Below are 45,029 nucleotides of genomic sequence, written 5' to 3'. Positions count from 1 at the left end.
CTGCGGAGCCGGACCGTAGAGGCTGGCGTCGCCCAGCCGGCCGCGCGCGATGACGAACACAGCGCCAGCCTCCGTCGCCCCGCGCTTGACCACGGCGGCAAACCCGCCCGCGGCGAAAATCCGTCGCACAAGCGCGGAAACGAACAGATCGGTGGTGACACGCATTTCGCGGGAGCTTTCCGTCGGTAAGGCTATCCCCACCCGTACCCTCATCGCGCTGGAACGGGAAAGGGGTCGCTAGCGTGGGTAATGTCTCAGGTAGAAATTTGTCGGACCGGATTCGATAGGCTCCAGCAATAGAAACAAGCGCCCGCCAATACGGCGGCGAGACCGCCGACCGATCGGAGTTCGCCATCGAACGCCGGGGTCCAAAACGAGAAACCGGCGCCGATTAAAGTTGCTGCTACGCTCCAAATTCCAGGATTGGCAGCTACCGATCGTGGGAAAATCAGGGTGACTGCGATCGCCGTTAGATAAAGAGGCCATGAGATCAGAAAGCCCGCGGCCACAGCCAGTGCAAAACTTGAGAAAACGTCAGCCGCCATCACATCGTGCTGTGGGTCCGTGATAGCCAGCACAGTCAATAGACCTCCTATCACGCCAGCCATGTAGGAAAGCGTCACTCGCAAGGCGAGGGTAAATCTCTGCGCTATCATCATTCGACAGGCCGTTTCGTATACCAATTCGCGTGATCCTGACGGCATTGTCGGATGCGCGGACCAGCCCCTTTGCTCCGAGTTCCCATGCTGCAGGACGGCATAGGATCTCTGCGCCGGATGGGACACTACACGAGCATGCCGTGGAACAGAAAGAGGGACCAAGCCCCTCAGTTCGTCAGCCCGATTTCCTTCATCTTGGCATAGACCGCCTGGTCAGGCTGGCCGGTTTCGGGCAGCCCGAACAGCGACTGGAATTCGCGCAGCGCCGCCTGCGTGCGCGAGCCGATCACTCCGTCGATTTCCATGTCGTTATTGCCGAAGGCTTTCAGGCCGGCCTGGATCCTGACGACCATGTCCTCGGGCGCGTCGGTCACCATCTGGGACACGGGCAAGGCGCTCTCGCGAGGCGCCGGCGTCGGCGCGATTCCCGCCGTCGTTGACGGCGTGCCCAGCATTTCGAGAAGCTCGGCGTCGATTTCCCCGCTTACCGTCAGGCCCATCTTGCGCCGATACTCTTCGATGGCGTGCGTGGTGTTCGGGCCGGCCAGGCCGTCGACCGCGCCGTCATAAAAATTCAGTTCCTTCAGGACGGTCTGGACCTGCTCGACGCGCGGATCGCCTTTCGGGCGGGGCGGAGCTTCCTCCGGCCGCACCAGATGGATCGTCGTCTCCGAGCCTGTGTCCCGCTCCGGCCAACCCGCCGCGTTCAAGTCGCGCGTTGCGAAGAATGCGCCGGGATGCGCATGCGGCTGATACCAGAGCGCGTTGGCCGACACATAGAGCAGCGCGACCAGAAATGCGGTGGAACCGCCCACCGCCACCGGATTGCGCGAAATCAGCCCGCCCATTGCGGCCACGCCGCCATGCAGCGCACGGCTCCGGCCGACAGCTTTCCTAGCCTGCTTTGCGGAGCGTGCCATCGACCTTCTCTTTCGTCCTGCCCGGCATCGGCAGCAATTCGCCGCCGTCGTTGCATACCTGTCCGGCGGGTCCGTCGACCGGCAGGCTTATCGTCACGACAGTGCCCTCGCCCACCGCGCTTTCGATCGACATCGTGCCGTCATGCAGCGCCACCAGCCCCTTCACCAGCGATAGTCCCAGGCCCGTGCCTTCATACTGGCGCGTATAGTCGTTCTGGACCTGCGTGAACGGCTTTCCTATCGTGGACAGATCGTCTTCCGCAATGCCTATGCCGGTGTCGCTTACCCAGAAGTGAAGACGCGAGCCTATCCTCTTTCCACCGATCGTCACTCGGCCGCCCTCCGGCGTGAACTTCACCGCGTTCGACACGAGGTTGATCAGCATCTGCTGCACGGCGCGCTTGTCGGCGAGGATTTCGCCGGTCTCGGCCGCCACCTCGGCATGCAGCCTTACCTTCTTGGCCTGCGCCTGCAGGCTCATCATCGAGCGGCACATCTCGACCGCCTCTCGGAACCGGAAAGACTCGGGATAGGTCGGATAGGAGCCGGCTTCGATCTTCGACACGTCGAGGATCGAATTGACGACCTCCAGCAGATGCTGGCCCGAATCGCGGACCAGGCCGACATATTCCTTCTGGCGCGGGTCGCTGAAGCCTCCGAACATCTCGTGCAGGAGCATATCGGAAAAGCCGATGATGGCGTTGAGCGGCGTGCGCAGTTCATGGCTGACGGCGGCGAGGAAACGGCCCTTGGCGATATCGATGCCGTTATTCGCATCGACCGCCGCGGCCAATGCAGCGCGCAGTTCGGCCATTTCCTCATTGTCGCGCAATATCGCCAGGAATGTCTGTTCCGCGCCGGAATCCCTGTTCAGCTCGATCGCGAAATGCCGGTAATTGTCGTTCGGCATGCCATTGCCCGCATGCGGCAGGCGGATGCGAATTTCCGCCTTGCGGCCCGGCCGCCCGTCGCGCAGGTCGGCGAGCGCGCAGAGATAGCCGACCCGGTCCCCGACATGGATGCGGTCGAACAGCCCGGTTCCAAGCAGCAGCTCCGGAGGGAGTTGCAGCATCTGGAGCGATTTTTCGGTGACGTCGAGGACGTCGCCGCCCGGCGCGATCCTCAGCACCACCGCGTCGATGATGTCCTCGAGCTTCGTTTCGGCGTTCGTTTCCCGGGCGGCCCCGGTTTCGTCGGCGGCCGGAGCCAGCCTCGCCAGCATCGCAACGGCATAGGCGGTTGGAAGCAGCCAGTGCCACAGAGCCGGCGAAGCACCCGAAGACAGCGCGTCGCCCAGCACCGCCTGCAGCATGAGAGCCGCCGTAGCAGCCGCCACGCCCCACAGCGCCGCTTTCCTGGTCCGCGCCACCCAATAAGATTCGAACGGCAGTGCAAGCATTATGAGCGTCATCGGCGAGGCAAGCCCCCCGGCAGCCGCCGTCAGGCAAGCCAGGACCGCAGCGCCGGCCCCCAACGCGATCATGCCGGCCGTCCGGCCCTTGCCGGTTGCGGCGACCAGCAGGGCGGCGAGCCATGCCGCCCCACAGGTGGCGCAGATGAAGGCCAGCGTGACCGCCGCGCCGAGTGCGGATGGCAGCAGCAGGCCGGCGGCGGCGGCAATCGGAAACGGCGATGAGAGCAGCACGCCGATCAGGCGGCGGTGGCGAAGCCTTTCGCTTTCTCCGGCGATCGAAGGGTGGACCAGCCGATCGCAACCGGCGGCAATCGCGCCGAGCATGTCGCTATATCTGGCCGCCAACAAACTCACTCAACGCACCCTGATTTCACCCGGTTCGCGGACCGGTTCTGGTTGAATCCGAAAGTCGCACCCAGGCTTTAAAGAATGAATAAGGCGCGCCGATCGAGGTCCGCCGTCAACGCCGAATATTGGGGCGTCGGCGCTTACGGACAGGGTGAGTTGGTTCCATGGTAAACAGACGGTTTAGCCAGGCGAGGCGTCCAAAGACCACGCAATCGGACCTCCAGACCGCCTTCGAAAACCTGTAAATTGTGCAATTACAAAAGTTTACGTGGTTAATGTAATCTTACCCGCGCCGTTAATGCATGAATCGAACTGTCCGGACCCGGCATTATCTAAAATTTGAATCGAATTTGTCGAAAAAGCCGCCTTCACAGGCAAGCGCTCCTTGGGCGGCTTGTGCCATAGTGAAGCGACAACAAGAAGGTCGCGCATTTACGAAGCGCGCCCCGAAGACGATGAGGGCAGTCAGATGGGTTTTCTGGTTCGGATGGCATTCTGGTTCTCGCTGGTCCTGCTGGTCCTTCCGCTGGACACCGGCAATTCCTCCGATGACGCTCCAAGCGTCGGCGCCATCCAGGCGTTTCTGGCCGCGCGCGAGGCGATCGGCGACGTGACCGGCATTTGCGAGCGCAAACCCGAAGTTTGCGAGACCGGCAAGTCGGCCCTGCAAACGGTCGGCGTCAGGGCGCGCGAAGCGGCCCGAATCGCCTTCGAAATGCTGGACGACAATTTCGGCGAACCCGACACCGCCACCATGACCGGCGCCATTCCGACGCCACAGGCGGACGTTCCGGCCGTGAATTGAGGTTTGCGCGGCCAATCGCACGAAACCTTCTCTCCGCAGCGGGGAGAAGAACACGCCTCTTTCAATCGCGTCTGGTTTGAGGAGCGGCGTCCGGTCTCCCCCTGCGGGGGCAGGGTTATCCCATATGAGCTTGGTGGGCCTATACGCTTCAACGCCGTCATCCTCGGGCTTGTCCCGAGGATCTGCCGCAGGCGATCAGTCACAAACGACTCCGAAACCCCGGTAGGCTCAGTGCTCTCCAAGACCGCAGCCCAGGCAGATCCTCGGGATGACGGGCGGAGCAGGCTTACCTATCCGTCTTTCTCCTGCCCTATATGCGATAGCCCTGCTTGAGGGGCGTGGTGGAGGGGTAATTTGCCCCGATGCTGCCTGCCCCGTCTTTTTCCGTGACGCGGCCCGGCGCAATCACTATATCGACGGCAAATGACTACGATCGACACCATCCGCGACGATTTCGCCTTCCTGGACGAGTGGGAAGAGCGCTATCGCTACATCATCGAACTGGGTGAGGCGCTGCCGCCCTTTCCAGACGAGGCGCGAGACGCCGCCCACAAGGTCCAGGGTTGTGTCAGCCAGGTCTGGCTGGTGACCGACAAGGGCCCTGGCCCGGATCCGGTCGTCCGCTTCCAGGGCGATTCCGACGCCCATATCGTCCGCGGCTTGGTCGCCATCATGCTGGCCCTGTTTTCGGGCAGGCGCGCCAGCGAGATCGTGAAGACCGACGCCGAGGCGCTGATGCGCTCGCTCGGCCTCGACGAGCACCTGTCGCCGCAGCGCGCCAACGGCCTGCGCTCGATGGTCAAGCGCATGAAGGGCGACGCCGAAGCCGCCCTCGTCCAGCACGCCTGAGCTATACCGACATTTAAGGTGTGTGGAGATTCAGGTCAGGCCGAGACGAAAATGGTAGATTTCGAGAACCGGAGCGGAGCGGACATTCAGGTCCGTGAGCACCGGAAGCGCAGAAAGCCGCCATTTGCAGGCCGGCATCACCTGAATCTCAACACACCTTAGGCCGGTAATCGTCGGTTCCCCAATGCAGCGGGCGATGCCGCGCGGATCTTCCTGCCGCCGGATTGTAATGGCGGCTGAGCACGCCGAGCGCGGTCTTGAGCACGATCTTGGCCGAGCGCACCGGCCAGTTGCGCTCGCGCTCGACCAGTTCCAGGCCTTTCAGGAAGCAGCAAACGTCGATCAGCACGCCTGAAAGCTCCGGGCCGACCGCCGCGATCGCCGCATCGACGCGCTGGCGCGCCGCGAGCGCCGCATCGGTCAGTTCGGCCAGCCCGCCGCCCTGAGCGCGCGTGCCCGAAGACACGCTCGCTTCCCAGTTCGCGCTGAGCCGCGGCATGATCCTGCCGCGCGTATAGTCCGACCGCAGCCGCTCGCCGGCCGCGAACTCGGCCTGCGTCAGGAACGGCCTGCCGTCCGCGCCGCGGCGGCGCATCAATTGCCCCAGCGGCGATTCCGCCAGGTTGATCAGGGCAAGGCCCGGTTCCCCGCCGGCCTCGACCTGCATGATCTCGAGCTCGCGGTGCTGATCCTGGAAGCGGCTGTTGTCCGTCTTGCTCCGACCGGCCGTTTCGTCCTGCCGAGCTAATGAAAGGCGTGCGCCCTGCCGGATCAGCGCGCCGTCCTTCGCCATTGCCGCCAGCAAGGCCGCGTCGACGGCGATCGTTCCCCGTTCGCCGGCGTCGAGCAGAACCCTGCCCGCATTCGCCGCCGGCCGGACGGCGACATCGCCACGCGCCAGGAAGCTCAGGATCCGCCGCTTCATCCCGTCTGTCATCCGTCAAAGTCCAATGCGGTTGCGAAATGCAGCGAGCGCCACCCGCTCGGCCCGGGCGACGAGACAGTCGAAATCCTCGTCGTCGCGCATGTCCTCGATCAGGTGGCAGGCATAGAGAACCGTCGTGCGGTCGCGTCCGAAGCCGTGGCCGACCTCGTTCATGCTGAGCCGCAGCACGACATGGCTGACATACATGGCGATCTGCCGGACCCGCGTGATGCTTTGATCGGCCCGCCCCGACCGCCGCAGCTCCTTTCCGGAGACGTTGAACAAGGCCGCGACGATGTCGATCATGCCCTCGCACAATTCGACGGCGCGTTCGCCGCGCGGCCCCCCGACCGGCTGGGCCGAACGGGCTAGAGCGCTTCTTGCCCTCGGCTGAGTTTCTATAATCGCCTTCCTGGCCGTCACTGCTGTCGAATGCACTGAACTCTTCCTCCTCGCCTGATAGGAATAAGTTCTTATAGCGATCTACAACCAGGATGTGAACAAAATGAGAACAAAGAATCTGCCGTCCAATAGACAACAGATTGAAAATGCAGCTCTTTTTTAATTCAGCGTGCTTTTCAGGCGGGAGTTTTATCCCCACCCCTTGGCCGCGTGGCTAGCCTGTAGGCATCAATGCCAAGGACAGGACCAGCCGCATGCACGGATTTCGTCAGGAAACCAAAGACTTCACGGATCGGAAAGCGCAGGAAACGGCGCATGCACGGCAGATTGCGGCCCTGCACCTAGCCTGCGGCATCGATCTCGCCGCGGCGCTGGAAGCCGGACCCGCCGAAAAGCTCAGGCTGGCCGGCCGCCTGGAGCGAGCCATAGAGCGCGAGCGCCTGAAGGGACTGCGGCGGCACTGGAGCTACGATCTGAACCGGCACATAGCCTTGAAGCAGGGGCTCGACCGACTGCGCGGAACCAAAGCCGCGCCCCGCCAGGGCAAGGCCGGAAAGCAAAACGGCGCCCGAAGGCGCCGTCGCGAAACTCCTGTAGACGTTTAAGTCTATCGGGACTTGGGCTTACGGCCGAGCCCCATCTTCTTGGCGAGCTGCGAGCGCGCGGCCGCGTAGTTCGGCGCGACCATCGGATAGCTGGAGTCCAGGCTCCATTTTTCACGATACTGGTCGGGCGTCAGGCCGTAATGGGTCATCAGGTGACGCTTCAACGACTTGAACTTCTTGCCGTCTTCCAGGCACACGATGTAGTCGTCATGCACTGAGCGCTTGGGATTGACCGCCGGCTTCTGCTTGTCGGCGAGCGGCTGTTCGGCGCTGCCGCCGACGCGGCCAAGCGCTGCATGCACGTCGGAGATAAGATTAGGCAGTTCGCCGACCGGGACCGGATTGTTGCTCACATAAGCAGCGACAACATCGGCCGTAAGCTCGATCAGCATCTCGTGATTACGAGCAGGCGTTTCCATAGTGTCCATATTATTCGGGCCCCAATTTAGCTAGATAGTTGCGCCCCTTTCTAACCGGCGGGGCATTGCGCAGTTTGGCGCAGGGCAAAACCCCACGATTCGCGCCGAGTTGTCTTATCGGGCATATTGCCAAGTCAAGTCAATTCACAATTTTTGTATATATTGGCTATCCGCCTAGTCATTCCAGATATTCGCCGGCCACTTGTATGCGCCGACGTCGATTAGACGAAACCGATTTTCACTCAAATCAGCAACGTTACGTAGCGTCACGGCTGCTCTAAGTCTTTACTGCTTGTGGATCAGATCGCGCGACGGCGCATTTTCGCCGCAGTTGCAGACCCAATGACCGATTCGGACCGGACCGGCAATCTTCCGATTTTGGAGGCAAATGACAGGCCCTGGCAACTGCCGCCCACCCGAAATCGACGGGTTTCACTTCGCAGGAAACGAACTGACTACTTACGAGATGGGCTGACGCATCGGCATCAGTGCGGAGCGATGTATTTGCCGTACACCCAGCCGGTGACGAAATTGCCGTTCTGGGCCGGGTCGTGCCAGATCTGGCACCAGCGGTAACGAACCGTCTGTTTCTGCTTCCACTGCGGCTGGTTGGAGATATCGAGCAGATTGACGCCGCCGGTGCATTTGCCCGTCATCTGCAGCACCGTCCCGTTCGGATATGCCGCCTGCTTCTGCGAATGGCCGGCAGGATATTTCCTGACATTCAACGTGTCGCCGAACGGCACGTTGGCGACTTCCCATGCCGCGAATGCCGCCGCCCCGGACTGGTTTGCGCTGACCGCGACCGTCAAGCATGCGGCGAGCGCCGCGGTGACCCTCAAAAGCCTATTCATCTATCTCTCCTGTGGCGAACCGGCTAAACCGGACACGCTGAAACACTAGACTTTTGCTCTTGAACGCCCCGTGACGGACGTATTCATTTGCCATTCAAGAATTTTCCCAAGCGAGAAGCAATGACCGCCCAAAACATGTTTCCGAACGTCAATCCGCCCGTAACCGAGGAGCGCCCGGTCTCCGACACCCGGCACGGCGTCACCCGGTCAGACGAGTTCGCCTGGCTGCGCGCTGAGAACTGGCAAGAGGTCTTTCGCGACCCGGCGCTGCTCGATCCTGCGATCCGCGATCACCTCAACGCCGAAAACGACTACCAGAAGGCCCTGATGGCCGACACTGTTGAGCTGCAGAAGACGCTGTTCCAGGAAATGAAGGGGCGCATCAAGGAGGACGATTCGTCGGTTCCGATGAAAGACGGGCCGTATGCCTATGGCTCATCCTTCAAGAAGGGCGGCGAGCAGCCGCGCTACTTCCGCACCCCGCGCGACGGCGGCGAGGAAGACATCATCCTCGACGGCGACGCCGAAGCCGAGGGCCGGCCGTATTTCCGCATCGGCGGCGTCGACCACTCGCCAGACCACAGCCGCCTATTGTGGGCCTTCGACGACAAGGGCTCGGAGTTCTTCACGCTCCGCGTCCGCGATCTTGCGAAACGTAACGATCTTGCCGAAACCGTCCCGGACACCGGCGGCTCGGGTGTCTGGAATGCTGCCGGCGATGGATTCTTCTATACGCGGCTCGACCAGAACCACCGCCCCTCGAAAATCTTCTTCCACGCGCTCGGTTCCGATCACGCCGACGACCGCCTCGTGTACGAGGAACCCGATCCCGGCTTCTTCATGAGTGTGGGCGGTTCACGCAGAAATGACTGGATCTTCATCGGCATCAACGATCACGAAACGACGGAATACCGCCTGCTCAGCGCCAGGGATCCGTTGGCCGCGCCGCGCATCGTCGAGCCGCGCGAAACCGGGCTGCAGTATGATCTCGAGGAAGGCGGCGACATCTTCTTCATCCTCACCAATGCCGACGGCGCGAAGGACTTCAAGATCATGACGGCGCCGGTCGCCGATCCGAGGCGCGCCAACTGGACGGAACTCGTCGGCCACGAACCCGGCCGGCTGATCCTGTCGCTGCTCAGCTTCAAGGATTTCCTCGTGCGGCTGGAGCGCAAGGACGGGCTGCCACGCATCGTCGTGCGCGACCGCGCCAGCGGCGAAGAGCACATGATCTCATTCGAGGAAGAGGCTTTCTCGCTCGGCCTCTCAGGCTCATACGAATACGACACCGACACGATGCGGTTCTCGTATTCGTCGATGACGACCCCCGCGCAGTTGTTCGACTACAATATGCGCACGCGCGAGCGCACGCTTTTGAAAACGCAGGAGGTTCCCTCCGGCCACAATCCTGCAGACTACGTCACCCGCCGGCTCATGGCTCCTTCCCACGACGGCGAGTTGGTTCCAATCTCGCTTATCCATCACCGCGAAACGCCGCTGGACGGCACTGCGCCCTGCCTGCTTTACGGCTACGGCTCCTACGGTATCGCCATCCCTGCCTCATTCAACACCAACTGTCTTTCGCTCGCCGATCGCGGCTTCGTCTATGCCATCGCGCATGTTCGCGGCGGCAAGGACAAGGGCTATGGCTGGTACGACGACGGCAAGCGGGCGAAGAAGCAGAACACGTTTCTCGATTTCATCGCCGCCGCAAACCATCTGGTCGCCGAGCGCTACACCGCGCATGACCGGATCGTCGCCCAAGGCGGCTCGGCGGGCGGCATGCTGATGGGTGCCGTCGCCAACATGGCGCCCGAGGCATTCGGCGGCATCATCGCCGAAGTGGCGTTCGTCGACGTGCTGACCACCATGCTCGACGATACGCTGCCGCTCACCCCGCCGGAATGGCCGGAATGGGGCAATCCCATCCTGTCCGCCGAGGACTACCGGACGATCGCCGCCTACTCGCCCTACGACAATGTCGGCGCGCACAACTATCCGCCGATCCTGGCGGTCGCCGGCCTGACCGACCCCCGCGTCACCTATTGGGAGCCGGCGAAGTGGATCGCGCGCCTACGCGCCCGGAAGAAAGGCGACAACCCCGTTCTCTTCAAGATCAACATGGATTCCGGCCACGCCGGTGCGTCCGGGCGTTTTTCGCGGCTGGAGGAGATCGCCTTCAATTACGCGTTCGCGCTTAAAGTCACCGGAAAAGCGTCCGCGCCTCCCTATCCGCGTTCAGTCTGAAGGCGTCTCGGTCGAGGGACGCGCCGGATATCCGTTCGGATGCGGCGGGACGGCCTTGAGATAGGCAGCGATCGCCGCCCGGTCGTCGGATGTAAGTCGGGCGACGTTCTTCTGGACTTCGACCATCGAGCCGCCGACCGAATCGAAATCCGGCGTGAAGCCGGTTTCGAGATAGCTGGCGATATCGCCTTCGGACCAGTCGCCGATGCCGCCCTCGCCCGATGTGATGTTGGGAATGACGCCGTCGCCTTCGGCTGCGACTGCGCCGGCAAGCCACCGGCTTTTGTCGGTCCCGCCCGAAATGTTGCGCGGCGTATGGCATTCGCCGCAATGGCCAGGCCCCTCGACCAGATAGCGGCCAAGCAGCAGTTGTTCAGGTGAGCCCTCGTCCACGGCGATGACTGGAGCGTCGTCGACGTAAAGCAGCTTCCACAGGCCGATGCCGCGGCGAATGTTGTACGGAAAATCCAGCGTATGATCTGGCGTCCGGCCGGCGACAGCGGGCAGCGTCTTCATGAAGGCGTAGAGATCGGCCACGTCGGTAGGCCTCATCCGCGCGTAGGATGTATAGGGAAAGGCCGGATAGTAATGCCGTCCCGACGGCGAGACGCCCTTCAGCATGGCGTTGGCAAATTCCTCCCGCGACCACGCGCCTATGCCGTCATTGACGTCTTGCGAAATGTTCGGCGCGACGAACGTGCCGAACGCGGTCTCGAGTTGGACCCCGCCGACCAGTTGCAGCAGCGCTTCGCCTTCGGATTTCGGCCGGGCGTGACAGGACGTGCAGCCGCCCGCCCAGAAGATGCGCTCGCCCCTCGCCGCATCGCCCGTTCCGAGCGCTGCTTCGGCTTCGGCGTCGATGCGGGCGGGCTCGGTCAGGTACCAGAAGGCCAGCCCGCCAATGCCTGCCGCGATCACGGCGGCGATGGCGAGCTTTCCAGGCAAATTCATAGGCTGGTGTCAGCCCTTCTTGATGCGGTACGTCTCGTGGCAGCTTGAGCAGCTTTGCCCGATCGCGGCGACCTGCGGCTTCAGCGCTTCGAGGCTTTGGGCCGGAGCGGCGGCGGCCTCGGCGGTGACGGCCTTGAACTTGTCCACCTCGGCCTGGAATCCGGCCATGTCTTCCCAGATTTTCGGAGAAGCGGTGGTGTCGCCCTTGTCGCTGCCGGGCGGGAACGAAGCCGCGACATCGATCGCCTGAACATTTTCGTTGAGTTTGGTCAAAGCGGCCATAACCGCCGCGGCGTCGAAATCGGCCTCGCCCTGGACCATCTTCACCAGCACGCCGACCTGTCTTCCGTTTTCCTTCATGACTGCCTTGCGGTCGGCGATGACGTCGGCGAACGCGGCGGTGGTGGCGAGCGCAATTGCGGAAACGGCAATAACAAATTTCTTCATGGAGAGACCTCTGGGTTGCAAACAGGCTGCCTTGGGCAAACGAAAACTGCCTGAAAAACTTCCTGCCTGCCCGTCACGCTTCCGTGATTTCCGCGTGATCGGGAGCAGCCGCCCAAAGAAAAACCCCGGACTTGCCGGGGTTTTTCTTTTCAATCAGGCGCTAGCCTTTTCGTACATTTCCAGGACGTAGTCCCAGTTGATCAAATTGTCGACGAAGGCCTCCAGATATTTCGGCCGCGCGTTGCGGTAGTCGATGTAATAGGAGTGCTCCCACACATCGACGCCGAGGATCGGCGAAGCGCCATGCACGAGCGGGTTCTCGCCGTTCGGGGTCTTCGAGATGGCGAGCTTTCCGTCCTTCACCGAAAGCCAGGCCCAGCCGGAGCCGAACTGCGTGGTGCCGGCGGCGATGAAATCGGCCTTGAACTTGTCGTAGCCGCCGAGATCGCTGTCGACAGCCTTCTGCAGGGCGCCCGGAAGCTTGTTGCCGCCACCGCCCTTCTTCATCCATTTCCAGAAATGGATGTGGTTGTAGTGCTGGCCGGCATTGTTGAAGAGGCCGGCGTTCTTGCCGAAGGACTGCTTGACGATCTCTTCAACCGACAGGCCTTCCATGCCGGCTTCGGCAGCCAGCTTGTTGCCGTTGTCGACATAGGCCTTGTGATGCTTGTCGTGGTGATATTCGAGCGTTTCCTTGGACATGTAAGGCTGGAGCGCCTCGTAGTCATAGGGCAATGCGGGCAGTTCAAAAGCCATGGTCGTAACTCCTCGGTGGCAATGTTTCCGGCGCAGCCGCCGGATTTGAGATAGGCTGGAATATTACTGCGACAACTCCGCGACAGGCGCCCTCGCCTCTTTTTTATCGGCTTTAGCCGATGGGAGTAGAGTGCGCCCACTCCCAATAGAGTTCCCGCGCCTTCTTGGCTACGGGCCCGGGCTGCAGGTCGCGATCCTCGATCCTGGTCACGGGAACCACCTTGGAGTGGTTGCCGGTGGAAAAAATCTCGTCGGCTTCCATGAAATCGCGCACTGAAAGCGTGGTCTCGGTGGTGCGGAAGCCGTAGTCGGCAAGCAGCGCGATCGTGCGCGCCCGCGTGATGCCGGAAAGAAAGGTTCCGTTCGGAGCCGGCGTGAAGACGTGGCCGTCCTTGACCAGGAAAATGTTCGACGTGCCGGTTTCGGCGACATTACCGAGCAGGTCGCGCACCAGCGCATTGTCGAAACCGCGCTGCTTGGCTTCGAGGATGGCCCGGCCATTGTTCGGATAGAGGCAACCCGCCTTGGCGTTGGTCGGCATGGTTTCCAGCGTCGGGCGGCGGAACGGCGAAACCGTCACCGAAAAACCCGATGGCGGGATCATCGGCGCTTCGTAGAGGCAGAGGCAGAAGCGCGTCGATTCCGGATCGGCCGGGACGCCCATATAGCCGCCGTGCTCGGCCCAGTACATCGGCCGGACATAGACGGCCGTATTGCCGTCGAATTTCTTCAAGCCGTCCCATGCCAGGCCGACGATTTCTTCCGTGGCCATCGTCGGGTTGAGGCCGAGCGAGACCGCCGATGCATTGACGCGCGCGCAATGCCGGTCGAGATCGGGCGACACGCCCTCGAACCACCTGCCCCCGTCGAACACGCTGGTGCCCAGCCACATTGCGTGGCTTCGCGGGCCGATGAGCGCGACATTGCCCTCATGCCAGTCTCCGTCGACATAGGTCCAGGTCGTCGATTGCGCGGGCGTCGATAAGCTCATGTGAAGTCCCAAAATCTGTGCGGCGCAATGGAAGACGCTTTGTCCCGCGCCGTCAACCGCCGATCCCGAGGAATTGTTGATGCCAGAGGCTGCTCAAGCGGCGACGGCTCTTGCGTCCGCGCCTGCAATGATGGACGAGTTTGGAATGCGCCACGCCGCCTTCGTATTCGACGCCTATGGCACGCTGTTCGACGTTCACGCGGCGGTGCGGCGGCATGCGGCCGCAATCGGGCCCGAGGGTCCATTGCTGTCCGACATCTGGCGGGCAAAGCAGCTCGAATATTCCTGGGTCCGCAGCCTCATGGGCTCCTATGTCGATTTCTGGCAATTGACCGAACAGGCACTCGACTTCGCCTTCGACAAGGCGCCGTCGGCTGACCGGTCGCTGCGACAGGATCTGCTCGACGCTTACTGGCGGCTCGACTGCTACCCGGAGGTGCCCGCGGTGCTGAAGGCGCTCAAGGCGGAAGGCGCGCGGCTCGCCATCCTGTCCAACGGCTCGCCGGCCATGCTCGAGGCAGCGGTCCGTTCGGCAGCGCTCGACACCGTGCTCGACGATATCTTCTCCGTCGACCAGGTCCGGAAGTTCAAGACCGATCCGTCCGTCTACGATCTGGTAGCGACGAACTGGCGTCTCTATCCCAATTCGATATCCTTCCAGTCGTCGAACCGCTGGGACATCGCAGGCGCGGCGAAGTTTGGTTTCCGCACCGTTTGGATCAACCGCAGCGGCCAGCCCGACGAATATCGCGACCACCCGCCCTCCCTAATTCTGCTCTCGCTTGAGGGACTGCTCGCCGGCGCCTGACGCTCGTTGCTGAATTGCAACAGCAACTGGCAGACACACCTTCGCCTTCCTTTTTTCACCCTCGCGACAGATTCGGAACCGTCTATCGCGCCCGAACGGGAGGAACGCGTTCACGCATTGTTGCGAGGTCGGAACCTATCCATCCCGGCCTCGGGAATTAATAAGGGCATCATGAGCATCACTTCAGTTTCCTCCCCCCAGTTCACTCGCAGACGGTTTCTCGGCGCCGCGGCAACGGGCGCAGCGGCGCTGACTGTTTCGGCATGCACCAGCATGCCCCATTACGCCCAGTTCGACCCCGTGCAGATAGCACCTACCCCCGAAATCGAGCCCGCGCTCGGAAGCTATGCGACGATGTACGGGCCTATGGTGGACGAAGGGTACGAGATTCCGGGAGTGCCTATCGAGAAGGTCGATCGGCGCTACTACCGCCAGATCGTCCAGGATCCGACAGGCGAACGGCCTGGAACCGTCGTGGTCGATACGGCGAACCATTTCCTATATCTCGTCCGCGAGAACGGAAAGGCCATGCGCTATGGCGTCGGTCTCGGCCGCGCCGGCTTCGAATGGTCCGGCCGGGCGATCATCCAGTGGAAACGGAAATGGCCGAAGTGGACGCCGCCCGCCGAGATGATCGCGCGCGATCCCAAGCTGGCAAGATACAGCGTCGACAATGGCGGCATGCCGCCGGGACTCATGAACCCGCTCGGCGCGCGTGCGCTCTATATTTTCCAGAACGGCGAAGACACGCTTTATCGCGTGCACGGTTCGCCCGAATGGAACTCGATCGGCAAGTCGGTTTCGTCAGGCTGCGTCCGGCTGATGAATCAGGATATTATCGACCTCTACGACCGCGTGCCCAACCGCACGCCGATCCTGGTCACGTCCGGCATTCCGATGGCCTGAGAGCCATCGGCTCCGGCAGTTGGAACGCGTCTCCAACGGTGGTGAAAATCTGACGCTTGGTACCGGAGCCGAAGTACCGGTTTTGACCCAAAGCGGACGCGCCTCCCATATCGTCTTTAGGGGCTAACGGTCCTTAAGGCGATAGACTGAAACGTGGGAGGGCGACTCGGCGGTGAAGGGAGATCCAACCCAATCCGCACGCCTGCTCTCAAGTTCAAATCCGGCCAGCTCGGCCATGAGGTCCAACTCCGCCGGCCAAATGTAGCGGTGAGGCGAGCGGAAAACCCGAGCCTGTCGGCCCTCGCCAAACCTGAAATGGTGTGACACGATCTGCTGGCGCAGCACGTCATACGTGTCGAGGCCGATATAGTCCGGTTCAGAACGCCAAACCACCGCTTGCTGTCCTGGTGTCAGCTTGCGCAGTTCCGGCACCCCAAGCTCGACCACGAATCGGCCACCGGACATCAAGTGGCGGGCTGCGTTGCGAAAGCAACTGACCTGCTCGGCTTGGGTCAGCAAGTTCGATATCGTGTTGTATACGAGGTAGACGAGCGCATAGCTCCCAGGCGCGACGGTTGAGGCCATGTCGCCAAGAACAACCGGAATCGTCGCCTCGTCGCATTTCGTCCGCAACTGGGCAATCATGGCAGGCGATGCCTCGATCCCGGTCACGGGAATGCCCATCTCTCTGAGCGGCACTGCCACGCGACCGGTTCCGATCGCAAATTCGAGCGCCTGGCCGCCCTTAGCGAGTTCCGCGAGCCGCTCTACCGTTGGACCCAATACGTCGGGCGAGAACATTCCGGTGCCCGGCGTGTCATAGGACTTGGCGGTCTCGACGTCCCATATGTCGTTGTGCATGGCAGAAACCTTGCGGCACTATCGTGTTGCCTGTCCAGTTGTGCGTGGCGGTGAATTGCCATGGCGACGACAGCGTCCGCTTTCATTTGGATCAGTGTTTCGCGGCCTAGAAGCCCTTTTTCAGGCTGCCGAGAATTCCACGAACCAACGCCCGCCCGACAGACGAGCCGACCGAGCGCACTACCGACTTGATCGCCGCTTCGGCAACCGACTGGCGGTTGGATGCGCGGGGCCGAGACGTTGATCGGGATCGCGAATTGCGCGACGGCGTGTAGCCGTCGTCATCGTCATCGCCGAATCCGGGAATGGTCCAGCGCGAGCGGCCCGTATCTTCTTCCTGCTCGCGGCCTTGCGCCTCCTCCTCCGCCTTCAGCCCGTCGGCGGCCCGCTTCTGCAGCATTTCGAAAGCCGATTCACGGTCGACGGTTTCGTCGTACTGTCCCGACACGGGGCTCTCGGCGACGAGTTTCTTGCGCTCCTCGGGCGTGATCGGCCCGAGGCGCGACGATGGCGGGCGAATCAGCGTCCGCTGCACCATGGACGGGACGGCCTTCGCTTCGAGCGTCGAGACCAGAGCTTCACCGACTCCGAGTTGGGTGATCGCCTTGGCGCAATCGAAATCCGGATTTGGCCGAAATGTGTCCGCGGCGGTCTTGACCGCCTTCTGTTCGCGCGGCGTGTAGGCCCGCAGCGCGTGCTGGACGCGGTTGCCGAGCTGAGCGAGCACCGTCTCGGGTATATCCAGCGGGTTCTGCGTGACGAAATAGACACCGACGCCCTTGGACCGGATCAGCCGCACCACCTGCTCGACACGGTCGACCAGCGCCTTCGGCGCCTCGTCGAACAGCAAATGCGCTTCATCGAAGAAGAACACCAGCTTCGGCTTGTCGGGGTCACCGACCTCCGGCAATTCCTCGAACAGCTCCGACATGAGCCAGAGCAGGAAAGTCGCGTAGAGGCGCGGATTCATCATCAGCTTGTCGGCGGCGAGAACGTTGATCGCGCCGCGTCCGTCGCGCGTAGTGCGCATGATATCGGCGATCTTGAGCGCCGGCTCGCCGAAGAAGTGCGTCGCGCCCTGCTGTTCCAGCACCAGCAACGAGCGCTGGATGGCGCCGATCGATGGCTTGGTCACATTGCCGTAGCGCGCGCCGATCTCGTCGGCGCGCCCGGCAATATTAGCCAGCAGCGACTGCAGATCTTTCATGTCGAGCAGCAGGAGCCCTTCTTCGTCCGCGATCCGGAAGGCGATGTTCATGATGCCTTCCTGCGCTTCCGACAGGTTCATCAGCCGCGACAGGAGCAGCGGACCCATCTCCGAAACGGTCGCCCGGATCGGATGGCCCTGCTCCCCGAACAGATCCCAGAAGATGACCGGGAATTCCTGGAACTCATAAGGGTCGAGTTTGATCGCCTCGGCGCGCGCAACCAGGAAATCCTTCGCCTCGCCCATCATCGCGATGCCCGAAAGGTCGCCCTTTATATCGGCGCAAAAGACCGGCACGCCGGCATTGGAAAAGCCTTCGGCCAGGATCTGCAGCGTCACCGTCTTGCCAGTGCCGGTAGCACCGGTCACCAGCCCGTGGCGGTTGCCGTATTTCAAAAGAAGCTGTTCAGGCTGTTGGTAGCTATCGTCCGGCTTTCTGCTCGCGCCGATAAAGATGCTGTCTTCTCCCGCCATCAATTCAGTCTCCCGTAGCGGCCTAAAGGACTTGCGACATTGCTTTTGTCCGAACCGGTATAGTGGCGCGGTGGCAGCGCCACAATGCCGTTCGGACAAAATGCCCGATCAAGGGTTGCGGAGCGTGGCGGGGTTTGGCAATCCAGAATCGGATCGCAACGCCTATTTTGGCCGCGATCCGCGGGCAACAATGACAGGCGGATTCGGAGCGCATTGCCGCGCACCGCTTCCGGCCATAAGATTCGATTTGGGCAAGGCGGGCGGCAGAAGGAAAGGATGCGCATGGACGCCGAAAATGCGGTCGGCACTGTCAAGTTCCCGGCGGTCGATAGAGAACGATGGCTGGCGCTTGCCGCAAAGGCCCTGGCCGGCATGTCTTTCGAAGAAGCTCTGGTTTCGCACACCGACGACGGCATTCGCATCGAGCCGCTCTACGAGCGCGCCGCCCAGTTCAAGCCGCTGACGCGCAAGAACCCGCAGGCGCCGTGGACAATCGTGCAGCGTGTCGACGATCCCGATCCCGCCCGCGCCAATGCGCAGGCTCTGGAGGACATCGCGCAAGGCGCCACCGGCTTGTCGCTGGTGTTCGAGGGCGCTCCCAACGCGTTCGGCTATGGCTTGCCCGGAACGGCGGAAGCGCTGCAGGCCGTCCTCGAAAACGTCGCCCTCAACCGCACTCATATCAGGATCGACGTCCACCCGGCGAGCCGCGCGATGGCGGACTGGCTGGTGGCGCTTTTGACCAAGCGCCGAGCCGATCCGGCCAAATTGCGCCTGTCGTTCGGTATCGATTCCGCTGCCATCTTTGCCGGTACCGGCCGCCTGCGCATGTCGATCGAAGCGCTGCAGGCGTCGATGCCGCAATCGCTGGCGCATTTCTTCGCGCTCGGCGTGCCTGGCGTCCTGCTGGAGGCGGACGGCCGCGTGTTCCACAATGCCGGCGCCACCGAGGCACAGGAGCTCGGCATCGTGCTCGCCGCGGCGGTATCGCATCTCAAGTTGTTCGAGCAGGCGCGCCAGGCGCTGATCTACGCCGCGCCGCATATTGGCTTTTCGCTCAGCGTCGATCAGGATCAGTTCCTGTCGATGGCCAAGATCAGGGCGTTACGGAGGCTCTGGGAGCGGGCGCAGCAGGCCTGCTCGATACCGCCCTCTTCGGCCGCCATTCACGCGGAAACGTCATACCGGATGATGACCGCGAAGGATCCTGAAACAAACATATTGCGCACCACGCTGGCCGGGTTTGCTGCGGCGGCCGGAGGCGCGGATTCGGTGTCGATTCTTCCGCACACGATCACCCTTGGCCTGCCGGACCAGTTTGCTCGCCGGATCGCGCGCAACACGCAGCTTATCCTGGCGGGAGAAAGCCATGTGGATTTCGTCGCCGACCCGGCCTGCGGATCGGGAGGCATCGAGGCTCTGACAACAGCGCTTTGCGACGCGGCGTGGAAGGAGTTCCAGAGGATCGAGGCCGAAGGCGGCATACTGGCCAGCCTGTCAGAAGGCCATATCCAGAACCGCGTACTGGCGGCCCGCGAGGCGCGCACCCAGGAGTACCGCGACGGCAAGCGGGCGCTGGTCGGGACCACGCTCTATCCGGCGAAACAGGAAGCGCCGGTCAAGACGCTGGAAGCGGAGCGACGCCCACTGCCGACCGACGGGGCAGCGTTCTGCCAACGCCTGGACGCCGTGCGGATAGACGAATTGCTTGAGGCTGTCGGATGATTCCGGACTTCACCAGGATTGCATGGTCCGAACCAAGGGCCGGCGTGTCTTCAAACGACGCGGACACCTGGCTGACGCCCGAGGGCATCACCGTCAAGCGCACCTACGGCAGGAACGATCTTGCCGGGCTGCCCTATCTCGATACTTATCCTGGTGCGGCGCCCTTCATTCGCGGCCCCTATCCGACCATGTATGTCCAGCAGCCCTGGACGATCCGCCAATATGCCGGCTTCTCGACAGCCGAAGAATCCAACGCCTTCTACCGGCGCAACCTGGCCGGCGGCCAGAAGGGCCTCTCTGTTGCCTTCGACCTTGCGACGCATCGCGGCTACGACAGCGACCATCCGCGCGTGGCGGGCGATGTCGGCATGGCCGGCGTGGCGATCGATTCGATCCTCGACATGCGCCAATTGTTCGACGGCATTCCGCTCGACCAGATGACCGTGTCGATGACCATGAACGGCGCCGTGCTGCCGATAATGGCGCTTTACATCGTCGCTGCTGAAGAACAGGGCGTTGCGCAGAAGGATTTGGCGGGAACCATCCAGAACGACATTCTGAAGGAGTTCATGGTCCGCAACACCTATATCTATCCGCCGAAGCCTTCGATGCGGATCGTTTCCGACATCTTTTCATATACTTCGACGCATATGCCGAAGTTCAACTCCATCTCCATTTCCGGCTACCACATGCAGGAGGCCGGGGCGACGGCCGACCTCGAACTTGCCTACACGATCGCCGACGGCATCGAATACGCCCGCGCCGGTGTGGCGGCGGGCCTCGACATCGACCGCTTCGCGCCGCGCCTGTCCTTCTTCTGGGCCATCGGCATGAATTTCTTCATGGAAGTCGCCAAAATGCGGGCGGCGCGCCTGCTGTGGGCGACGCTCATCCAGAAGAACTTTTCGCCCAAGGACCCGCGCTCGCTGTCGCTGCGCACCCACTGCCAGACCTCCGGCTGGTCGCTCACCGCGCAGGATCCTTACAACAACATCATGCGCACCATGATCGAAGCCATGGCCGCCACGCAGGGGCACACCCAGTCGCTCCATACCAACTCCTTCGATGAGGCGCTGGCGCTTCCGACCGACCATTCGGCCCGCATCGCCCGCAACACGCAATTGATCCTGCAGAAGGAATCCGGCACGACCCGTATCATCGATCCATGGGGCGGATCGGCATTCGTCGAGCGCCTGACGCACGATCTGGCGGCAAAGGCGCTCGGGCACATCGAAGAGGTGGAGAGCCTCGGCGGCATGGCGGCGGCAGTCGAGAAAGGCATCCCCAAGCTGCGCATTGAGGAGGCTGCGGCGCGCACTCAGGCGCGCATCGACTCCGGCCAGCAGGCGCTTGTCGGGGTCAACGCTTACCGGCCCGATAAGGACATCGAAGTCAACGTCCTCAAGATCGACAATGCCGAAGTGCGCGCTCGTCAGCTCTCGAAACTCCAGCAGTTGAAGGGGACGCGCGATGTCGCTGCGGTGGAAACCGCGCTCGACGCGCTGACCTATGCGGCCCGTTCGGATGGGAATCTGCTGGAATTTGCGATCCGCGCCGCCCGTGCCAAAGCGACGGTCGGCGAGATCTCGCTGGCGCTGGAAAAGGCGTTCGGTCGGCATGTCGCCTCGGTCCACACCATTTCCGGCGTTTACCGCAACGAGATCGGCCAGAACGCCGTCGTCGATCGGGTCCAAAGCAAGGTGGCCGAATTCGAGAAGAAAACCGGCGCCAAGCCGCGCATCCTCGTGGCCAAAATGGGACAGGATGGCCATGATCGCGGCCAAAAGGTCGTCGCCACCGCCTTTGCCGACCTTGGTTTCGAAGTGACGGTCGGCGCGATGTTCCAGACGCCTGAAGAGATAGCCAGGCTCGCTTCCGACCATGATGTGCACATAGTCGGCGCGTCGTCGCTCGCGGCCGGCCATCTGACGCTTATTCCCGAGCTTCGCGAAGCCCTGAACAAGCTCGGCCGTCAGGACATCAGGATCATAGCCGGCGGCGTCATCCCGCCGCAGGACTATGACGCGGTGCTGAAAGCCGGGGCTGCCGAGATATTTCCGCCGGGCACGGTCATTCCGGAAGCGGCGGAGAGGCTGCTGGACGGGCTGATGGAAACTTGACGTTGCAGCCGCTATGATCCTCTGTTGAAGTGGACGGAGGTCACCATGAGCAAAGTCAGCAGTGATAGCGACATTCAACTTGCCACGGCGCGTGAGGTGATGGACGGATACGACATCGCCCTGCAAGCTCTTGCGAGCGAACGGCCCGACACCTCTACTGAAGAGGGAACGAAATTTCAGCGCCAGATGGAAGCCGCTCGCGAACGAATGAAGAAATACACAATCGCGTATCGAGCCCTCGCCAAATAGATTGCCGCCAGTGAAGCTTCACTGATCGATGGAACTGGCTCTACCCGCCCTACCCCTCGACCTCCATCCTGACAATCTCCCACTCCTTGCCGTTGACAACGGCCAGGTCGCCGACCTTCTTGCCAAACAGGGCCTGCGCCATCGGCGAGACGTGCGAGATCATGCCATGCGCGGCGTCGGCCTCGTCCTCGCCGACGATCTTCCAGGAATGGCTTTTCCCGTCCTCGTTCTCGACAGTGACCGTCATGCCGAAACGGACGACCTTGCTATCGGGTTCGGGCACGGAAACCTCCGCGCTTTCGCGACGGGCCACCCAGTAGCGCAAATCGCGCGAAGCCAGCGCCATGCGCTCGCGATTGCCTTCGGACTCCGCTTTGGCGAACTCCTCGCGCAGGTCGGCGACCATCTTGTCGATCGCGGCGAGGCCGGCCGGCGTCACCAGATTGCGGTGCGCACTTACCGGGCGCTCACCAATGTCGGAGAGCCCGTTGTCGTTGTCGTCTTCGCGCGTGAAAGCCCTGCTCATCAAGCGAGCCTAAGCCCTGCCTCGCCATCACACAAGCCCACCCTAGACGGCAGTCAGCGAGCCGCTGGCATGGTTCCTGCACCTTGCCTTTCCGGAAGCCGGAATTGTGCCGATGTTGAACAGACGCAGCTTTTTGAGCGCCACGGCGGGTTTCGCGGTCGCGGGTCTCGCCTCGCCACTCAGCGCCGGCGCCTCGGACCTTGCCGGCATCAAACTGGCCGCCATGCGCGGATCGATCAATGCCGGCGAACTCGGGCTGCGGCCAGCCGCCTTCGACGACCAGAGCAAGGCCTTCGCCAAAATGCTGAACGAGGCGGCGAACCGCGACATGCCGGTGTTCCTGCCTCCCGGCGTCTACATCGTCTCCAACCTGTCACTGCCGCGGCATGTCCGCCTCAGCGGCGTGCCCGGCGCGACCCGCATCATCTATGGTGGCGACGGCCATCTGATGCTGGCCGAGGAAGCCGGGCATATCGAGCTTTCAGGGCTCGTTCTCGACGGCGCAAACCGCTGGATTGGCGATCAGGCGCAGGGGCTGCTCGACCTTCGCCGCGTCGGGCATCTGGTGGTCGAAAACTGCCAGATCATAGGCAGCGGCAAGAATGGCGTCGCGCTCGAACGCGTTACCGGCCGCATCGACCGCTCGACAATATCGGGCGCGGCGGACGCCGGCATCTATTCGGTGGAAGCGGTGCGTCTCGACATCACCGGCAACAGCGTCTCGGATTGCGCCAATGGCGGTATCCTGGTGCATCGCTGGCAAATCGCGGATGACGGGACGATCGTGACCGGAAACCGCGTCGAGCGCATTGCGGCGCGCAATGGCGGCACGGGTCAAAACGGCAACGGCATCAACACTTTCCGCGCCAATGGCGTGATGGTCGCCAACAATTCGGTTTCGGATTGCGCTTTCTCGGCGATCCGCGCCAACAGTTCGAGCAATCTGCAGATCGCCGGCAACAGTTGCATGCGCAGCGGCGAAACGGCACTCTACGCCGAATTCGCGTTCGAAAGCGCGATCATCAGCGGCAACATCGTCGACGGCGCAGCCAACGGCATTTCGATGGTGAATTTCAACAAAGGCGGGCGCATGGGGGTCTGCTCCCACAACATCGTGCGCAACCTTGCGACGGAAGGCCCCTACCCAGCCGATGCCCCGGGCTTCGGCGTTGGCATAACGGTGGAGGCCGACACCGCCGTCGGCGGAAATATCGTCGAGAACGCGCCACTATACGGCATGAAGATCGGCTGGGGTCCGTTCATGCGCAATGTCGCGGCGACCGGCAACGTGATCCGCAAAGCCGGGACCGGTATTGCGGTCTCAGTGGTCGAAGGCGCCGGCTCGGCCATCATTGCGGACAATGTCATCGAAGCGGCGCGAAACGGCGCAGTCGTAGGCCACCGATGGTCCGATCCGGTCACCACCGATCTTGCTCAGGGCAGCACCGGCTTCCCTCACCTTACCGTCGAGCGCAATCACGTCAGCTGAGTTCACCTGCCCGGTTCGAGCAGCGCTGCTGTCGGGCGAACGGAGCCCACTTCCACGCCGATCCGGCTTTTAATCGGCGGGTTGGCCTGCCTGTCCAGCGTGGCCGCCAAAGCTTCGTCGCTGCGCAGCAGTCTTGAAAGGACGGTCGCGATCATCACCTCGGCGGCCCTTCCCGTCCCGTCGTCGCATTTGAGCGCGATGCCTAGGCCCAGTTCCGGCACGGCCGCGCAGTAGACGCCTTCAGCCCCGGTCTTGACGAAGATGCGTCCGGGAGCGGCTTCCATCAGGGCTGTGTCCGCTTTGCCTGTTCCCGCCACGTAGAAGGGTTCCGCCATGCAGGCGGCGAACAAGCGTTTTGCCGCCTTGGCCCGCGTGGACGACAGCCCTTGTCCCGTCGCCATCCTGGCAAAACCCACGGCGAGGTTCCTCAGCGGGACGGCATAGGTCGGAATGGAGCAGCCATCCGTGGCCCGATTGTCCGAGCCATGCGTCGCGCCCGTCAAATCCTCCATCGCCTCACGCACCATCTGCTGAAGCTTGTGGCCGGCGTCGACATAGCCGCGGTGATCGATCCCGGAATTGGCGCAGGTGCAGATGAAGCCGGAATGCTTGCCCGAGCAATTGTTGTGCAGGCTGTTTGGGCTCTTTCCCGCGCGAGCGAGCGCAATGGTCGCATCGTGATTGCTTGGCCAGTGCGACCCGCACTCTAGCGCGGCTTCGTCTAGCCCAGCCCTGGCCAGCATCGACCGGGCGAGCTCGGCATGCGCGATCTCGCCGCCATGCGAAGCGCAGGCCAGCGCCAATTCCCTGTCGCCGAAGCCATAGGCGTCCGCTGCGCCGCTTTCCACCAGCGGCAGCGCCTGGATGGCCTTCACGGCCGAGCGCGGGAAAACCGGGCGGGCAGTATCGCCGAACTCCCATACCGACTGGCCGTCAGCATCGAAGACGGCCAGCGAACCGCGATGGGCGCTTTCGACATGGTCGCCGCGCAGTACTTCGACGAGAACTGGATTTGTCACGAAATCACCGGATGATTAAGGAGTAGTCGGACGACGCCGGATGCGATAGCCGGTCCGGCTGCCATTGCAAAGAGCTTCTCGTTTATTGGTCGAAGGCGTTGAACAGGACGCTGCGCAGGCTGATCTCGTCGGTGTCGTTCACCGAGGTCTCGAAAATCACATTGTCGATGAGAAGAAGATCTTCCGAGGCAATCAGGACGAGCCTGTCCGTCCAGTTTGCTCCGCTGGTGTTGTCCGGAAACAGGTATCGGACTTCGATCTCGGTGCGGCCCGGGACCCGTTTCTCTTCCCCCACCTCGCAGACCGGCGCCGCGTCGGGAAAGCTCTGATAGGGAATGCCGTCGCCGAAGGGCGGCTTCTCGTCAGGCGAAGCCTTGGCGATGATGTCGTTGCGCGCTTCCGCCTCCTCGATCGCCTTGACAAGCGACGACGTAAGCAGTGGCCGCAAAGCCTTCTCGTCGTTATCGAGCCTCGTTGCGCAAAATTTTTCGGCGAGCGCCCGCGGTGTGTCGGCGGCCAGGGCATGGCTGACGAAGCAGGGCAGAAGGCACAGGGCCGAGAACATCACGCGCAATTTCATGATTCAAATTCCGATCCAGAGCCTTGATTCTGCCGTCCGATCAGCCGCCGGCGATGATGCCGGCGGAGAGGAAGCCGCCATCCACCGCGAGCGTGTGACCGTTGATGAAGCTGGCCTCCGGCGACAGCAGGAAAGCGACGGCAGCCGCCACTTCTTCGGGCTCACCATAGCGCCCCTGCGGTACGCGGCCAAGCCACAGGCGGCGCTGATCGGCGTCGTGGAGCTTTGAAATCATCGGCGTTTCCGTCGGGCCGGGCGCCACGCAGTTCACCCGGACGCCGCGGTTGCCGAATTCCAGCGCCAGCACCTCCGACATCATCTTTACGCCGGCCTTCGACGCGCCGTAGGCAAGCCGTCCGCGATTGGCGCGGAGCCCGGAAACGGAGCCTATATTGACGATGGAGAGCGTGGCGCCCATGCGCTCCAGCGCAGCTTTCGCGGTAATGAAGGAGCCTACGAGGTTGATGTCGAGAACTTCTCGAAAAAGCTCGGCGCTGGTTTCTTCGGCCGGAATGTCACGCGCTATGCCCGCCGAATTGACGAGGCCGCCGATCAGGCCGATCCGGTCCACGACCTCGTCGAAGACCGCCGAGATCTCTTCGTCGTCGGTCACGTCGGCCTGCAGGAAGATCGCATTGTCGTCGGCAAAGGCATCCTCCGCCCTTGCCAGTTCCACATCGTTGGCGTCGATCACCGCGACCGGCCAGCCATCGTCCAGCAGACGCTTCACAACGGCCATGCCGATGCCCGAAGCGCCGCCGGTGACGATGGCCGAATGCTTCATCTGATGCGATCCAGGATCGAAACGTAGTTCGCGACCGCGGCCCCGCCCATGTTGAAGATGCCGCCGAGCTTCGCATCCGGAACCTGAATGCCGCCCGCCTCGCCGGCAAGCTGCATGGAGGTCAGAACATGCATCGAGACGCCGGTGGCGCCGATCGGATGACCCTTGGCCTTCAGGCCGCCCGACGGATTGACCGGCAGCCGGCCGTCCTTCGCGGTCTCGCCGCTCAGCGCCAGCTTTCCTCCCTCGCCCCGCTTGGCCAGACCCATCGCCTCGTATTCGATCAGCTCGGCGATGGTGAAGCAGTCATGCGTTTCGACAAAGGAAAGGTCATCAAGCGTCACACCGGCCTTCTTCAAAGCGCGGGCCCAAGCTTCCTCGCAGCCTTCAAAGAGCAGGATGTCGCGCTTCGACATGGGCAGGAAATCCTGGACATGCTCGTTGGCGCGGAAGGCGATGGCGCGGCGCATGGAAAGCGCATTGCTCGAGTCGGTGAGCACGAGTGCGGCGGCTCCATCGGAAACCAGCGAGCAGTCGGTGCGCTTCAGCGGCCCGGCGACGAACGGGTTCTTCTCGCTTTCCTGGCGGCAGAACTCGTAGCCGAAATCCTTGCGCATCTGCGCATAGGGATTGTCGACACCGTTCTTGTGGTTCTTGGCGGCGATCATCGCCAGCGCATCCGACTGGTCGCCATGGCGCTGGAAATAGGCCTGCGCGATCTTGCCGAATACGCCGGCAAAGCCGGCAGGCGTGTCGCCATCCTCAGGCAGATAGGAGGCTTTCAACAGGTTCTTGCCGATCTCGGGGCCGGGCGTCGTGGTCATCTGCTCGGCGCCGACCACAAGCACCGTGCGCGCCGCCTTGGCGTCGATTGCGCGGATGCCCTGCCGCACAGCGGCCGAGCCTGTCGCGCAGGCATTCTCAACCCGGGTCGCCGGCTTGAAGCGCAGCCGGTCGTCGGCCTGCAGCACCAGGCTCGCCGTAAAGTCCTGCGGTGAAAACCCGGCATTGAAATGCCCGAGAACAATTTCGTCGACATCGTCCGGGCCGATGCCCGCATGGTCGAGCGCCTCGGCAGCCACCTTGGTGATCAGGCTTTCGAGCGTTTCGCCCTCGAGTTTGCCGAAACGCGAATGCGCCCAGCCGACAATGCATGCAGTCATGAGAACCTCCATCGGCAGGACGCATGGTGCGCCATTTGCGGCTCAAATCCAACGGCCTGATTTTTGTTCAATTCTGAACGGAATTTAATCCAAAGCGAGCCGTCGGTCCAGTGCGCAGCGCCGTCAAGTTTTTTATTGATTGATCAGTCAATAAAAAATAAGAATACCGACGGAGGATCGCAATGCCGAAACTTGGAATGCCGCCGCTGCGCCGAAGGGCGCTTATAGACGCCGCGATTATGACGATCGGCGAGCGCGGCACGCTTGACGTCACCATGTCGGAAATCGCCGGGCGGGCGGGCGTCTCGTCGGCATTGGCGCATCATTATTTCGGCGCCAAGGACGGGCTGCTTCAAGCAACGATGCGGCACATATTGTCCGAGCTCAATGCGGACGTCCGCAAGGCCCTCGCCACCAGCCGGACGGCGCGGGAACGCGTCTCCGCAGTCATTGCCGTCAACTTCTCCGCAACGCAGTTCCAGCCCGAAATCATCGCCGCATGGCTCGCCTTCTACGTCGAGGCGCAGAAGTCGCAGCCCTTGCGTCGGTTGCTGCGGGTCTATGCGCGGCGGCTCCACTCCAACCTGATGAGCGGCCTGACCGGGCTGATGCCGCGGCCCGAAGCCGAGCGCGTCGCCGAAGCCATCGCGGCGCTTATCGACGGGCTCTACATCCGCCGCGCTCTCAAGGACGGCACGCCCAATGCGACGAGCGCGGTCGCGCTCGTCGAAGATTATCTCGAAACCAAACTCCTCCAGCACAAGAAGCCTGCATGAGCCGTCGTCCCAACATTCTCATCATCATGGTCGACCAACTGAACGGGACACTGTTTCCCGACGGCCCGGCCGACTTTCTCCATGCGCCGCATCTTAAAGCGCTTGCCGCGCGCTCCGCACGCTTTGCCAACAATTACACGGCCTCGCCGCTCTGCGCGCCCGGCCGCGCTTCCTTCACCAGCGGTCAGTTGCCGTCGCGCACCGAGGTCTACGACAACGCCGCCGAGTTCGCCTCATCGATCCCGACCTACGCTCACCATCTGCGCGCCGCGGGTTATCACACCTGCCTGTCGGGCAAGATGCACTTCGTCGGGCCCGACCAGATGCATGGCTACGAGGAGAGGCTGACGACCGACATCTATCCAGCCGATTTCGGCTGGACACCCGACTACCGCAAGCCCGGCGAGCGCATCGACTGGTGGTATCACAATCTTGGCTCGGTGACCGGCGCCGGAACCGCCGAGATCACCAACCAGATGGAATATGACGACGAGGTCTCCTTTCACGCGACACAGAAGCTCTACGATTATGCGCGCACGTCCGACGAAGCCGAGCGCCGGCCCTGGTGTCTGACGGTTTCCTTTACGCATCCGCACGATCCCTATGTGGCGCGCCGTCAGTACTGGGATCTGTATGAGGATTGCCCCGAGCTCGAACCGCAAGTCGGCTTCGTTCCGGAGGAAAAGCAGGATCCGCATTCGCAGCGGCTTTATCTCGCCAGCGACTACGCGAATTTCGATATCACGCCCGAGCATATCCGCCGGTCGCGGCAAGGTTACTTCGCTAACATTTCTTACCTGGACGACAAGGTCGGCGAACTCCTCTCCGTGCTCGAACGGACGCGGATGCTCGACGATACGATCATCCTGTTCTGCTCGGACCATGGCGACATGCTCGGCGAGCGCGGCCTGTGGTTCAAGATGTGCTTCTACGAGGGCTCGGCCCGCGTGCCGCTGATGATCGCCGGCAAGGGCATTCCGGCCGGTCGGATCGCCGCTCCGGTTTCCAACCTCGATGTCGCGCCGACGCTCTGCGACCTGGCCGGCATCGATATGAGCGCGATCATGCCGTGGACCGACGGCCAGTCGCTGCTGCCGCTGACCAGAGGTGTGGCCCGGACCGTTCCTGTACTGATGGAATATGCAGCTGAAGGTTCCTACGCGCCGATGGTGGCGATCCGCGAGGGCCGGTTCAAGTTCATCCACTGCGAGATCGACCCGCCGCAACTCTTTGATCTTGAATCGGATCCTCTGGAACTGAGCAACCTTGCCGGCGATCCGGCCCATGCCGGACTGGTGTCGTCCTTCATGGAAAAGGTGCGCGGCCGCTGGGACATGGCGGCCTTCGACGCGGCTGTGCGCCAGAGCCAGGCACGGCGCTGGGTGGTCTACCCGGCGCTGCGCAACGGCGCCTACTACCCCTGGGAGTTCCAGCCGCTTCAGAAGGCATCGGAACGCTACATGCGCAACCACATGGATCTCAACGTGCTCGAAGAGAGCAAGCGGTTTCCGAGAGGCGAATGATGACGGCTCCCTTTGTTCCGACGCTCGATCATCTGAAGAAGGCATATTCCGTCACCTCCCAGGCGACGCAGATCACGCCGCTGCTTGAATCGGCTGCGCTCGCCAAGGAAACCGGCGCGGCACGCGTTTTCGTCAAACCGGAGTCGCTGCAATGGGCCGGCTCGTTCAAGATCCGCGGCGCCTATTGGCGGCTGAAGCAGCTTTCGGCGGACGAGGCCGCGCGCGGCGTGGTCGCCTACTCGTCCGGAAATTTCGCGCAGGGGCTGGCCGCGGCTGGCCAGGCGCTCGGAATTCCGGTGACGATCGTCATGCCGGTCGACGCGCCGGCGGCCAAGCGCGAGGCCACCGCCGGTTACGGCGCAAAGGTGGTGCTGACCGACCATGGCGACCGCGCCCGCGAGGAAGTGGCAGCCGAGCGCGCCAGGCAAATTTCAAACGACGAAGGCCTGGCGCTCCTGCATCCGTTCGACGATCCGGAGATCGTCGCCGGACAGGGCGGCGCCGGGATCGAGGCGCTCGACCAGCTTATCGCCAAGGGCGCGGAAGCGGACATATTGTTTTGCCCGGTCGGCGGCGGCGGCCTGATCGGCGGCGTATCGCTCGCATTCCACTATCTCTCGCCGGCCACGGAAATCATCGGCGTCGAGCCCGAAGGTTTCAATGGCATGGGCAGTTCGCTCGCTCATGGAGCGATCGAAACCATGCCGCTCGGGCCAAAATCGATCTGCGACGGTCTGATGGCGCGGAAGCCCGGCGACGCGCCGTTCGCGGCGGTGAAGGCGGCAGGTGTGCGCGGCATTACGGTTACCGACGCTTCGGCGCGGCGCGCGATGAAATTCGCCTTCGAGCGCCTGAAGCTTGTGTTGGAACCCTCCGGCGCGGCCTCGCTGGCGGCGCTCTTCGACGGCGGTATCGATGTCTCCGGCAAGACTGTTGTGGTTGTTGCCAGCGGCGGCAATGTCTCGCTGGCCGACTTCATGAAGCATATCGCCGATGCTTGAAGCCGATTTCGTCATCATCGGGTCCGGCTCCGCCGGCGCGGCGCTCGCCTACCGCCTGTCGGAGGACGGCAAGCATTCGGTCATCGTCATCGAATATGGCGGCTCCGATTTCGGTCCGCTGATCCAGATGCCGTCGGCGCTTTCGTTCCCGATGAACATGAGCCGCTACGACTGGGGCTTTTCCAGCGAGCCGGAGCCGCATCTCGGCGGCCGCGTTCTCGCCACGCCGCGCGGCAAGGTTCTGGGCGGATCCTCGTCAATCAACGGCATGGTCTATGTTCGCGGCCATGCCCACGATTTCGACTACTGGGCGGAACAGGGCGCGACAGGATGGTCCTATGCCGACGTGCTGCCCTATTTCAAACGGATGGAGAATTCGATCGGAGGCGAGGAGGGCTGGCGTGGCACAAGCGGTCCGCTCAACACCCAGCGCGGGCCGCGCAAGAACCCGCTCTACGCCGCCTTCGTCGAGGCCGGCCAGCAGGCGGGGTTCGAACTCACTGAGGACTACAACGGCTCTAAGCAGGAAGGCTTCGGCGCGATGGAGCAGACCATCCATGGCGGCCGCCGCTGGTCGACCGCCAATGCCTATCTGCGGCCGGCGCTGAAACGCCAGAATGTGAGTCTCGTCAAAGGCTTGGCGCGAAAGGTGGTCATAGAGAATCAACGCGCCGTCGGCGTCGAGATCGAAGCTCGCAAACAGATTCAGCTCGTTAAAGCCCGGCGTGAGGTGATCGTCGCCGCATCGTCGATCAACTCACCCAAGCTGCTGATGCTGTCGGGCATCGGGCCTGCCGAACATCTGCGCCGGCACGGCGTCGAGGTGATTGTCGACCGGCCGGGCGTGGGCCAGAACCTGCAGGATCATATGGAACTCTATATCCAGCAGGAGTCCATCCAGCCGATCACGCTCTATTCGGTCCTGAACCCGTTTTCAAAGGCACTGATCGGGGCGGAATGGTTGTTCTTCAAGAGCGGCCTCGGCGCCACCAATCATTTCGAGGCGGCGGCCTTCGTGCGCTCGAAAGCCGGCATCGACTATCCCGACATCCAGTATCATTTCCTGCCCGCCGCCGTTCGCTACGACGGCAAGGCTGCGGCCAAGTTGCACGGCTTCCAAGCCCATGTCGGCCCGATGCGATCGAAATCGCGCGGCACGATCAAGCTGCGGTCGAACGATCCCAGTGCAAAGCCGGAAATCCGCTTCAACTACATGTCGCACCCGGACGACTGGGCGGATTTCCGCCACTGCATCCGGCTGACGCGGGAAATCTTCGGCCAGCCGGCTTTCGACCCCTATCGCGGCAAGGAGATCTCTCCGGGCGCGCATGTTCAGAGCGACGAGGAACTCGACACCTTCATCCGCGAGCATGCCGAAAGCGCCTATCATCCCTGCGGCACCTGCCGGATGGGCAGGGCGGACGATCCGCAGAGCGTGGTCGATCCGGAATGCCGGGTCATCGGCGTCGAAGGTCTGCGCGTCGCCGATTCTTCGATCTTTCCGCGCGTCACCAACGGCAACCTCAATGCGCCGTCAATCATGACCGGGGAGAAGGCGGCCGATCATATTCTCGGCCGGGCGCCGCTGCCCCCGTCCAATCAGGAACCTTGGATCAATCCCCGCTGGCAAGTGTCCGATCGCTGACCAGCCGCGTTGCACGGCCTTCGAAGAAGAAGGCCATGCTTCCAAAACCGGAGACCAGAATGCGCGCCCAGCCAAACGCATCGCACTACATCAATGGCCGCTTCGTCGATGACGAGCGTGGTGCGCCGATCCCTGTGATCTATCCGGCAACCGGCGAGACGATCGCGACACTGCATTCCGCAACGCCCAACATCGTCGAACTGGCCGTCGAGGCGGCACGTGCCGCCCAGCCGGCCTGGGCGCGGCTGAAACCGGTCGAACGCGGCCGTATCCTGCGCCGCGCCGCCGACCTTTTGCGCGCCCGCAATGACGAGCTTGCTCGGCTAGAGACGCTCGACACCGGCAAGGCCATCCAGGAAACGCTGGTCGCCGACGCGGCCTCAGCCGCCGACGCGCTGGAGTTCTTCGCCGGAGCCGTCCCCACCTACAATGGCGAATTGGTCGATCTGGGCGGGCCGTTCGGCTACACGCGGCGCGAGGCGCTGGGCGTCTGCGTCGGCATCGGCGCCTGGAACTATCCGATCCAGATTGCCGGCTGGAAGTCAGCCCCGGCGCTCGCCATGGGCAACGCCATGGTGTTCAAGCCTTCGGAGAACACGCCGCTTTCCGCTCTGGCGCTTGCGGAGATCTATTCAGAGGCCGGACTGCCGGACGGACTGTTCAGCGTCGTGCAGGGTTATGGCGATGTCGGCGCGGCCCTTGTCCAGCATCCCGTCACGGCAAAAGTCTCGGTCACCGGTTCGGTGCCGACGGGCAAGAGGGTCATGTCGCTCGCCGGCTCGCTGATGAAGCACGCGACCATGGAACTCGGCGGCAAGTCGCCGCTCATCGTCTTCGACGACGCCGATCTCGAAAACGCCATCGGCGGCGCCATGCTTGGCAATTTCTACTCCTCCGGGCAGGTCTGCTCCAACGGTACCCGCGTCTTCGTGCAGCGCGGCCTGCACGATCGCTTTCTTGAGCGGCTGGCCGAACGCACCAAGAAAATTCGCATCGGCGATCCGCTTGATCCCGATACCCAGATGGGTCCGCTGATCAACAAAGCCCAGCACGAGAAGGTGCTCGGCTATATCGAGACCGGCAGGTCGGAAGGCGGCATGCTCGTCTGCGGCGGCAACATCCCTTCCCTGCAGGGATTCCAAGGCGGCTTCTTCATCGAGCCCACCGTCTTCTCGAACGTCAGAGACGACATGACCATTGCGCGTGAAGAGATCTTCGGACCGGTGATGAGCGTGCTGGCCTTCGACGACGAGGATGAGGTGGTTGCCCGCGCCAACGATACTGAATTCGGCCTTGCAGCCGGCGTCTTCACGCGCGACCTGCCGCGCGCCCACCGCGTCGTCGGCGAGCTGCAGGCCGGCGCCTGCTGGATCAACGCCTACAATCTGACGCCGGTGGAACTGCCCTTCGGCGGCTACAAGCAGTCGGGCATCGGCCGCGAAAACGCACTCGCAGCGCTCGGGCATTATTCCCAGGTGAAATCCGTCTACGTCGAGATGGGCGATGTCGCGAGCCCGTACTGACGTTTCCTTTGCCTGACGCAGGTAGCCTGCGGATGGTGGAAAATGCCGCATTGGCCGCGCAAGCCCCGCTTAAGCGCTTGCGGTAATTTTTCGCGGCGGCTATAAGCCCGCGTCTGGTCACGGAGTGTAGCGCAGTCTGGTAGCGCACGTCGTTCGGGACGACGGGGTCGCAGGTTCAAATCCTGCCACTCCGACCAGTAAAAACATAGACTTAGGTTTTCCCGAACCAGCGGTCCCCACAAATTCCCCCACAGATTGACGAAGCCGCTCGCGGTTTTCGGGATATTCTCATCAGCCGACGAACGAGCACCCCTTAAAATTTTTAGGACCTTCTCAACTCCAACTTCAGGTTGGTGGTACCCGGTGCTGCGAGAGAGGATTGAATTCGAAAACTGATAAATGTTTCCAACGCGATGAGGCAGTCGCCATTGTGACATTGTGACGGGCCAAAACGGGCACTTGCGACCCAGGGGAAAGCCTTCGAAACATCGAGGCTCTCCCCTGCACACTGGTTCGTCGGCCAGAGGGAGTGATCTACCCCGGACATTGCGTTGGCCCATTCGGAATACAGCACTAATGTTTTTAACTCGTCTAGGGGCCAGGCGCCCGGCCACAAATCGTTCCCAAACCTTCGAATTCCGGCTCGCCTTCATAGGCCGACCCGCGCAGGGGCAAACGTGGCAAATTCAGTGATTGGAACGGCCGGACCGTCGTGCCCCAAGGAATGCGTTCCATGAATACCTTTCGCCGAACGGCCTTTGCGAACGTCTCCTTCACTTGCGCCCCGCCTGCATTTTGGGCGCCCGATCGGTCGAATCCAACTTACAACTGTTGGAACAGCCCTCCGGCTCTCAGTTAGGGCTTCCAGCACAGTGGGCGCGATGTTAGACGATGACGATATTGGGGGCGAGTAGGTTGGCAAAACAGCAATCTGGTATCAAGGACAATCGATCGCGAGGACCGGCATCCGAATTTCTGACCGCTACAGTGATGTCAGGCAGCAGGCTCAGCATCGTCTCCGCTTACTTCACCAGCGCCACTTACGGGCGGCTGAGCGCTACGCTCGAGCCAATCCATTCGATGCGCTTCCTGTTCGGCGAACCGCGTTTTCTTTCAAGTATTGAGTCCGAATATCTAAATCCTCCAGCCTTCACGCTTAATGAGGACAATTTGGCGTTGACCGAGCAGTTGCGGCAACGGTCCGCCGCCCGTAGCTGCTCCGATTGGATCCGTTCAAAAGTCGACGTTCGTTCGATTCGTCGCGCCGGTCTTCTTCATGGAAAAATGATACATGTCCACGATGGCGCGCGGGAACACGCTATGGTCGGGAGCTCGAATTTTACGCTCAAAGGGCTGGGGCTGATCGAGAGGCCGAACATCGAATTGAATCTCGTGGTGGACGGAGACCGCGATCGCAAGGATCTGCTGTCCTGGTTTGACGAAATCTGGGCTGATGAAGCTTTGACCGTCGACGTGAAGGACGAGGTTCTTCGACACCTGGAGCAGATGTATCGGCATAGTAGTCCCGAGTTCATCTACCAGAAGACGCTGTTCCATCTGTTCGAGGAGTTTCTGGATGATCAGGCGATTGAGGAAGAACGCCTTGGTTCCATAGCATTTTCCGATACTGCGATCTGGCATATGCTTTACCGGTTCCAGCGGGACGGCGTGCGCGCCGTACTGGGCAAGCTGGATCGTCACGGAGGATGCATTCTAGCAGATTCCGTAGGCCTCGGAAAAACGCTCACCGCGCTAGCCGTGATTAAGTATCACGAATCGCGCAATCAGCGCGTTCTGGTCCTATGTCCCAAGAAGTTGCGCGAGAACTGGACCGAATACCTCGCGGGCAACAACTCCGACCTGAATCCGCTGCGGGACGACAAGTTCAACTATACGGTCCTTTCGCACACGGATCTGACGCGCGAGCGGGGACATGTCGGCGACATTGATCTTTCGCGCATTAATTGGGCCGCCTACGACCTGGTCGTGATCGACGAGTCGCACGCGTTCCGGAACGCGGCAGGCAGCCGCTATCAGCGCCTGATCGACGAAGTGGTCCGCGCGGGCGTTCCGACAAGGGTGCTGATGCTGTCCGCCACTCCGGTCAATAATGATCTGGCGGACCTGAAAGCGCAGCTCGGCCTCATCGCAAAGGGGAAGTCGGACGCCTTCCGTTCGTTGGGAGCTCCGAACCTGTCGTCGCTGATCGGAGATGCGCGTCGTCGCTTCGCCGAATGGACCAAGTCCGGGGAGCGTGACGCCGCTGCCTTGATGGCGAGGCTGCCGCCGGCGCTGACCACTTTGCTCGACGGTGTGTCCATCGCGCGGTCGCGCAGACATATCGAGCGGCACTACGCCGATACGCTGGACGAAATTGGCCGCTTTCCTGCTCGGCTGCCTCCGCTCTCCAGGTTTCCCGGTGTGGACCTCGTTGGGTCATTTCCGACCTTCGATGAAATCGACCGGGAGATCGGGCAACTGAACCTCGCGCTCTACAACCCATTCGCTTTTGTGCTCCTGGAGTATCGAGAGCGTTACAATGAACGCGACCGCCGAACCGCTGGTTTCGACCAAGCCAATCGCGAGAAATACCTGATCGCAATGATGAAGATTGGCTTTCTGAAGCGGCTAGAAAGTTCGGTTAGTTCCTTCGGGCACACCATGGAGCGCATCGTGGGGCGCATCGACCGGCGGCTGGCCGAGATCGAAGCTTTTCGTGATTCAAGACCCGCGATTTCGGCGCTAGAAACCGAATTCGACGATGAGATGGAGGGCGATGAGGATCTCGCGTCCGCCTTTGAAGTCGGCGGACGGCTGAAATACGATCTGCGCCATATCCAAACCGATGTGTGGGAGGCTGCGCTGCGCCAGGATCGCGAACGCGTCGCGCAGCTCGCCGCGACCGCCGCGGAGGTCGGTCCGGAGCGCGACGCCAAGCTTGCGCAACTGAAGGAACTGGTTTCCGCGAAGGCGTGGAATCCGACGATCAACAGGGATGGCGCCCGCAACCGGAAAGTCATTCTGTTCACCGCATTCAGCGACACGGCGCGCTATCTATACCGCGAGCTCGAGCCGCTGGCCCGTTCGCATGGCATGCATAGTGGGCTCGTCACCGGAAGCGGCTGCCAGGCGACGGTCGGCAAAGCGCGTTTTCAGGATGTGTTGGCGAATTTCGCGCCGCGCTCGAAGAAGCGCGCCGCGATGCGCGGCATGCCGGAAGCCGAAATCGATCTGCTGATCGCCACCGATTGCATTTCCGAGGGGCAGAACCTCCAGGACGCAGACCTGTTGGTCAATGTCGACATTCACTGGAACCCGGTGCGCTTGATACAGCGCTTCGGCCGCATCGACCGGATCGGCTCGCAGACTGACACCGTTCAGATGGTAAACTTCTGGCCGACGGAGGATCTCAACCGCTATCTGAACCTGAAGGACCGGGTCGAAGCGAGAATGGCGCTGGTCGATCTCTCCGCGACCGGCGAGGACAATTTGCTGGCCGAGGCGCGTGACGCCGCCGAAGGTGAGTTCCATTGGCGCGACGAACAGCTGCGGCGTTTGCAGACCGAGGTTTTTGATTTGGAGGAAGCCGGCGAAGGCGTCAGCCTCACCGAGTTCACGCTCGACGAATTCCGCGCCGATCTGCTTGCCTATGCGCGAAAGAACGCCGACCAATTGCGCGATGCCCCGTTGGGCCTGCATGCGCTGACCCCGGTCCAGGTGGAGGGCGGCCGTTTCGAGCCCGGCGTTATCTTCTGCCTCAGGCGGAAGGGCGAAGCCGGCGAGGCGAACGTCAATCCTTTGGAGCCGTTCTATCTCGTCTATGTCCGCGACGACGGGAGCATCCGCCACGGATTTTCGCAGCCGAAGTCGATCCTGACGGCATTGGAGGCGCTTTGCTCCGGTCGTTCGAAGCCGTTCGAAGCGCTTTGCGATGCTTTTGATGATGAGACCGAGCACGGTGCGAAGCTCGAACGTTACGACAGGCTTTCGGCCAACGCCGTCGCCGACATCGGCCGCGCCTACGCGGCCAGGGCGGCGGCGGGCCTGGCGATGGGGCGCGGCGGAAAGCTGGACGATTCGGGCGCGCAGGCGCGCATCGAGTCTGAATACGAGTTGATCACCTGGCTGATCGTTCGGCCGGGAGACGGAAGCGCCGGATGAACCACTCCACGGAACGGCTTGGCGAAGTCGGCTCGGCGATCAAGCGGCTTGCAGAAGGTAACCTGCGCAAAGCCGGCGACGGGTTTCTGTGCTCGCTCGGCTATTCCAGCCCGAAAACCCTTGAGACGGGAAGCGATCCAGGTGCGCTGCTCGAAGCCGTCGGCATCGGCCACGAGAAGTTCGAGACGATCGGCCGTTGGCGTGCGCTTGACCTGATTTTTCAGCTGACTGGCGACGAACTGCCCGCACTCTCCCGCGGCAGCGACCCTCGAACGGAGAAGGCGTACCAGCAACGGCAGATCGACAGCTTCGTTTTCCTGGCACTCGATCTCGATGATGGAGCGTGGTCGCGGCGCCAGCTGGTAAACATCACGCGGGAGCTCAACAAGGGCTTCCACATGCCCGCAATCGTGCTCTTTCGCCACGGAAAGACAGCGACGCTTTCGGTCATCGACCGCCGCGAAAACCGGCGCGACCTCACTCGATCGGTCGTCGGCGGACGCGTGAGCCTGGTCAAGGACATCGATCTCGTCAATCCGCACCGCGCCCACATTCAGATCCTCGCCGATCTCACGCTGTCCAGCCTGCGCCCCTCACCTGTCGACTTCCGCTCTCTCTATGACGGATGGTTGAAAGTGTTGTCGGCGTCGGACCTCAACAAGCGCTTCTATCGCGACCTTGCCGACTGGTTCGCTTGGGCAAGCACGCCGGGCATTGTTCATTTCCCGCCAGGCCAAGGCAATGACGAGGGCGAACGCCAGACCGGCCTCATCCGATTGCTGACGCGGCTGATATTCGTCTGGTTCATCAAGCAGAAGCGGCTGGTGAGCGACGATCTCTTCGATGCGGGAGCGCTGCGCGAACTGCTCAATGAGGGGCCCACCGACAGTCCGGGAGGATGCACCTATTACACTGCAGTGCTGCAGAACCTTTTCTTCGCCTGCCTAAACACGGAGCAGAACGAGCGAGACTGGCTGCCGCGAGATTCTTCCGGCAAGACCACCGCCTATCTCGTGCACAATAAATACCGCAACAAGGCGTCCTTCGCCGATGCCGACGCGGCAAAGCGGATGTTTGACGACGTACCGTTCCTGAATGGCGGCTTGTTCGATTGCCTCGACCTCGAGATAGAGGCCGACGATCCGCGCGCCGGGCGCGCCAGGCGAGAAGGGTCCAAGGATCTGGTGCTGCGAATCGATGGGTTTTCAGAGGAGGAAGACCGGCAGCCGCGGCTTCAGAATGCCCTTTTTTTTGGCGGGCAAAAAAATGCAGATCTGTCAAAATTCTACAATCGCTCGACGCGGCGGGACGTGAAGGGGCTGATCGACCTGTTCGAGGACTACAAATTCACTGTGGAGGAGAACACGCCTCTCGAAGAAGAAGCGGCGCTGGATCCGGAGCTTCTCGGCAAAGTCTTCGAAAACCTGCTGGCCTCCTACAATGAGGACACGCAGACGACGGCCCGCAACAAGTCGGGCAGCTTCTACACACCGCGCGAGGTAGTCGACTTCATGGTTGACGAGGCGCTGATCGCCTATCTGACGCCTGCGCTCCCCGATCGCGAGACTGGCATCAGGCCACGTGCACCGGGCCTCGATTTCGGCCCGGCGGAAAACGAACTCGCGCTTTTGCCGCAAGCGAAAGCTGCGAAGAACGAAGCAGACAACCGCGAGGGGCGGTTGCGCCGGCTGTTGAGCTACGCCGATACGCCGAAGGACGGCGATTTTTCGAACTCCGAGACCGAGGCCTTGATCCGTACCATCGTGCGCTGCCGCGCGATCGATCCGGCCGTCGGCTCGGGCGCGTTTCCACTCGGACTGCTGCAAAAGCTCGTTCATGTGCTGGACCGACTCGACCGGGACGGTTCGCGCTGGAAGGCGGCGAACCGCAAGCCGCTCGAGCGGCGTCTCGACGACGCCCGGAAAACCCCTTCACCGACCGACCGCGCGCGCGACATTGCGAGCGCCGAAGCTCGGCTGGCCGAGTTCGACGCCACCTTCTCGACAGGCCACAATGCCGATTATGCGCGAAAGCTTTATCTGATCGAGGGCTGCCTGCATGGCGTCGACATCCAGCCGATCGCGGTGCAGATCGCTAAGCTGCGCTGCTTTATCGCGCTGGCCGTCGAACAGAAGGTTGACGAAAATGCGCCCAACCGGGGCGTGACACCACTGCCCAACCTGGAGATGAAGTTCGTCGCAGCGAATACGCTTCGGCCGCTGAGCTCCCCACAGTTGCAGTTGCGCGATATCCGCTTGAAGGACATCGAGGCCGAGCGCCGTGAAGCGAACGCCAGTCTGTTTTCCGCCCACAACCGCCGCGCCAAGATAGAAGCCCAGAAGCGCATCAAGGTGTTGCGGGAGCGGCAGCGGGAGATCCTTATAGAGGGTGGCGGGTTTCCGGCGGAGGACGCACGCGCCGTAGCCGCCTGGGATCCGTTCGACGCCAACGCCGCAGCCCTCTTCTTCGATGCCGAATGGATGTTCGGCTTCAATGACGGGACAGAGGGTTGTTTCGATATCGCGTTCGCCAATCCGCCCTATGTCAGGCAGGAGAAGCTGGAGCCAGCGTTCAAGACGAAGCTGCGCGATTACGACACCTTCACCGGCACGGCCGATCTCTATATTTATTTCTATGAACGCGCGGTTCGTCTGCTCAAGCCAAGCGGCGCGCTGGCCTTCATAACTTCGAACAAATGGTATCGCGCCGGCTATGGCGCCAAGCTGCGTAAGTGGTTCTCGGAAGAGATGCGGCTCTTGTCAGTGATCGACTTCGGCGACGCGGAGGTTTTCGAGGCGATCGCCTACCCAACCATCGTCGTCGCGAAGCGGCGAAAAGTTCGCCAGACACCCTCTGCATCCGAAACATTCCGCGCGCTGAACTGGACGCCTGGGGAACCGTCGGAGGGCTTTCCCGAGCGTTTCCAGAAGGATGCCTTCGCGATGCCGCAGACGTCGCTACTTTCGACCGGTTGGCAGCTGGAGCGGCAGGACAAGCGCGATCTTCTCGCGCGCCTTCGCGCCGCGGGCACTTCGCTCGGCGACTGGTGCGGCGGGCGATTCTACTACGGCATCAAAACCGGGCTGAACGAAGCCTTCGTCATTGACGGGGCCAGGCGGGCCAAGCTGATCGACGATCCGGCCAGCGAAGAAATCATCAAGCCGTTCTTGCGCGGACGCGACGTGAAGCGTTGGCAGGTCGAGCCGGCGGACAAGTGGCTGATCAAGATACCGTCCTCGGAGAATATGATCCATCCATGGACAGGCAAGCCGGAGGCCGAGGCCGAGGCGATTTTCGCGAAGCGGCACCCGGCGATCTATAAGTGGTGGCTTGTGGACGGCCTGAGGCAAGGACTTATCGATCGCTACGATCAGGGCCACTATTTCTGGGAATTGCGAAGCTGCGCTTACTGGGATGCGTTCGAGCAGCCGAAGATCATTGTTCCGGCAATCGTATCCCGCTCCGAAGCTGCACCGGATTTCAAACGTCACTACAGCAACAACAAGTCGACGATCTTCGTCCCACCATCCGTGCAGCTCGGTCTCGCCATCGTTAACTCGACAACTTCAGACTGGTTCGCGCGCCAGACGTTTTCGGCCAAACAGGGGGGGTTTTTGGATTTCGAGCCCCGTTATTCTGGCACCATCCCCATCCCCACCCCCTCCCCTCAACAGGAGGTCATGATCACCGTCGCCGTAGATGCGATCCTTGCCCGCGCCCAGCCGCGCGCGCGCTTCGAATCCCTGATCAACGCCTTCGTATATGAACTTTTTTTCCCGGAAGAGTTTGCGACGCGGAACATTTCGGCTTTCGATGCCGCCCGGGAAGCTGGCCTTCTTGCGCTCGCGGGCTTGAACGGTGAGGCGCTCGCCCGCCAGGCCGAAGAGTGGAGTGCTGTTTTGGTCGATCCCCCCCACCCGCTCTACGCGACGCTGTTCGAACTGCAATCAATTGAGGCGGTCAGGATCATTGAGGGGCGGCAGTGATGGAAGAATCCATAGCGCCAGTCGTGCTGGCCGACGCAGCCGAGCCGGTCACCTCTCCCGAGCCTCTGGCTGCCGCTCCGCGCATCCGCCGTATCGACATTTCCGACTTCCGCGCCTTCCCTTCCATCTGCCCTGGTGCGTTCGATCTCGACGATAATGGCTGCAATCTGCTGGTGTTCGGCGAGAACGGGGCGGGGAAATCCTCGATTTACCGCGCCCTTCGTGGGCTATTCTCGATAAATCCGCCCGACATAGTCAAACTCCACAACGTTTTCACGGAACCTCCCGCGCCCAGTGTGCGCGTCACGTTGACTGATAATAGCGTATTGGCCTGGACGGCGGCGGGTCATCCATCGTCCGACGTGGTCGACACCGCGCGGCGTTCGGCTTTCCTCACGCATAACCGATTGCGCGAGATGAACTACAGCGCTGCCGGCCCGGATACGCCGCCCAATTTGTTCGACCTCGCTGTCACGCACCTCCTCGCGGATTTCGAAATTGCGCTGGAGGGGGGTGGCACCAAGCGCAATGTCGGCGAACTGTGGCAGGAACTGCAAACTGCCTTCAACGCGCGTGTGACGACAGCGACGGGTAGGCGGCGGCCACAACATTACATCCGCGACGTCGAAGCGGCCTGCAAGCGCTTCAACGAAGCGATGCGGCAGGCGCTAGAAGCACTCGAAGAGAAAGCAAGGCCGCTGCTGCGAAAGCTTTTGAGCGTGCTGTCTGCCGACGATTTTCATCTCGTTGGTTTGCATTTCTCTCCCATCCGTTACCGGGAGGAGACCAGGCAGGAACCACGAGCGCTCGAGAACCAGATGCTGACGCCAACCGTGCGTTTCCGTACCCACCAACCCTCATCACCTCAAAGCTTCCTCAACGAAGCCCGTCAATCCGCGCTCGCTATTGCAATATATCTGGCGGCAAGGCTGGCTTGTGTGCCGCCCGGAAAAGATAGGCTCAAATTGCTGGTGATGGACGATCTTTTGATTAGCCTGGACGCGACGCACCGCCGGCCAGTCCTTGAAGCTATCACCACTTTGTTCCACGAGTGGCAGATCATCCTGCTGACGCATGATCGCTACTGGTTCCAGCTTGCTCGCGAGCAGCTTTCGGCCGAAGGCTGGAAAGCGATGGAGATTTACGAGCGCCTTGACGGCGACGGTCTTCTCGTTCCCATCGTCCGCTCGGTCTCGAACGACATGGCGGAGGCCACCCTACGTCAGGCCGAAGCGTTTCTCGACGAGAACCACCCAGCGGCGGCCTCCAACTACGCCCGTTCGGCTTGCGAGCTGGTGCTAAGGCGGTTCTGCATCAAACGAGGTGTGAAGTTCCCGTATTTCCAAGATGATCGGCGACCCGATCTCAACGATCTTTTGACGGCTGCAAAGACACATGTCGCCCAAGATCAGCCAAGGCTGGATGCTCTCAAGGGATTGGAACCGCACAAGCGGTTCGTCCTGAACCCCTATTCTCATGATCTCGCGGTTCCCGTCCCTGTCGCCGATGTGAGAGCCGCCATCACGGCGGTCCGCGAAGTCGCGAAAGCCTACGCGAAAAATTACGCAGGTTGAAGATTATCTCCGAGACCGGCGGGTTGCGGCGGCCGAAGCAAAGGAAAGAAACTCGCAAGATTAGATCATGATAAATTTATCTGCGCCCATTGACGCCGGCTGCATTTGGTGCGACACAGAACCCGCTCTCTGAAAAGGGAGCTGGAAAAATGAACCCGAGACGGTTCTGGTTGTAAGGTCGCTGCAAAGCGTCGATGCCTGACGAGATAGTCCCCGAAAGGGCGGCGTCCTGTCATGCGCCGTCACATAGTGGCCCGCGCCCGGAATCGGTCTCTCCAGAAAACTATGGAGACACCGACATGAATCCCGACAAGATCATAATTCGTTTTGAACAGGTTGCCGACCAGAGTGAAGGGCCGGTCAAGCGGCTCGTCGGCTTTGTGCGCGCCAAGAACATGCTCAAGCTGTTCGACGCCGCCGACCTGGAAGCCAATCCACGCGAGGCCAAGGCCGGCCGCGTTACCGCCGACATCATCGAAAGCATCCGCGATACGCCCGAGACATTTCCGTTCAAGACCAAGGGAGTGCTGGTCGGTTCGTCGGATTATGAAGAGCTGCAGCGCAACCGCTACGAGTTGCGATTTGAGAATCCCAAGATCGAGGGTATTCTCGATGGCGGCCACAACATGCTCGCCATCGGCACCCATATCCTTGCCGTGGCGCTGGGCGACGACAAGCTGCTGCGACGCATCAAGGGGTGGAGCCAGCTCAAGGAGGCATGGGCCGAAAACCGCCAGGATATCGAGGCGCTGCGCAAGGGCGAAACCGAAGATCCGGGTCCGCTCGATTTTCTCGTTCCCCTGGAAATCCTCGTTCCGTCCGATCTGGAAAGTGAAGACACCGTCGAGGAGTTCAACCAATCGCTCCTCGACATCTGCGCGGCGCGCAACAACAATGTCGAACTGAAGCTGGAGACGAAGGCCAACCAGAAGGGCTTCTATGACGAGTTGCGCAAGGCGCTGCCGGCGGCGATGGCCGGCCGCGTCGAGTGGAAAACCAATGATGGTGGCGAGATCAAGGTCCGCGACCTCGTGGCGCTCGCCTGGATACCGCTTTCCGTCGCCGACCTTCCAGTGGATATCCGCGTGCCGCCCAAGGCCATCTATAGCAATAAGGGCGTTTGCGCGCAGGAGTTCGACCGGCTGATGAGCGACGATCGGGTCTCCAGGGCGAGCGGCGGAGACTATACGCATGAGTTGCACAGCTCCGCCGTTCACAGCGCCCTGCTAATCGCCGGCCAGTTGCCGGAACTCTATGATCGCATCTATCTGGCCTTCCCCGACGCTTACAACGGCGATGGAGAAGGCCGCTTCGGCTCGCGCCAAGGCGTCAAGCGA

37 protein-coding genes, 1 tRNA gene and 1 pseudogene are annotated in these 45,029 nt (G+C 62.0%); 20 read left to right on the top strand and 19 right to left on the bottom strand.

Annotated elements, in window-relative coordinates; genetic code table 11:
- The 4 genes from MAXJ12_RS35860 to MAXJ12_RS28020 form a co-directional block, all read right to left on the bottom strand.
- Positions 1-165 (bottom strand): DUF1491 family protein (locus MAXJ12_RS35860; RefSeq protein WP_008839493.1); only part of this gene is annotated, 165 nt, incomplete at its 3' end.
- Between the two features lie 89 nt (positions 166-254).
- Positions 255-584 carry a hypothetical protein gene (locus tag MAXJ12_RS28030; protein ID WP_139044071.1) on the bottom strand — a complete coding sequence of 110 codons (330 nt, stop codon included), beginning with the start codon at positions 582-584 and terminating at the stop codon, positions 255-257.
- 242 nt (positions 585-826) lie between these two features.
- Entirely contained in the window at positions 827-1,579 is a 753-nt protein-coding gene (locus MAXJ12_RS28025; RefSeq protein WP_008839491.1) for a peptidoglycan-binding domain-containing protein, read from the bottom strand.
- Positions 1,554-3,317, bottom strand: coding sequence for a sensor histidine kinase (locus tag MAXJ12_RS28020; protein WP_008839490.1), 1,764 nt, complete (start codon positions 3,315-3,317; stop codon positions 1,554-1,556). Before MAXJ12_RS28020 ends, MAXJ12_RS28025 begins: the two co-directional genes overlap by 26 nt.
- Positions 3,318-3,810: 493 nt before the next feature.
- Here MAXJ12_RS28020 and MAXJ12_RS28015 point away from each other — a divergent pair, with 493 nt between their 5' ends.
- Positions 3,811-4,146, top strand: a complete 336-nt coding sequence (locus tag MAXJ12_RS28015; protein ID WP_008839489.1) for a DUF5330 domain-containing protein — start codon at positions 3,811-3,813, stop codon at positions 4,144-4,146.
- 423 nt (positions 4,147-4,569) lie between these two features.
- Positions 4,570-4,995, top strand: a complete 426-nt coding sequence (locus MAXJ12_RS28010; RefSeq protein WP_008839488.1) for a SufE family protein — start codon at positions 4,570-4,572, stop codon at positions 4,993-4,995.
- Between the two features lie 148 nt (positions 4,996-5,143).
- On the opposite strand, the gene MAXJ12_RS28005 is transcribed toward MAXJ12_RS28010, so the two are convergent.
- The gene (locus MAXJ12_RS28005; RefSeq protein WP_040588425.1) at positions 5,144-5,932 is read right to left on the bottom strand and encodes a DUF6456 domain-containing protein; all 789 of its coding nucleotides are present in this window, start codon (positions 5,930-5,932) and stop codon (positions 5,144-5,146) included.
- 3 nt (positions 5,933-5,935) lie between these two features.
- Positions 5,936-6,358, bottom strand: coding sequence for a helix-turn-helix domain-containing protein (locus MAXJ12_RS28000; protein WP_244421623.1), 423 nt, complete (start codon positions 6,356-6,358; stop codon positions 5,936-5,938).
- A 218-nt stretch (positions 6,359-6,576) separates the two neighbouring features.
- On the opposite strand from MAXJ12_RS28000, the gene MAXJ12_RS27995 reads away from it, so the two are divergent.
- Entirely contained in the window at positions 6,577-6,927 is a 351-nt protein-coding gene (locus tag MAXJ12_RS27995) for a cytoplasmic protein (RefSeq protein ID WP_244421622.1), read from the top strand.
- 2 nt (positions 6,928-6,929) lie between these two features.
- Here the strand turns inward: MAXJ12_RS27995 and MAXJ12_RS27990 are convergent, their stop codons facing one another.
- A complete protein-coding gene (locus MAXJ12_RS27990; RefSeq protein WP_008839483.1) occupies positions 6,930-7,355 on the bottom strand; it encodes a Ros/MucR family transcriptional regulator in 426 nt (141 codons plus the stop codon).
- 476 nt (positions 7,356-7,831) lie between these two features.
- Complete coding sequence (locus MAXJ12_RS27985) at positions 7,832-8,200, bottom strand: SH3 domain-containing protein (RefSeq protein ID WP_008839482.1); 369 nt, start codon at positions 8,198-8,200, stop codon at positions 7,832-7,834.
- Between the two features lie 120 nt (positions 8,201-8,320).
- Between MAXJ12_RS27985 and MAXJ12_RS27980 the strand changes: the two genes are divergently transcribed.
- Complete coding sequence (locus MAXJ12_RS27980; RefSeq protein WP_008839481.1) at positions 8,321-10,447, top strand: S9 family peptidase; 2,127 nt, start codon at positions 8,321-8,323, stop codon at positions 10,445-10,447.
- On the opposite strand, the gene MAXJ12_RS27975 is transcribed toward MAXJ12_RS27980, so the two are convergent.
- The 4 genes and pseudogenes from MAXJ12_RS27975 to MAXJ12_RS27960 form a co-directional block, all read right to left on the bottom strand.
- Positions 10,439-11,398: a cytochrome c gene (locus MAXJ12_RS27975; RefSeq protein WP_008839480.1), complete on the bottom strand. Its 960-nt coding sequence runs from the start codon at positions 11,396-11,398 to the stop codon at positions 10,439-10,441. The two genes, MAXJ12_RS27980 and MAXJ12_RS27975, sit on opposite strands and share 9 nt — an antisense overlap.
- An 84-nt stretch (positions 11,399-11,482) precedes the next feature.
- A pseudogene (locus MAXJ12_RS40205) lies at positions 11,483-11,758 on the bottom strand (cytochrome c); the annotation flags it as partial.
- A 240-nt stretch (positions 11,759-11,998) separates the two neighbouring features.
- Positions 11,999-12,601: a superoxide dismutase gene (locus tag MAXJ12_RS27965; RefSeq protein WP_008839478.1), complete on the bottom strand. Its 603-nt coding sequence runs from the start codon at positions 12,599-12,601 to the stop codon at positions 11,999-12,001.
- A 112-nt stretch (positions 12,602-12,713) separates the two neighbouring features.
- A complete protein-coding gene (locus MAXJ12_RS27960; protein WP_008839477.1) occupies positions 12,714-13,592 on the bottom strand; it encodes a branched-chain amino acid aminotransferase in 879 nt (292 codons plus the stop codon).
- Positions 13,593-13,737: 145 nt separating this feature from the next.
- Between MAXJ12_RS27960 and MAXJ12_RS27955 the strand changes: the two genes are divergently transcribed.
- Both MAXJ12_RS27955 and MAXJ12_RS27950 read left to right on the top strand, forming a co-directional pair.
- Positions 13,738-14,400 carry a haloacid dehalogenase type II gene (locus MAXJ12_RS27955; protein ID WP_008839476.1) on the top strand — a complete coding sequence of 221 codons (663 nt, stop codon included), beginning with the start codon at positions 13,738-13,740 and terminating at the stop codon, positions 14,398-14,400.
- Between the two features lie 171 nt (positions 14,401-14,571).
- Positions 14,572-15,306 (top strand): L,D-transpeptidase, encoded by a 735-nt coding sequence (locus MAXJ12_RS27950; protein ID WP_040588424.1) that lies wholly within the window; start codon positions 14,572-14,574, stop codon positions 15,304-15,306.
- A gap of 123 nt (positions 15,307-15,429) precedes the next feature.
- Here the strand turns inward: MAXJ12_RS27950 and MAXJ12_RS27945 are convergent, their stop codons facing one another.
- Together MAXJ12_RS27945 and MAXJ12_RS27940 are read right to left on the bottom strand one after the other, a co-directional pair.
- A complete protein-coding gene (locus MAXJ12_RS27945) occupies positions 15,430-16,107 on the bottom strand; it encodes a class I SAM-dependent DNA methyltransferase (protein ID WP_244421621.1) in 678 nt (225 codons plus the stop codon).
- Positions 16,108-16,273: 166 nt separating this feature from the next.
- On the bottom strand, positions 16,274-17,848 hold the full coding sequence (locus tag MAXJ12_RS27940; RefSeq protein ID WP_008839473.1) for a helicase HerA-like C-terminal domain-containing protein: 1,575 nt from the start codon (positions 17,846-17,848) through the stop codon (positions 16,274-16,276).
- Between the two features lie 276 nt (positions 17,849-18,124).
- On the opposite strand from MAXJ12_RS27940, the gene MAXJ12_RS27935 reads away from it, so the two are divergent.
- From MAXJ12_RS27935 to MAXJ12_RS27925, 3 genes are read left to right on the top strand one after another with little or no spacing between them, the layout of a single operon-like run.
- Complete coding sequence (locus MAXJ12_RS27935) at positions 18,125-19,573, top strand: methylmalonyl-CoA mutase family protein (protein ID WP_008839472.1); 1,449 nt, start codon at positions 18,125-18,127, stop codon at positions 19,571-19,573.
- Positions 19,570-21,693 (top strand): methylmalonyl-CoA mutase, encoded by a 2,124-nt coding sequence (gene scpA / locus MAXJ12_RS27930; RefSeq protein WP_008839471.1) that lies wholly within the window; start codon positions 19,570-19,572, stop codon positions 21,691-21,693. Before MAXJ12_RS27935 ends, scpA begins: the two co-directional genes overlap by 4 nt.
- A 45-nt stretch (positions 21,694-21,738) precedes the next feature.
- Complete coding sequence (locus MAXJ12_RS27925; protein ID WP_008839470.1) at positions 21,739-21,942, top strand: hypothetical protein; 204 nt, start codon at positions 21,739-21,741, stop codon at positions 21,940-21,942.
- 49 nt (positions 21,943-21,991) lie between these two features.
- Here MAXJ12_RS27925 and greA read toward each other — a convergent pair whose 3' ends face one another.
- On the bottom strand, positions 21,992-22,468 hold the full coding sequence (gene greA / locus MAXJ12_RS27920) for a transcription elongation factor GreA (protein WP_008839469.1): 477 nt from the start codon (positions 22,466-22,468) through the stop codon (positions 21,992-21,994).
- 112 nt (positions 22,469-22,580) lie between these two features.
- Between greA and MAXJ12_RS27915 the strand changes: the two genes are divergently transcribed.
- On the top strand, positions 22,581-23,957 hold the full coding sequence (locus MAXJ12_RS27915) for a TIGR03808 family TAT-translocated repetitive protein (protein ID WP_008839468.1): 1,377 nt from the start codon (positions 22,581-22,583) through the stop codon (positions 23,955-23,957).
- 2 nt (positions 23,958-23,959) lie between these two features.
- Here MAXJ12_RS27915 and MAXJ12_RS27910 read toward each other — a convergent pair whose 3' ends face one another.
- From MAXJ12_RS27910 to MAXJ12_RS27895, 4 genes are all read right to left on the bottom strand, one after another.
- On the bottom strand, positions 23,960-24,976 hold the full coding sequence (locus MAXJ12_RS27910) for an asparaginase (protein WP_008839467.1): 1,017 nt from the start codon (positions 24,974-24,976) through the stop codon (positions 23,960-23,962).
- An 82-nt stretch (positions 24,977-25,058) separates the two neighbouring features.
- Entirely contained in the window at positions 25,059-25,556 is a 498-nt protein-coding gene (locus tag MAXJ12_RS27905; protein ID WP_008839466.1) for a hypothetical protein, read from the bottom strand.
- A 40-nt stretch (positions 25,557-25,596) separates the two neighbouring features.
- Positions 25,597-26,340, bottom strand: coding sequence for an SDR family NAD(P)-dependent oxidoreductase (locus MAXJ12_RS27900; RefSeq protein ID WP_008839465.1), 744 nt, complete (start codon positions 26,338-26,340; stop codon positions 25,597-25,599).
- Positions 26,337-27,503: an acetyl-CoA acetyltransferase gene (locus MAXJ12_RS27895; protein WP_008839464.1), complete on the bottom strand. Its 1,167-nt coding sequence runs from the start codon at positions 27,501-27,503 to the stop codon at positions 26,337-26,339. Before MAXJ12_RS27895 ends, MAXJ12_RS27900 begins: the two co-directional genes overlap by 4 nt.
- 182 nt (positions 27,504-27,685) lie before the next feature.
- Here MAXJ12_RS27895 and betI point away from each other — a divergent pair, with 182 nt between their 5' ends.
- The 10 genes from betI to MAXJ12_RS27845 all read left to right on the top strand — a co-directional run.
- Positions 27,686-28,279, top strand: coding sequence for a choline-binding transcriptional repressor BetI (betI, locus tag MAXJ12_RS27890; protein ID WP_008839463.1), 594 nt, complete (start codon positions 27,686-27,688; stop codon positions 28,277-28,279).
- The gene (gene betC, locus MAXJ12_RS27885) at positions 28,276-29,802 is read left to right on the top strand and encodes a choline-sulfatase (protein WP_008839462.1); all 1,527 of its coding nucleotides are present in this window, start codon (positions 28,276-28,278) and stop codon (positions 29,800-29,802) included. Before betI ends, betC begins: the two co-directional genes overlap by 4 nt.
- Positions 29,802-30,803, top strand: coding sequence for a threonine/serine dehydratase family protein (locus MAXJ12_RS27880; protein ID WP_008839461.1), 1,002 nt, complete (start codon positions 29,802-29,804; stop codon positions 30,801-30,803). The genes betC and MAXJ12_RS27880 overlap by 1 nt, the downstream gene beginning before the upstream one ends.
- Positions 30,796-32,448: a choline dehydrogenase gene (betA, locus tag MAXJ12_RS27875; protein WP_008839460.1), complete on the top strand. Its 1,653-nt coding sequence runs from the start codon at positions 30,796-30,798 to the stop codon at positions 32,446-32,448. Before MAXJ12_RS27880 ends, betA begins: the two co-directional genes overlap by 8 nt.
- Positions 32,449-32,507: 59 nt before the next feature.
- Positions 32,508-33,971 carry a betaine-aldehyde dehydrogenase gene (gene betB, locus MAXJ12_RS27870; protein WP_008839459.1) on the top strand — a complete coding sequence of 488 codons (1,464 nt, stop codon included), beginning with the start codon at positions 32,508-32,510 and terminating at the stop codon, positions 33,969-33,971.
- A 120-nt stretch (positions 33,972-34,091) separates the two neighbouring features.
- A tRNA-Pro gene (locus tag MAXJ12_RS27865) sits at positions 34,092-34,168 on the top strand.
- A gap of 694 nt (positions 34,169-34,862) precedes the next feature.
- Positions 34,863-38,132 (top strand): SNF2-related protein, encoded by a 3,270-nt coding sequence (locus MAXJ12_RS27860; RefSeq protein ID WP_193364382.1) that lies wholly within the window; start codon positions 34,863-34,865, stop codon positions 38,130-38,132.
- Positions 38,129-42,118 (top strand): Eco57I restriction-modification methylase domain-containing protein, encoded by a 3,990-nt coding sequence (locus MAXJ12_RS27855; protein ID WP_008839457.1) that lies wholly within the window; start codon positions 38,129-38,131, stop codon positions 42,116-42,118. Before MAXJ12_RS27860 ends, MAXJ12_RS27855 begins: the two co-directional genes overlap by 4 nt.
- Positions 42,118-43,692 (top strand): AAA family ATPase, encoded by a 1,575-nt coding sequence (locus MAXJ12_RS27850; protein ID WP_008839456.1) that lies wholly within the window; start codon positions 42,118-42,120, stop codon positions 43,690-43,692. Before MAXJ12_RS27855 ends, MAXJ12_RS27850 begins: the two co-directional genes overlap by 1 nt.
- A 299-nt stretch (positions 43,693-43,991) precedes the next feature.
- Positions 43,992-45,029, top strand: a 1,038-nt coding sequence (locus MAXJ12_RS27845) for a hypothetical protein (protein WP_008839455.1), incomplete at its 3' end; no start/stop codon positions are given.

Origin of the sequence: Mesorhizobium alhagi CCNWXJ12-2, from assembly GCF_000236565.1 — a bacterium.
GTDB classification, from domain to species: Bacteria; Pseudomonadota; Alphaproteobacteria; order Rhizobiales; family Rhizobiaceae; genus Allomesorhizobium; species Allomesorhizobium alhagi.
The sequence above is the reverse complement of the archived record's forward strand: the minus strand, read 5'-3'. Positions and strand labels throughout refer to the sequence as shown.

Excerpts from the sequence above, each read along its gene's own strand:
- MAXJ12_RS27950 (WP_040588424.1), top strand. The coding sequence starts at position 14,572 with ATGAGCATCACTTCAGTTTCCTCCCCCCAGTTCACTCGCAGACGGTTT.
- MAXJ12_RS27850 (WP_008839456.1), top strand. The coding sequence starts at position 42,118 with ATGGAAGAATCCATAGCGCCAGTCGTGCTGGCCGACGCAGCCGAGCCG.
- MAXJ12_RS28015 (WP_008839489.1), top strand. The coding sequence starts at position 3,811 with ATGGGTTTTCTGGTTCGGATGGCATTCTGGTTCTCGCTGGTCCTGCTG.
- MAXJ12_RS27915 (WP_008839468.1), top strand. The coding sequence starts at position 22,581 with ATGTTGAACAGACGCAGCTTTTTGAGCGCCACGGCGGGTTTCGCGGTC.
- MAXJ12_RS27980 (WP_008839481.1), top strand. The coding sequence starts at position 8,321 with ATGACCGCCCAAAACATGTTTCCGAACGTCAATCCGCCCGTAACCGAG.
- MAXJ12_RS28005 (WP_040588425.1), bottom strand. The coding sequence starts at position 5,932 with ATGACAGACGGGATGAAGCGGCGGATCCTGAGCTTCCTGGCGCGTGGC.
- MAXJ12_RS27995 (WP_244421622.1), top strand. The coding sequence starts at position 6,577 with ATGCACGGATTTCGTCAGGAAACCAAAGACTTCACGGATCGGAAAGCG.
- MAXJ12_RS28010 (WP_008839488.1), top strand. The coding sequence starts at position 4,570 with ATGACTACGATCGACACCATCCGCGACGATTTCGCCTTCCTGGACGAG.
- MAXJ12_RS27990 (WP_008839483.1), bottom strand. The coding sequence starts at position 7,355 with ATGGACACTATGGAAACGCCTGCTCGTAATCACGAGATGCTGATCGAG.
- MAXJ12_RS27960 (WP_008839477.1), bottom strand. The coding sequence starts at position 13,592 with ATGAGCTTATCGACGCCCGCGCAATCGACGACCTGGACCTATGTCGAC.
- MAXJ12_RS27955 (WP_008839476.1), top strand. The coding sequence starts at position 13,738 with ATGCGCCACGCCGCCTTCGTATTCGACGCCTATGGCACGCTGTTCGAC.
- betC (WP_008839462.1), top strand. The coding sequence starts at position 28,276 with ATGAGCCGTCGTCCCAACATTCTCATCATCATGGTCGACCAACTGAAC.
- MAXJ12_RS27900 (WP_008839465.1), bottom strand. The coding sequence starts at position 26,340 with ATGAAGCATTCGGCCATCGTCACCGGCGGCGCTTCGGGCATCGGCATG.
- MAXJ12_RS27985 (WP_008839482.1), bottom strand. The coding sequence starts at position 8,200 with ATGAATAGGCTTTTGAGGGTCACCGCGGCGCTCGCCGCATGCTTGACG.
- greA (WP_008839469.1), bottom strand. The coding sequence starts at position 22,468 with ATGAGCAGGGCTTTCACGCGCGAAGACGACAACGACAACGGGCTCTCC.
- MAXJ12_RS28020 (WP_008839490.1), bottom strand. The coding sequence starts at position 3,317 with ATGCTCGGCGCGATTGCCGCCGGTTGCGATCGGCTGGTCCACCCTTCG.
- MAXJ12_RS28025 (WP_008839491.1), bottom strand. The coding sequence starts at position 1,579 with ATGGCACGCTCCGCAAAGCAGGCTAGGAAAGCTGTCGGCCGGAGCCGT.
- betA (WP_008839460.1), top strand. The coding sequence starts at position 30,796 with ATGCTTGAAGCCGATTTCGTCATCATCGGGTCCGGCTCCGCCGGCGCG.
- scpA (WP_008839471.1), top strand. The coding sequence starts at position 19,570 with ATGATTCCGGACTTCACCAGGATTGCATGGTCCGAACCAAGGGCCGGC.
- MAXJ12_RS27905 (WP_008839466.1), bottom strand. The coding sequence starts at position 25,556 with ATGAAATTGCGCGTGATGTTCTCGGCCCTGTGCCTTCTGCCCTGCTTC.
- MAXJ12_RS27895 (WP_008839464.1), bottom strand. The coding sequence starts at position 27,503 with ATGACTGCATGCATTGTCGGCTGGGCGCATTCGCGTTTCGGCAAACTC.
- MAXJ12_RS27965 (WP_008839478.1), bottom strand. The coding sequence starts at position 12,601 with ATGGCTTTTGAACTGCCCGCATTGCCCTATGACTACGAGGCGCTCCAG.
- MAXJ12_RS27855 (WP_008839457.1), top strand. The coding sequence starts at position 38,129 with ATGAACCACTCCACGGAACGGCTTGGCGAAGTCGGCTCGGCGATCAAG.
- betB (WP_008839459.1), top strand. The coding sequence starts at position 32,508 with ATGCGCGCCCAGCCAAACGCATCGCACTACATCAATGGCCGCTTCGTC.
- MAXJ12_RS27945 (WP_244421621.1), bottom strand. The coding sequence starts at position 16,107 with ATGTTCTCGCCCGACGTATTGGGTCCAACGGTAGAGCGGCTCGCGGAA.
- MAXJ12_RS27880 (WP_008839461.1), top strand. The coding sequence starts at position 29,802 with ATGACGGCTCCCTTTGTTCCGACGCTCGATCATCTGAAGAAGGCATAT.
- MAXJ12_RS27940 (WP_008839473.1), bottom strand. The coding sequence starts at position 17,848 with ATGGCGGGAGAAGACAGCATCTTTATCGGCGCGAGCAGAAAGCCGGAC.
- MAXJ12_RS27975 (WP_008839480.1), bottom strand. The coding sequence starts at position 11,398 with ATGAATTTGCCTGGAAAGCTCGCCATCGCCGCCGTGATCGCGGCAGGC.
- MAXJ12_RS27925 (WP_008839470.1), top strand. The coding sequence starts at position 21,739 with ATGAGCAAAGTCAGCAGTGATAGCGACATTCAACTTGCCACGGCGCGT.
- MAXJ12_RS27935 (WP_008839472.1), top strand. The coding sequence starts at position 18,125 with ATGCGCATGGACGCCGAAAATGCGGTCGGCACTGTCAAGTTCCCGGCG.
- MAXJ12_RS27860 (WP_193364382.1), top strand. The coding sequence starts at position 34,863 with ATGACGATATTGGGGGCGAGTAGGTTGGCAAAACAGCAATCTGGTATC.
- betI (WP_008839463.1), top strand. The coding sequence starts at position 27,686 with ATGCCGAAACTTGGAATGCCGCCGCTGCGCCGAAGGGCGCTTATAGAC.